This is a genomic window from Paraburkholderia sp. SIMBA_027 (assembly GCF_046535315.1).
GTDB lineage: Bacteria > Pseudomonadota > Gammaproteobacteria > Burkholderiales > Burkholderiaceae > Paraburkholderia > Paraburkholderia tropica.
In genome coordinates, this window is the sequence record NZ_JAWRWY010000011.1 from 115,344 (window position 1) to 173,014 (window position 57,671).

General features: G+C 65.2%; 44 protein-coding genes (2 of these 44 cut by a window edge). 22 read left to right on the plus strand and 22 right to left on the minus strand.

The genetic code is table 11. From position 1 onward, the window contains the following. Window positions 1-324: the end of an alpha/beta hydrolase gene (locus SB764_RS21495; protein WP_410864806.1), read on the plus strand. Its footprint begins 573 nt before the window's first position; the window shows 324 of its 897 coding nt (coding positions 574-897); its start codon lies off the left edge, out of view; its stop codon occupies window positions 322-324. Window positions 325-536: 212 nt separating this feature from the next. Then, window positions 537-3,752, plus strand: coding sequence for an EAL domain-containing protein (locus SB764_RS21500; RefSeq protein ID WP_074986562.1), 3,216 nt, complete (start codon window positions 537-539; stop codon window positions 3,750-3,752). A 72-nt stretch (window positions 3,753-3,824) separates the two neighbouring features. Here SB764_RS21500 and SB764_RS21505 read toward each other — a convergent pair whose 3' ends face one another. Further along, window positions 3,825-4,151 carry a hypothetical protein gene (locus tag SB764_RS21505; protein ID WP_065057844.1) on the minus strand — a complete coding sequence of 109 codons (327 nt, stop codon included), beginning with the start codon at window positions 4,149-4,151 and terminating at the stop codon, window positions 3,825-3,827. Between the two features lie 361 nt (window positions 4,152-4,512). Between SB764_RS21505 and SB764_RS21510 the strand changes: the two genes are divergently transcribed. After that, complete coding sequence (locus tag SB764_RS21510) at window positions 4,513-5,064, plus strand: GNAT family protein (RefSeq protein WP_321870322.1); 552 nt, start codon at window positions 4,513-4,515, stop codon at window positions 5,062-5,064. A gap of 25 nt (window positions 5,065-5,089) precedes the next feature. On the opposite strand, the gene SB764_RS21515 is transcribed toward SB764_RS21510, so the two are convergent. Beyond that, window positions 5,090-5,713, minus strand: a complete 624-nt coding sequence (locus SB764_RS21515) for an ABC transporter ATP-binding protein (protein ID WP_183716494.1) — start codon at window positions 5,711-5,713, stop codon at window positions 5,090-5,092. Window positions 5,714-5,718: 5 nt separating this feature from the next. On the opposite strand from SB764_RS21515, the gene SB764_RS21520 reads away from it, so the two are divergent. Beyond that, complete coding sequence (locus tag SB764_RS21520; RefSeq protein ID WP_183716496.1) at window positions 5,719-5,979, plus strand: hypothetical protein; 261 nt, start codon at window positions 5,719-5,721, stop codon at window positions 5,977-5,979. Between the two features lie 8 nt (window positions 5,980-5,987). Here the strand turns inward: SB764_RS21520 and SB764_RS21525 are convergent, their stop codons facing one another. The 5 genes from SB764_RS21525 to SB764_RS21545 all read right to left on the minus strand — a co-directional run bounded on the left by SB764_RS21525 (window position 5,988) and on the right by SB764_RS21545 (window position 11,779). Beyond that, on the minus strand, window positions 5,988-6,338 hold the full coding sequence (locus SB764_RS21525) for a PilZ domain-containing protein (RefSeq protein ID WP_065057842.1): 351 nt from the start codon (window positions 6,336-6,338) through the stop codon (window positions 5,988-5,990). Window positions 6,339-6,609: 271 nt separating this feature from the next. After that, on the minus strand, window positions 6,610-8,748 hold the full coding sequence (locus tag SB764_RS21530) for a putative bifunctional diguanylate cyclase/phosphodiesterase (RefSeq protein WP_410864809.1): 2,139 nt from the start codon (window positions 8,746-8,748) through the stop codon (window positions 6,610-6,612). A 286-nt stretch (window positions 8,749-9,034) separates the two neighbouring features. Next, window positions 9,035-9,904, minus strand: coding sequence for a substrate-binding periplasmic protein (locus SB764_RS21535; protein ID WP_161495546.1), 870 nt, complete (start codon window positions 9,902-9,904; stop codon window positions 9,035-9,037). 98 nt (window positions 9,905-10,002) lie between these two features. Further along, the gene (locus tag SB764_RS21540) at window positions 10,003-10,704 is read right to left on the minus strand and encodes an amino acid ABC transporter permease (protein ID WP_110326624.1); all 702 of its coding nucleotides are present in this window, start codon (window positions 10,702-10,704) and stop codon (window positions 10,003-10,005) included. Window positions 10,705-10,939: 235 nt separating this feature from the next. Continuing rightward, the gene (locus tag SB764_RS21545; protein WP_074986568.1) at window positions 10,940-11,779 is read right to left on the minus strand and encodes an IclR family transcriptional regulator; all 840 of its coding nucleotides are present in this window, start codon (window positions 11,777-11,779) and stop codon (window positions 10,940-10,942) included. 274 nt (window positions 11,780-12,053) lie between these two features. On the opposite strand from SB764_RS21545, the gene SB764_RS21550 reads away from it, so the two are divergent. Continuing rightward, window positions 12,054-12,311: a hypothetical protein gene (locus SB764_RS21550; RefSeq protein ID WP_065057838.1), complete on the plus strand. Its 258-nt coding sequence runs from the start codon at window positions 12,054-12,056 to the stop codon at window positions 12,309-12,311. Window positions 12,312-12,433: 122 nt separating this feature from the next. On the opposite strand, the gene SB764_RS21555 is transcribed toward SB764_RS21550, so the two are convergent. Further along, entirely contained in the window at window positions 12,434-12,979 is a 546-nt protein-coding gene (locus SB764_RS21555) for a MerR family transcriptional regulator (protein ID WP_183040542.1), read from the minus strand. A 220-nt stretch (window positions 12,980-13,199) separates the two neighbouring features. Here SB764_RS21555 and SB764_RS21560 point away from each other — a divergent pair, with 220 nt between their 5' ends. Then, on the plus strand, window positions 13,200-14,441 hold the full coding sequence (locus SB764_RS21560) for an NADH:flavin oxidoreductase/NADH oxidase family protein (RefSeq protein WP_410864812.1): 1,242 nt from the start codon (window positions 13,200-13,202) through the stop codon (window positions 14,439-14,441). Here SB764_RS21560 and SB764_RS21565 read toward each other — a convergent pair whose 3' ends face one another. Together SB764_RS21565 and SB764_RS21570 are read right to left on the minus strand one after the other, a co-directional pair. Further along, window positions 14,442-15,983: a methyl-accepting chemotaxis protein gene (locus SB764_RS21565; RefSeq protein WP_074986571.1), complete on the minus strand. Its 1,542-nt coding sequence runs from the start codon at window positions 15,981-15,983 to the stop codon at window positions 14,442-14,444. A gap of 153 nt (window positions 15,984-16,136) precedes the next feature. Continuing rightward, the gene (locus SB764_RS21570) at window positions 16,137-17,045 is read right to left on the minus strand and encodes a LysR family transcriptional regulator (protein WP_065057835.1); all 909 of its coding nucleotides are present in this window, start codon (window positions 17,043-17,045) and stop codon (window positions 16,137-16,139) included. Window positions 17,046-17,220: 175 nt separating this feature from the next. On the opposite strand from SB764_RS21570, the gene SB764_RS21575 reads away from it, so the two are divergent. The 6 genes from SB764_RS21575 to SB764_RS21600 all read left to right on the plus strand — a co-directional run bounded on the left by SB764_RS21575 (window position 17,221) and on the right by SB764_RS21600 (window position 23,221). Further along, the gene (locus SB764_RS21575) at window positions 17,221-18,003 is read left to right on the plus strand and encodes a 5-oxoprolinase subunit PxpA (protein WP_176081626.1); all 783 of its coding nucleotides are present in this window, start codon (window positions 17,221-17,223) and stop codon (window positions 18,001-18,003) included. Between the two features lie 46 nt (window positions 18,004-18,049). Beyond that, complete coding sequence (locus SB764_RS21580; RefSeq protein WP_065057834.1) at window positions 18,050-18,292, plus strand: acetyl-CoA carboxylase; 243 nt, start codon at window positions 18,050-18,052, stop codon at window positions 18,290-18,292. A 4-nt stretch (window positions 18,293-18,296) separates the two neighbouring features. Continuing rightward, window positions 18,297-19,733: an acetyl-CoA carboxylase biotin carboxylase subunit gene (locus tag SB764_RS21585; protein WP_321905249.1), complete on the plus strand. Its 1,437-nt coding sequence runs from the start codon at window positions 18,297-18,299 to the stop codon at window positions 19,731-19,733. Beyond that, on the plus strand, window positions 19,730-20,605 hold the full coding sequence (locus SB764_RS21590; RefSeq protein ID WP_065057832.1) for a 5-oxoprolinase subunit B family protein: 876 nt from the start codon (window positions 19,730-19,732) through the stop codon (window positions 20,603-20,605). The genes SB764_RS21585 and SB764_RS21590 overlap by 4 nt, the downstream gene beginning before the upstream one ends. Continuing rightward, window positions 20,595-21,590, plus strand: a complete 996-nt coding sequence (locus SB764_RS21595) for a biotin-dependent carboxyltransferase family protein (RefSeq protein WP_065057831.1) — start codon at window positions 20,595-20,597, stop codon at window positions 21,588-21,590. Before SB764_RS21590 ends, SB764_RS21595 begins: the two co-directional genes overlap by 11 nt. A 275-nt stretch (window positions 21,591-21,865) precedes the next feature. Further along, complete coding sequence (locus SB764_RS21600) at window positions 21,866-23,221, plus strand: purine-cytosine permease family protein (RefSeq protein ID WP_410864816.1); 1,356 nt, start codon at window positions 21,866-21,868, stop codon at window positions 23,219-23,221. 75 nt (window positions 23,222-23,296) lie between these two features. Here the strand turns inward: SB764_RS21600 and SB764_RS21605 are convergent, their stop codons facing one another. The 3 genes from SB764_RS21605 to SB764_RS21615 are packed head-to-tail and all read right to left on the minus strand — an operon-like array spanning window position 23,297 to window position 29,250. Then, window positions 23,297-24,766 (minus strand): efflux transporter outer membrane subunit, encoded by a 1,470-nt coding sequence (locus tag SB764_RS21605; protein ID WP_410864818.1) that lies wholly within the window; start codon window positions 24,764-24,766, stop codon window positions 23,297-23,299. Further along, window positions 24,763-28,011 carry an efflux RND transporter permease subunit gene (locus tag SB764_RS21610; protein WP_183716508.1) on the minus strand — a complete coding sequence of 1,083 codons (3,249 nt, stop codon included), beginning with the start codon at window positions 28,009-28,011 and terminating at the stop codon, window positions 24,763-24,765. The genes SB764_RS21605 and SB764_RS21610 overlap by 4 nt, the downstream gene beginning before the upstream one ends. Window positions 28,012-28,020: 9 nt before the next feature. Next, entirely contained in the window at window positions 28,021-29,250 is a 1,230-nt protein-coding gene (locus tag SB764_RS21615) for an efflux RND transporter periplasmic adaptor subunit (RefSeq protein ID WP_410864820.1), read from the minus strand. A gap of 504 nt (window positions 29,251-29,754) precedes the next feature. On the opposite strand from SB764_RS21615, the gene SB764_RS21620 reads away from it, so the two are divergent. Continuing rightward, the gene (locus SB764_RS21620; protein ID WP_065057826.1) at window positions 29,755-30,372 is read left to right on the plus strand and encodes a TetR/AcrR family transcriptional regulator; all 618 of its coding nucleotides are present in this window, start codon (window positions 29,755-29,757) and stop codon (window positions 30,370-30,372) included. Window positions 30,373-30,413: 41 nt separating this feature from the next. Here the strand turns inward: SB764_RS21620 and SB764_RS21625 are convergent, their stop codons facing one another. Beyond that, window positions 30,414-31,502 carry a porin gene (locus SB764_RS21625; RefSeq protein WP_410864922.1) on the minus strand — a complete coding sequence of 363 codons (1,089 nt, stop codon included), beginning with the start codon at window positions 31,500-31,502 and terminating at the stop codon, window positions 30,414-30,416. Window positions 31,503-32,065: 563 nt separating this feature from the next. Between SB764_RS21625 and SB764_RS21630 the strand changes: the two genes are divergently transcribed. Genes SB764_RS21630 through SB764_RS21650 form a run of 5 tightly spaced genes read left to right on the plus strand, consistent with a single transcriptional unit; the run spans window position 32,066 to window position 39,622 of the window. Beyond that, the gene (locus SB764_RS21630) at window positions 32,066-34,906 is read left to right on the plus strand and encodes an ABC transporter permease subunit (RefSeq protein WP_410864822.1); all 2,841 of its coding nucleotides are present in this window, start codon (window positions 32,066-32,068) and stop codon (window positions 34,904-34,906) included. Then, window positions 34,903-35,604 carry an ABC transporter ATP-binding protein gene (locus tag SB764_RS21635; RefSeq protein WP_183040552.1) on the plus strand — a complete coding sequence of 234 codons (702 nt, stop codon included), beginning with the start codon at window positions 34,903-34,905 and terminating at the stop codon, window positions 35,602-35,604. Before SB764_RS21630 ends, SB764_RS21635 begins: the two co-directional genes overlap by 4 nt. Window positions 35,605-35,655: 51 nt before the next feature. Beyond that, window positions 35,656-36,912 carry an ABC transporter substrate-binding protein gene (locus SB764_RS21640; protein WP_321854702.1) on the plus strand — a complete coding sequence of 419 codons (1,257 nt, stop codon included), beginning with the start codon at window positions 35,656-35,658 and terminating at the stop codon, window positions 36,910-36,912. After that, window positions 36,909-38,330 carry an NtaA/DmoA family FMN-dependent monooxygenase gene (locus tag SB764_RS21645; RefSeq protein ID WP_322004025.1) on the plus strand — a complete coding sequence of 474 codons (1,422 nt, stop codon included), beginning with the start codon at window positions 36,909-36,911 and terminating at the stop codon, window positions 38,328-38,330. The genes SB764_RS21640 and SB764_RS21645 overlap by 4 nt, the downstream gene beginning before the upstream one ends. Before the next feature lie 44 nt (window positions 38,331-38,374). Further along, on the plus strand, window positions 38,375-39,622 hold the full coding sequence (locus SB764_RS21650; RefSeq protein WP_410864826.1) for an acyl-CoA dehydrogenase family protein: 1,248 nt from the start codon (window positions 38,375-38,377) through the stop codon (window positions 39,620-39,622). A 57-nt stretch (window positions 39,623-39,679) separates the two neighbouring features. On the opposite strand, the gene SB764_RS21655 is transcribed toward SB764_RS21650, so the two are convergent. Further along, the gene (locus tag SB764_RS21655) at window positions 39,680-40,825 is read right to left on the minus strand and encodes a porin (protein ID WP_183716519.1); all 1,146 of its coding nucleotides are present in this window, start codon (window positions 40,823-40,825) and stop codon (window positions 39,680-39,682) included. Between the two features lie 365 nt (window positions 40,826-41,190). Next, on the minus strand, window positions 41,191-41,928 hold the full coding sequence (locus SB764_RS21660; RefSeq protein WP_065057820.1) for a response regulator: 738 nt from the start codon (window positions 41,926-41,928) through the stop codon (window positions 41,191-41,193). 286 nt (window positions 41,929-42,214) lie between these two features. On the opposite strand from SB764_RS21660, the gene SB764_RS21665 reads away from it, so the two are divergent. Continuing rightward, window positions 42,215-43,750 carry an ATP-binding protein gene (locus SB764_RS21665; protein WP_124261591.1) on the plus strand — a complete coding sequence of 512 codons (1,536 nt, stop codon included), beginning with the start codon at window positions 42,215-42,217 and terminating at the stop codon, window positions 43,748-43,750. Then, window positions 43,747-44,466 (plus strand): response regulator, encoded by a 720-nt coding sequence (locus SB764_RS21670; RefSeq protein ID WP_065057818.1) that lies wholly within the window; start codon window positions 43,747-43,749, stop codon window positions 44,464-44,466. Before SB764_RS21665 ends, SB764_RS21670 begins: the two co-directional genes overlap by 4 nt. Window positions 44,467-44,580: 114 nt before the next feature. Here SB764_RS21670 and SB764_RS21675 read toward each other — a convergent pair whose 3' ends face one another. Further along, entirely contained in the window at window positions 44,581-45,483 is a 903-nt protein-coding gene (locus tag SB764_RS21675) for a glycosyltransferase family 9 protein (protein WP_074986591.1), read from the minus strand. Next, window positions 45,480-46,376 (minus strand): glycosyltransferase family 9 protein, encoded by an 897-nt coding sequence (locus tag SB764_RS21680; protein WP_110326530.1) that lies wholly within the window; start codon window positions 46,374-46,376, stop codon window positions 45,480-45,482. The genes SB764_RS21675 and SB764_RS21680 overlap by 4 nt, the downstream gene beginning before the upstream one ends. Before the next feature lie 454 nt (window positions 46,377-46,830). Between SB764_RS21680 and SB764_RS21685 the strand changes: the two genes are divergently transcribed. Then, window positions 46,831-47,220, plus strand: a complete 390-nt coding sequence (locus SB764_RS21685) for a hypothetical protein (protein WP_065057815.1) — start codon at window positions 46,831-46,833, stop codon at window positions 47,218-47,220. Between the two features lie 144 nt (window positions 47,221-47,364). Beyond that, a complete protein-coding gene (locus SB764_RS21690; protein ID WP_110326532.1) occupies window positions 47,365-49,686 on the plus strand; it encodes an LPS-assembly protein LptD in 2,322 nt (773 codons plus the stop codon). A gap of 6 nt (window positions 49,687-49,692) precedes the next feature. Here SB764_RS21690 and SB764_RS21695 read toward each other — a convergent pair whose 3' ends face one another. From SB764_RS21695 to SB764_RS21710, 4 genes are all read right to left on the minus strand, one after another. After that, the gene (locus SB764_RS21695; protein WP_065057814.1) at window positions 49,693-50,196 is read right to left on the minus strand and encodes a DUF3455 domain-containing protein; all 504 of its coding nucleotides are present in this window, start codon (window positions 50,194-50,196) and stop codon (window positions 49,693-49,695) included. Between the two features lie 70 nt (window positions 50,197-50,266). Continuing rightward, on the minus strand, window positions 50,267-55,450 hold the full coding sequence (locus SB764_RS21700) for an AAA family ATPase (protein ID WP_410864830.1): 5,184 nt from the start codon (window positions 55,448-55,450) through the stop codon (window positions 50,267-50,269). Between the two features lie 292 nt (window positions 55,451-55,742). Continuing rightward, window positions 55,743-57,146: an MFS transporter gene (locus tag SB764_RS21705; protein WP_065057812.1), complete on the minus strand. Its 1,404-nt coding sequence runs from the start codon at window positions 57,144-57,146 to the stop codon at window positions 55,743-55,745. A 50-nt stretch (window positions 57,147-57,196) separates the two neighbouring features. Beyond that, window positions 57,197-57,671: the 3' portion of an NAD(P)/FAD-dependent oxidoreductase gene (locus tag SB764_RS21710; protein ID WP_183716523.1), read on the minus strand. It continues 767 nt past the right edge of the window; the window shows 475 of its 1,242 coding nt (coding positions 768-1,242); the start codon falls outside the window, past its right edge; it ends in the stop codon at window positions 57,197-57,199.

The window sequence follows — 57,671 nt, forward strand, 5'->3', positions numbered from 1 at the left end:
CGCCACGACGTCGCCACGCTGCGCACCGTCGCGGGCAATCTCGACGACGAATACATCAATCGCACCCACGGCGTTTCCGCGATGCCGGATTCGCTCAATCCCGTCGATGCCGCCGCGCGCGTCGCCACGATTGCGCAGATCCACTTCGACAGCGACGCCGACCGCATCGTCACGCCCGAAGTCGCGCGCCGGTTCGCGGCGGCGGCGGGCGGCCGCTGCGTGAGCGTGCGCACGGTGCCGGGCATGGAACACGACGGCGACTGGAGCCGTCAGTGGCCCATGCTATTGCAGATCGCGCCACGCTGCGAATCAAGCAACGAATAAAGCCGGAACGCACGCGCCGCCGCAGTGCGTCGCCGCACCACGTCGAGGCATGGACACCCCAACGCGGGGAATCGCGAACCGCGCACTTAAGTGCGCGCACAACCTTGCCGTCAAACAGAGAGAATGGCGCGTAATCTCGCGCGCTAATATTGGGCACGTCGATTTTCAGTACAGAATGTAGCGTAAAACAGGGTGTCATTTTGGCGCGAGCGATGAAACACAATCCGTTTTTTCGACTACTGGGCCGTTTGCGCGTGGGCCGCAAATTGCTGCTGATCTATCTGCTCGATCTGAGCGCGGTGGTGTATATCAGCAGCATCCTGATTCACGAGAAATACATGTCGATCGATTTCTCGCAAAAGGAAATCGTCGGCAATGCTTATCTCGCGAGCGTGCGCGACGCCATCATCGACGTCGCCCAGCGCGGCGCGGGCGGTACGCTCGACGCGTCGCGCGTGGCGCGCACCACCGCCGCGCTCGCCAATGCCGAGCAGCAATACGGCGCCAACATGCAGAGCGGCGAGCTGAATGCGCGCGTGCGCGCCGCGCTCGATGCGCTCACGCAGGTGCCCGACACCTCGATCGCCGCCGAGACCGCCAACTCGCGCGCCGTGCACGACGCGCTCTCGGCCTGCCGCGATCTGATCACGCGCGTGGGCAATCAATCGAATCTGATTCTCGACCCCGACCTCGACAGCTATTACTCGATGTCGCTGTCGATCCTGCGCTACCCCGCGCTGCTCGACGCCGTGGACGGCATCGGCCATCGTCTGCACGAAGGCGCGAACGATGCGCAGCGGCGGCGCGAACTGAGCACGCGCTATCTCGTGCTCGAAGGTCAGCTCGATGCCGTGGCGCAAGGGCTGCGCTCCGACTTCGCCGAAGCGGGCGCGGCCAACGAACATGTCCAGCGCGCGCTGAATCCGCCGATCACACGCCTGCTCGCGGCGCTCGAAACGTATCGCGACGCCGCGCGCGTGGCCGTGGCCCACGACGGCGCCGACGACGCCTCGCGCGACGCCGCCGACGCGGCCCAGCGCGCGCTCGTCGCGAGCGTGGGCGACGCGTGGCGCGCCACCGGCGCGGAACTCGACACGCTGCTGCACGCGCGCGTGAGCGCGCTGTTCTCGCGCATGTGGCTGCATCTGGGCACCGCGCTGTTTCTGCTGTGCGGCATTCTGTCGATGGTCTATCTGGTCGCGCAGCAGATCTCGCGGCCGCTACGCCAGCTCGCGCGCGTGATGGACACCGTGCGCCGCACCGGCGACCATCGTCTGCGCGCCTCGTGGCACAGTCAGGATGAAATCGGCCAGCTGGTGAGCGGCTTCAACGACATGCTCGCGCAGCTCGATCACGAGCGCGACGTGCAGAAGGAACTCGCCGCCACGGCGCGCGCGTCGGAAGCGCAGCACGCGCTCGTGGAAGCCACGCCGGTGCCCATGATGGTCACGGCCGTGCCCGGCCACGAAGTGCTGCACGCCAATCATCCGGCGCTCTACTGGCTCAACGGCCGCACCTCGGACCCGTGGGCCTACGGACTCGATTCCGCGGTGCGCGCACGCTTTTTCCAGCAGCTTTCCGATCGCGACGCCATCGACGAATTCGAAGTGCGCTGGATGGCGAGCGAGGAGCCCACGTGGGCGATGCTCTCGGCACGCCGCCTCAAGTTTCAGGGCCGCGACGCGGTGCTCACCGCCTTCACGCCGATCAATCAGATCAAGCTGATGGAGCAGCGTCTCGAACTCTGGGCGAAGGTGTTCGAGGCTTCATCCGAAGCCATCCTCATTCTCGACAGCGAACGCCGCCTGCTGACCGCGAACGCTTCGTTCTACCGCGCCACCGGCTATCGCGCCGCGAACATCAGCGGCATGCTGCCGCGCTTCATCGTGGCGAGCGGCAGCGACGCGCCGCTGATGGAACAGCTCGCGGCGCTCGTCGACATCTCCAGCGTCTGGAACGGCGAAGCCGTCGTGCGGCGGCGCGCGGGCGGCGACTATCCGGCGTGGCTCATGATCAGCGCCGTGCGCGACAAGCACGGCGGCGTCTCGCACTACATCTGCACGCTGATCGACATTACCGACCGCAAGAAGAGCGACGCGCGCATTCAATTTCTCGCCGAGCACGACGTGCTCACCGAATTGCCCAATCGCGCGCTGTTCACGCGACGCCTCGGCGCAGCCATCGAAACGGCGCGGCAAAGCGGCGAACAGTTGGCCGTGCTCTTCATCGACCTCGACCGCTTCAAGGACATCAACGACACGCTGGGCCATCACGCGGGCGACGGCCTGCTGCGTTCGGTCTCGCGACGCCTGCTGCAATCGGTGCGCGCGGGCGACACGGTCAGCCGGCTCGGCGGCGACGAATTCATCGTGCTGCTTGGCGGCGTGACGAGCGCGGCCGACGTCGGCCACCTGATCGACGAACGGCTGCTGCCGCTGATGCGCGAGCCGCACACGCTCGGCGGCATGAGCCTGCAGGTGGCGTGCAGCATCGGCATCGCGCTGTATCCGGGCGATGGTGAGGATATCGAAACATTGATGCAGAACGCCGACGCCGCCATGTACCGCGCCAAAGCGGGCGGCCGCAATCTCGTCAAGTTCTTCTCGCAGGAAATGGCCGAGAGCACGCGCCATCGTCTGGAGCTGGATGCGCATTTGCGCACCGCCGTCGAGCGCGGCGAACTCTGGCTCGCGTATCAACCCTGCGTGCACGCCGAAACGGGCGAGCTGATGAGCGTGGAAGCGCTGCTGCGCTGGCAGCATCCGCATCTGGGACTCGTGCCGCCCGCGCAATTCATTCCGATTGCGGAGGAAACGCGGCTCATCGTGCCGATCGGCGCGTGGGTGATCGACGAAGCCTGCCGCCAGATCGCGCGGTGCCGCGCGGCGGGCTTGCCGCCGATGCGCGTGTCGATCAATCTATCGGTCGTGCAGTTGCGCGACGACGCGCAACTCGTCGAGCGGCTGCGCGCGAGCCTTGCCGCGCATGACGTCAATGCGGGCAGCCTCGAACTCGAAATCACCGAAACCGTGCTGATGGAAAGCGTGGACCGCTATCTGGGCGTGGTCAACGAGATTCGCGCGCTGGGCGTGAAGCTGTCGCTCGACGACTTCGGCACCGGTTATTCGAGCCTCAGTTATTTGCCGCGTTTTCCGCTCGACCGGCTCAAGATCGATCGCGCGTTCGTGAACGGCCGTCTCGACGCGCCCGCCGATCTCGCCGTCATCCGCGCGATCGTCGGGCTCGGACATGAACTGGGATTGCGCGTGGTCGCCGAAGGCGTGGAGCAGGAACACGAAGCCCAGGCGCTGCGCCGCATTGGTTGCGACGAGTTGCAAGGCTTTCTGTATGCGAAGCCGCTGCCGCACGACGCGCTGCTGCAGTGGATACAGGCACGCGCCGAGACCTGCATGGGCGAGGCGGTTTAGACGACTGAAGCGACTGAAGCGACTGGGGCGACTGGGGCGACTGAGGCGATCAGCGCCGCGCAGGCAAAGACATCACAGGAATTTCAGCGCGAGCATAATCGTGCTGACCACCGTGCCGACTGCGGCGAAGCATTTGCCCACGCCGAACGCCGTGTTCGTGGGCGGCGGCTTCGAGGGATCGGGCAAGCCGAGCACGCCGTAAGTGACCGACTTGAGCGACGAAGGCGCATCGGCCGGGTCCGTTGCACTCGTCGAACTCGTCGAGTCAGTCGAACCGGTTGCGTCCGCTGCATCCGCGCCGGACGTGCCGGCGTCCTGCGTGCCGGCATCCTCGCTGTTCGTGCTTTGTGCGCTGCCGGCCAACGCCTGAGCGCTCTTTTGCAGGCCCTCGTCCGACAACGTAACTTTCGTGCTGGGCTCGGGTGCCAGACCCGCATCGCTGGCTGTTGTGGGCGTCGTTGCGCCGACGCGTGTATTCGCAGCCAGAGCCTGACTGGAGGTGGACGACGTTACCTGCATAGTTGACTACTCCCCGCCTATTTACGCGCCGACATGAAGCTTTAACGTTTGCGTGCTTCATCGTGCGACGCCGCCGATATTCGTTCACTTTTATATCGACCGGGAATTTGAATACTTGAGGTTTACACCCATAGATTTAATTCGGATAATTGAATTACTTCCCATTCATTTCCAATCCTTTCCTGCGTGTAATAATTTAATCGATTTCGAATAACATGAATCCCTCACGAGGTGCATTCCATTGAACGTCGAAAATTTTGAAACCACCGCGCTGCAGTCGGCACGCCTGAGCCTCGCGCCGTTGCGCGCGCAACATGCCGCCATCCTGTTCGAAGGGTTGAGCGACCCGGCCGCCTATCGCTACATTCCACAAACGCCGCCCGCCAGCGTGGAAGCTTTGCAGTCGCGCTACGAGAAGCTGGAGAGCTGCCGCTCGCCGGATGCGAGCGAAGCATGGCTGAACTGGGCGCTCATCGGCGACGATAGCCGCGCGCATGGCTATGTTCAGGCGACGATACAACTGGCGGCGCGGGAAGCGTGGATCGCCTATTTCGTTTTTACGCCGAGCCAGCGTCAGGGCTACGCAAAGGAAGCGCTGGGCGCGCTGCTGCCGGCGTTACGCGAGGTGTACGGCATCGGGCGCTTTCATGCGGAAATCGACACGCGCAATATCGCGTCGATCCGGCTCGTGGAATCGCTGGGATTCGAATGCGTGCGGCGTATCGATCACGCCGACGAATTCAAAGGCGCCGTCAGCGACGAATTCCACTACGCGCTGACGATGGCGTCTTGAACCAAGACCATGCCGAACCGGTTGCTCACGCAACCGACGCGAGTTCCGCGAAATTCGTCGTGCGGGCTTCGCAAGCCTGCACGAGTTTCAGATCGTGACTCGAAAAGAACACGACGCGATCTTTCGCCAGCGTCTTGAACAGGTCGACGAGCACGGCGCGTGTGGTCGCGTCGAGCCCGTTGCCCGGTTCGTCCGCGATGATGACCGCGGGGTCGCCAATCGTCGTCGCGGTCAGGAAGAACTTCTTGCGCGTGCCGAGCGACATCTGCTCGAAGCGCTTCTCCAGATGCGGCTCCAGGCCGAAGCGATGCGCGAGGTCGATGACGCGCGCATCCACCGTGGTCTGCCTGGCCGAGGCCACGAGTTCGAGCAGTTCGCGCCCGGTCTGAAACGGATACGCCATGCAGTCATCGGGCACGAAAGCCAGCGCGGCTTTTGCCTTGAGCGGCTCGGTGCGCAGCGAATGGCCGTCGATCCAGATCTCGCCTTCGCTGGCGTCGATCGCGCCCGCGAGCATGCCGAGCAAGGTGGATTTGCCGCTGCCGTTTTCATCGCAGAGCGCCACGCATCCCGGGCCGGACGCGTAATGAAGATCCTGGAAAATGACGTGACTGCCGTAGCGTTTGCTGAGGTGTTCGAATCGGAGCATGGAGAATGAGGTCAAACGAAAAAGTGCCAGGCGGCCGCGACCCAGATCGCGGCCAGCAGCAGCGGCGCAATGGCCGCGAACGGGAGTGCGAGCGTCAGCGTCGCCAATGCCTGCGCAGCAAACGCGCCGTGCTAAAGGCGTACCACCGAAGCCGAAGAGACAGCAGCATGTCCCTGTTTCCGCTTATTGAGTCTTTCGCCATTCTCCAATATATCGGCGAAGGATCGACGAAAAGCGTCAATAAAGCGGCGATAAAGCGGCAATAACTGCGTCGCTACGGCGCCGCTTTCTCGATCATGCAATGCAAACGCGCCATCGACCGCGCATCGAGCGTATGCATTTCGCAGCCCACGCGGCTCCAGCCGCGTTCATGATCTTCGGCGATCCAGCGCACGTCGAGAAACACGGCCACGACGATCTCGTCCTCGTCGTCCACAGCCGACGACTGGAGCCAGCCCGACACCGTTTCGCCCCGCGAAAACAAGCCGCTTCGCGCATGCAGCAGCGCGCCGTGCGAGCTCAGATCGGCAACCTGCGCGAGCGCCCTGCCGTCCTTGTTCAGCAACAGCGGCGCGAAAAGCATCGGCGTGCGCACGTCGCGCCGGAAATCGCGTTCACTTCCCATATGAATCACACCCGTTTTTCAGCATGTATTTTTATCGTGCTGATCGCGTCGAGGACCCGGTTCAACTCGATTCAGGTCCCGCCCGGCTTTCCGTATAAAGGAAATATTTAAATCATCACCATGCGGTGCGGATTGTAGCGTGTGCGCTTGTCATCGAACACTAATTATTCCGGACCAAGCGAATCGTAAGCTATCTGAATGCGCGATTGCCACGCATGCGCCACGCAAGCGCCGCATGAGCGGCATTGTCGGCGCATTCGGCACGCGGCATTCAGCTTTTCATCGCGAACGCGCCCGCCATGGCCTGACGAAACTCGCCGCCCGCGAGCGGCGATCCGCACAGAAAACCCTGCATCTGGTCGCATTCGAGCGCGAGCAGCTTGAGCGACTGCGCGACGGTTTCCACGCCCTCCGCCACCACTTCGATGCCCAACACGCGGGCGAGCGCCATGACCGCCGAGAGCAGCGCCGAACTGCGCGCCGAGGTGTCGTCGAGACCGCTCACGAAGGCGCGGTCGATCTTGATCTGATCGACGCGGAAATCGTGCAGATGCCCGAGGCTCGACAACGCCGAGCCGAAGTTGTCGAGCGCGACGGCATAGCCGCGGTCGCGCAACGACTGCACGATACGCCGCGTGCGGTCCACGTCCTGCATCGCGGTCGCTTCGCTGATCTCGAACATCAGGCGCTCGGGCGGCACGCCGGCCGCCGTCACGATCGCGTCGATCCGCTCGACGATCCGCGGCAGATTGAACTGCATCGCCGAGAGATTCATCGCGATCGACATCGGCGCGAGTCCTTCGCGATCCCATTCGACGAGATGCGCGCAGATCTCGCGCAGCACCCAGTCGCCGATGGCGATCATCAGCCCCGCGCGCTCGGCAATCGGAATGAATTCGAGCGGCGGCACGTTGCCGAGCACCGGATGCGCCCAGCGCAGCAGCGCTTCGGCGCCCGTCATGGCCTTGCCGTCCACGGTGAATTTGGGCTGAAACACGAGATCGAACTGCTTGCGCGCGAGCGCCACGTGCAGGTCGCGCTGGATATGCAGCGAGCGCAGCGTGGACTGGCTCATGCTGTCCTCGAAGCGGCGGAAGGTGTTGCGGCCGCCGCGCTTGGCGGCGTACATCGCGCAGTCGGCGTGGCTCAGCAGCGTGTCGAGCGTCGTGCTCTCGTCCTGCGAAAGCGCAATGCCGATGCTCGCGCCGATGCGGATCGGAATCGCCTCGGCGAGCACGAACTCGTCGGCGAGACTCGCGAGTATCTGGCGCGCGATGGTGTCGGCGATCGCGCCGGCATCCGTATTGCCGATCGGGCTCGCATCGTTCGCCTCGGCACGCAGGCCGTTCCCGCGCCGCTGCGCGCCCGGCAAGCCCGACACCACCACCACGAATTCATCGCCGCCCAGCCGCGCCACCAGATCGCCTTTGCGCGCACAACCGGAAATGCGCTCGGCCGCCTGGCGCAGCAGATCGTCGCCGATCTTGTGGCCGAGCGTGTCGTTGACGGCCTTGAAGCCGTCGAGATCGACGAACAGCACAGCCAGCGCGCCGCCGCCGCGCGTGCTGCGCTGGACGAGTTCCTTCGCGCGCGCCATCAGATACGCGCGGTTGGGCAGGTCGGTGAGCGCGTCGTGCGTGCCGAGATGACGAATGGTGCGGGTCGCGCGGTCGAGCGAGGCGGACAGGCGGCTCGCCTGCGTGCCGAAGATCCACAACGTGCCGACGAGCACCGCCGTCGAGGCCACGCCCACCACGAACGCCAGCGTGTTGGCGTCGACCTTGTGCGCGCTCAGGCAGCGGCTGCCCTCCGCGAACGTGGCGGCGCTCATGCCCGTGTAATGCATGCCGGTGATCGCGAAGGCCATGATGGCCGCGGCCGCCAGACGTTTCCAGACGATGTTCTCGCGCCGCGAATCGCGCAGATGGAACGCGAGCCAGAGCGCCGCGATGGACGCGCCAATCGCGATCGCCACCGACAGCGCCACGCGCGAAAAGTCATAGTCGATGGACGGCGACATGCGCATGGCGATCATGCCGGTGTAGTGCATGGCGGCCACGCCGACCCCCATCACCACGCCCGCCGCGAACAGGCGCCGCGCCGACAGATGGCCGCGGCTCACGGTGGCGAGCGCCACGAGCGCCGCGAGCACGGCGAGCGCGAGCGAGGCGGCGCTCACGTCGAGGTCGTAACCCACGGCAATCGGCAAGGTCAGCGCGATCATGCCGATGAAATGCATCGACCAGATGCCGATGCCCATCGCGCACGCACTGCCCGCCAGCCAGGCATGACGCCATCGGCTGCTGGTCACGGCACTGAGCATGGCCGCGCCTTCGAGCGCCGTAAATGACGCGAGGAACGCGACCACCACCGACAGACACGTCAACAGCGGGTTATAGACACCGTTCATTCGTGGCCCTTTGCGCGCCCGTCTCTACTGCGCGTCGTTCTGATTCTGATTAGGTCTCGTGTTCGCACGCGCGTGAGCCGCCCGCAATCGGGCCGCACGGCGCGCGTGCACCGTCGCCGCGTCTCTCAGCGCGGCGGGGATTTTTTAGTCGTCGACAAGACGCATCGATGCCTATCGACTCACGCCATATCGGCAGATACGGGAAAACCTTAAGGTCAATCGCACACGGCGCGCCAGCGTTTGCTTCGTTGATTGATTACAGCGCATTACCGCACGCCTGGGCGGCTCAGTTCTTGACCGGATAAAACCAGAGATTGCGGTCGGTATAGCCGAATTGCCGGAGAATGGCGGCGAGCGAGCCGTCGGCGCGCATTTCGTCGAGCGCGCGCGAGACCGCGTGATTCAGATCGACGTCGCCCTTGCGCAGCGCATAGCGCGCGTAACCGTATTCCTGCGGCAACGGCCGGTAATCGGTCACGAACTCCATGCCCGCATTCGGATGCTGCTTCAAAAAGAGGCCGATCTTGATGCCGTCTTCCATCGCCACATCGATGCGCCCCGCAATCAGATCCGCGAATTCGGCTTCGCTGCTCGTATAGAGCTTCAGCTCCTTGAGATCCTTGCGCCCTTCGAGCAACTGGTGATTGAGGCTCCCGCGCAAGGTGCCGATCGTGCGGCCACTGAAGTCGTCCCAGCCGTGAATCTTCAACGGATTGCCGCGCTGCACGGCGATCGCCGAGCCATACCAGTAGGCCGGACTCGTGAACGCCACCACGCGCAGACGCTGCGCGTTCTCGTGCAGGTTGTCGACGATGATATCGGTGCGGCCCGAGAGCAGCGTCGGAATCATCGCGTCGAACGGCATGATGTTCCAGGTGACTTTCTCGATGCCGAGCCGCTTCATGATCTCCTTGAAGATGCGCACGTCGGTGCCGTCGAACGCGTGCGTCTTGTCGTCGAGATAGGTGGACGGCGGATCGGCGGCGATCGCGAGCGTCACGCCGTTGCGCACCGCGCGCGCATACGAGCCGTCACCGCCATCGAAACGCACCCCGCTGATGACGCCGTTGCTCGCCACGTTGTCGTCGGCGAAGGCGTTGGGCAACGCGACCAGACCCGCCAGCAAGGCGGCCAGCGCCAGCATGTATTTGCGCACGAAACGCTCCACGGAAAAGTAAATTAACGACGCTTTTAAAGCATCAAAATACAGGTTGCTCGCGCATGAAACGCGGCATGCGCGCGATGCGGCGCGGATCAGCGGCGTGAGGTCGTGGGGTTGCCGAAGCGCGGACTCCCCATCTTGCGCTCCAGCCAGCGCACGACGAACGCGCTCGGCCATGAGAACGCCAAATATATCGCGCCAATGATCGTGAAGACGGTGGCGTACTGAAAATTCGTAGAGGAAATAATCTGACCGGTGAACATCAGTTCCTTGACGGTCACGATGGAGACGAGCGAGGTGTCCTTGAACAGCGAAATCGCGTAATTGCCGAGCGGCGGCACGACGATGCGCAGCGCCTGCGGCAGCACCACGAGTTTGAGCGCCTGCCCGTTCGACATGCCGAGCGCCTTCGCGGCTTCGAGCTGGCTTTTGGGCACCGCGAGTATGCCGGCGCGATAAACCTCGGCGAGATAGGCCGAATAATTGATCGACAATCCGAGTACGCCCGCCATGAACGGATCGAACCGAATCCCGAACGAAGGCAAGACGAAATAAATATAGAAAAGCTGCAATAGCGCGGGCGTGCCGCGAATCAACTCGATATACGCGGAAGCGAGCAGGCTCGGCAGCCGCGCATGGCTGATCTTCGCCATTGCGAGCACGAGGCCGCACGGCAGGCTCAGCGCCAGAATGCACAACGTCAATTCGAGGCTCGTCAGCGCGCCGCGCAGCAGATCGGGCAGATAGTGGCTCGCGCCGTGCAGGTCGAACAGGTCCGGAAGCGTAGTCGGCATGAATTCCTTGCCCGCGGCGGCCATGCGGGAGTGCAGTAGTGCGTGTGGAAAGGATTGAGCGGATTGAACGGGTTGAGCGGGTCGTGCCGGGAATAGCGGTCATGCGGGCGCGCCGGGCGCCGGTCGGGCGGCGCGCGTTCGCACAGGCGCGTACTTGCACTTAATTGCACGTGCCGGCTCGTAAGCGATCTTAGGCGCCCGTGCGCGCCGATGCGCGCTTATCCGTACTGGTTAGTTACCCGCGCGTGGCAAGCTGCGGCTGCACCTGCGCGCCGAGCATGCTGCTGATCCGCTCCGCATACATCCGCAACGTGCCGCCCAGGGCGTGCAGGTCGTTGTCGCTGAGGCCGGTCTTGAGCGTGGTGACGCTGATCGCCGCCACGCCCTCGCCGTCGCGGTTGGTGATCGCGGAACCCACGCAGACCACGCCGATGTTGTCTTCCTCGTCGTCGAACGCATAGCCGCGCTCGGCAACCAGAATCAGATCGCGCATGAGTTCGGCGGGCGTGGTGCGCGTGAACTGCGTGCGTTGCGGCATGCCGGTATGCGCGAGCAGTTTCACGACGCGCGCGGGCGGCAGGAGCGCCATCAGCGACTTGCCGAGCGCCGAGCAATGCGGCAGTTCGCGCTGGCCGAGCGCGGACGCGATGCGCACGATGCCCGCCGCCTCCACGCGCGCGATCGCCACGGCGTAGCCCTCGTCGTCGAGCACCGCGAGCCGCGACGTGAGGCCGGTGGTTTCGGTCAGTTCGCGCAGCACCGGCATGGCGAGCTGCGAGACGCCGATATCGGCCGCCGCCCGGTCGCCGAGATGCACGAGCGCGAAGCCCAGCCGGTAACGGCGCGAGCCGCCGAGCCGCACATCGATCACGTAGCTGCGCGCCAGCAGCGTCTGCAACAAGGCGAACGCCGTGCTTTTCGACACGCCGATGATCGTGGCGATTTCCGCCACCGTGAGCCCCTCGCTGCCGCAGGCTCCCAAGGCTTCCAGCACGTCGAGCGCGCGGCTGACGCTGCGAAGCGCATAACGGTCTTCGGTATTTTGAGCGATGGGTGTTTGAGCGGCAGATGTCATTTTTATTTCGTGTTCGTCCTGATTCGCCCCGTTAGCGAACCCCTCCGACGAAACGCTAGCTTCGCACACTCGATATTGACAGTCACTAGTGCTGAACCTACCATAAATAACACTACCGAACCGCGTTCGGTATAGCCGAACGATTGAATCCAGCGCGATTTGGGAAGCGCCGCGGATTCACCGCGCGCCCAACCCAAAACAGACGACAACAGGACGCCATCAGGCCGGCGACGCACTCAGGGCATGTGCATCGCTCAACGCCGGGCGAAGAACAATGGGAAGCCTATCGGAACGGGGTTTGCACAGCGCCAGACAGCAGAAGCTGTCGGGCGCTCATTCGTCGAAACTCGCTCACGACGAGATTTTGCATATCAAGGCGGTACTGCGACGATTGTCCAACGAGGACATGAACGATTTAGGTTTGCCACCGGGTTATTGGCGCAAGCGTTTGCGCGACCTGATGCAAACCCACCAGTTGTCGAATGGCCAATTCGACGAGATCGACCAGCTGCTGGCTTCCTTGAAAGAATAGTGGCGAGCGGTCAGCTTTTCCGGCCAAAAAAATAGAACCTGAGAGCGTTTTAAACCCGAACTATGCCTCGCGCATAGCCAATATCGTAATCAAATTCGGGATGCAGCTACGCGCTATTGGCATTAGGCGCGTTTGAGCGGACGACGCGATGGCGCGGCTTGAGTCGTTATGGTGGTTTTCGCCGTGATTTTCGTCGCCGCTTTACGGGCAGTGGGTGTTTTGCGGAGTGTTTTTACGTCGCCGGCAGCCAGCGCGGGCGCTTTCACGCGTCCTGCACGGATGCGCGAAAGCACGCGCTGGGCGTTGGCGGAGCAGTCCATACCTTCGGGCTTCGCTTCGATTTCGGCGATCAGCGCCACGAGCTGAGCCCTGCTTTGCGCGAGGCGCTGTTCCAGCGCCTCGATTTCCGCCACCTTGCCGCGCAGCGTGTCGATCAGCGTCCCGTGCTGCCATTGCGCATTGTCGAGCGGCAGCAGCATGCGAATCTCGTCGAGACTGAAACCGGCCTGTTGCGCGCTGGTAATCAGATCGAGCACCAGCACCGCATCGGGCGCATAGCTGCGGTAACCGTTCGGTTCGCGGTCGGCTTTGAGCAGGCCGATGTCTTCGTAAAAACGAATACGCGAAGCCGCCAGCCCCGTGCGTTGCGCCAGTTCTCCGATTTTCATGTTCCTCGCCTCCGCGCGCGGGTCGTTCCCGCAGGGGGTGCCGATCGCCTGCCAGTCTGTACTTTAAGCTTAAAGTCAACCTGAAGGTCAAGCGCCCACGCGAGCCCACCTTGCCCTATCGCCACGATAGAAAAAATTCGCGCGCCCACTCGCTCGCGGCCATTGACATTCAAGTTAGCTTCAACCTTAAAGTCGGCACACGATCCAGTGAGGTGAAGCCATGAACGTGTTCGACCCGTTATCCCTGCCGAACGGCTCGGTCATTCCGAACCGCATTGCCAAAGCGGCGATGGAAGAAAACATGGCCGACGCGCATCACGCGCCGTCGGCGCAACTGATGCGGCTCTACGAGGCGTGGGCGGAAGGCGGCGCGGGACTGCTCATCACCGGCAACGTGATGGTCGACAGCCGCGCGATGACCGGCCCCGGCGGCGTAGTGCTCGAAAACGACCGGCACCTCGACGCATTTCGTCAATGGGCGCGTATCGGCCGCTCGCACGGCGCGCAATGCTGGCTGCAGATCAATCATCCGGGCCGCCAGATGCGCGCCAATCTCGGGCAGCCGACGTGGGCGCCGTCGGCCGTGCCGCTCGCGCTGGGCAGTATGTCGAAGCACTTCGCCACACCGCACGCGATGACGCAGGCGGTCATCGAAGACGTGATCGAGCGCTTCGCACGCACCGCGCAGCTCGCCGAGCGCGCGGGTTTCACCGGCGTGGAGATTCACGCGGCGCACGGGTATTTGCTCAGCCAGTTCCTCTCGCCGCTGAGCAACCGCCGCACCGACCGGTGGGGCGGCTCGCTCGCGAATCGCGCGCGGCTATTGCTCGACGTCGTCAAAGCCGTGCGCGCCGTGGTCTCGCCGCAATTCGCCGTAGCCGTCAAACTGAATTCCGCCGATTTCCAGCGCGGCGGTTTCAGCGCCGACGACGCGCGCGGCGTCGTGCAATGGCTCAACGAACTCGATGTCGATCTGGTCGAATTATCGGGCGGCAGTTACGAAGCGCCCGCGATGCAGGGCGACGCGCGCGATGGCCGCTCGCTCGCGCGCGAAGCCTATTTCGCGGAGTTCGCGCGCGATATCCGCAAGATAGCGACGATGCCTGTGATGGTCACGGGCGGCATCCGCCGCCACGCCATCGCGCAACAGGTGGTCGCGAGCGGCGTGGATATGGTGGGCATCGGCACGGCGCTCGCCATCGATCCGACGCTGCCGCGCGCGTGGCGTGCGGGTCGCGACGCGGCGCCCGCGCTCGCGCCCATCGCGTGGAAGAACAAGCCGCTCGCCTCGCTCGCGAACATGGCTGCCGTGAAATTCCAGTTGCAGCGGTTGAGCGTGGGAAAGCGGACCGATCCGAACGTCTCGCCACTGCGCGCGCTGATCGTTCAGCAAGTGGTCGAAGCGGCGCGCACGCGACGCTACCGCCGCTGGATCACGCAGTCGCGGCAGGCAAAAAACTGATCAACCCGCGACCCGGAACACGCCCACCGTCGAGCGCAGCCGCGCAGCCTGTTCGTCGAGCGCGGCCGCAGCAGCAGCGGCCTGTTCGACCAGCGCCGCGTTCTGCTGCGTGACGGTATCCATCTGCGAGACCGCCTGATTGACCTGCTCGATGCCGGTGCTCTGCTCGACCGACGCCGCCTCGATCTCGCCCATGATGTCGCTCACGCGCATGATCGACTGCACGATTTCCTTCATGCGCTCGCCCGCCACCGCGACCTGGCCCGAGCCCGCATCCACGCGCTCCACCGACGAGCCGATCAGCGCCCGGATATCCTTCGCCGCCGCCGCGCTGCGCTGCGCGAGCGCGCGCACTTCGCCCGCGACCACGGCGAAACCGCGCCCTTCGTCGCCCGCGCGCGCGGCCTCGACCGCCGCGTTGAGCGCCAGAATATTGGTCTGGAACGCGATGCCCTCGATCGTGCCGATGATCTCGCCGATGCGCTTCGACTCGCCCGCAATGCGCTGCATCGTCTCGATCACTTCGTCGACCGCGCTGCCGCCGCGTCCCGTCGCGTCCGACGCCAGTACCGCGAGCTGACGCGCCTGACGCGCGTTTTCGGCGTTCTGCTTCACCGTCGCCGTGAGTTGCTCCATGCTCGCCGCCGTTTCTTCGAGCGAGGCCGCCTGCTCCTCGGTGCGCTGCGACAGATCGGCGTTGCCCTGCGCGATCTCCGACGACCCCGTCGCGATCGAATCGCTCGATTGCTGAATGCCCTGCACGAGATCGCGCAGCTTCACGCGCATTTCGTGCAGCGCGTGCATCAGGCTCGAACGGTCGCCGGCCGCCAGCGCGATCGGCGTCGTCAGATTGCCCGCCGCGATCTGCGCGGCCAGCGCGGCCGCGTCGGCCGGTTCGCCACCGAGCGCACGGCGGATGCTGCGCGTCATGAGCCAAGCCATCGTGCCCACCACCGCGAAAATCAGCACGGCGATGGCGATCATCGTGCGCGCGACGCGCCAGAACGCGGCGTTGATATCGTCGTAGAAGAAGCCCGTGCCGATCCACCATTGCCATGCGGGCACCGCCACCACACCCTGCAATTTCGGTTCGAGCGGACTGTTCGCCGAGCGGTGGATCAGCACGTCGACGAGCGCCACATGCTCGCGTTGCAGCCCTTGCGCGTACGCCTGCGTGTCGGTGAGATCGCCCATCGTCGTGCGATTACCGCCCGTTTTCGTGCCGATCAGGCTCGGGTTCGGATGCACGAGGTTGATGCTGTCCGTCGAGGTGATCCAGAAATAGCTCTTGCTGTCTGCATTCAATTCGCTAATCGCCGCTTTCGCCGCGCTCTGCGCGACCTCGCGCGTGAGTTTGCCCTGCGCTTCCTGCTGCTGGTAATACAGTACCAGATGCTCGGCCTTGAGCAGCAGGTTGGTGATTTCCTGCTGCCGGCTCTCGACGAGCGACTGCTTCAGTTGCGACAGGGTGGTCGCGGCGATCAGGACGACACCGACGAGCGCGGTGCCCACGAGAAGGATCAGCTTGGTTGAGACTTTCATTTCGACTCGAAAAGACGGGGAAAGACGTCGGGCGCGATGCAGACTTCCGATGCATCTGCAAAATTAACCATTTGGTTAATGCATATCGGCACGGCGCGCGGCTTCTTGAGTCGGGTAAGTGCGGAGTGTGTGTGGAGTGTGCGGCGCGCAGCGTCAGGCGCTCGTACGCGTCTCCATGAAGGTATGGCGGAAATACTCGCGCACGGCGTGCATCGCCGGGCTCAGTTCCTTGTTCTTGCGCCACGCGAGCCCCACGCTCATCGCCGGCACCGCGTCGAGCAGCATGATGGTTTCGATGCGCCGCCCTTCGAGCGACCAAGGCCGATACACCATGTCGGAGAGAATCGCCACGCCGGAACCGTTCGCCACCATGCTGCGCACGGCTTCCACCGACGAGGTGCGCAGAATCACGTTCGGCCGCCACGCGGTTTCGTTCCAGTAGCGCATCGCCGTTTGCGCGGCTTCGTCCACCGTCAACATGACGAAGGGCTCGGGCGCGACCGACGCGAGCGTCACGCTCTCGCGCTTGAGCAGCGGATGATGCGCGCCCACCCACAGGCGGCGCACCGAATGAATCACCGGTTCGAGCGCGAGTTCGGGATTGGAGACGTTGGACGTGAGCAGCACCGCCATGTCGTATTGCCCGGTGATCAAACCTTCCTCGATGGCGTCGCGATTGAGTTCGTGCAGTTGAATCGTGAGACGCGGATACAGCGCGTTGAGCCGCTGCACATGATGCGGGAGAAAGTAGCCCAGCACCGTGTAGCTCGCGGCAATCGCGAGCGTGCCCGTGAGTGTGCTTTCGAGGTTGGGAATGCGCATGGCCTCGTCCACCGACGCGAGGATCGTGTACGCGTGATTCAGAAAGCGCCGCCCCGTGTCGGTCAGCGCGACGCCCGTCGCGCCGCGCACGAATAGCTGCGTGCCGAGCGTCTCTTCGAGTTCCTTGATCGCGCTTGTCACGGCGGACTGCGAAATCGTCAGATGAATAGCCGCTTGCGAGAGTTGCCCGAGTTCGGCGGTCGCAACGAAGTATTTGAGCTGTCTGAGCGTGAGCGCCATCTTCGTGGTGGCCCGGCGGGCGAGAAAGAGTCCGGCCGATAGTATCGAAAAAATTGATACCAAGGCATACAAAAATAAAACTTTTTTGGCGATCGACCACCGGTTAACCTGCCTTTCAATCCTGTTGCGCAGCGGCCTGACACGCCGCCGCCAGACGAACCTGGAGGAGCATCGTATGAACAAGCAGTACGTCGACCTGAACTCCGATATGGGGGAAGGCTTCGGTCCGTGGCACATCGGCGATGGCGTCGACGAGCAGATCATGCCGCTCATCAGTTCGGCGAATATCGCCACCGGTTTTCACGCGGGCGATCCGAACATCATGGCGCGCACCGTGCAACTGGCGCGCGAGTCCGGCGTCGGCATCGGCGCGCATCCGGGCTTTCGCGATCTCGTCGGTTTCGGCCGCCGCCATATCGCCGAAACGCCGCAGGCGCTCGTCAACGATCTGCTGTATCAAGTGGGCGCGCTGCGCGAATTCGCGCGGCTGCACGGCGTGCGGCTCCAGCACGTCAAGCCGCACGGCGCGCTCTACATGCACGCGGCGCGCGACGAAGCCTTCTCGCGCCTGCTCGTCGAAACGTTGCAACAGGTCGATCCGAATCTGCTGCTGTTCTGCATGGAATCGTCGGCGACGTGGCGCGTGGCGCAGGAGATCGGCCAGCCCGCGATCCGCGAGTTCTACGCCGATCGCGACTACGACCGCAACGGCTCGATCGTCTTTATCCGCCGCATCGGGCCGCTCGATCCCGAACAGGTCGCCGAGAAAGTGCTGCGGGCCTGCGTGGACGGCAAGGTGCGCACCGTCGACGGCGACGACATCGATATCGACTTCGACTCCGTCTGCATTCACAGCGACACGCCCGGCGCGCTGCAACTGGTGCGCGGCACGCGCGAGGCGCTGGTGCGCGAAGGCATCCGCATCACCGGACCGCTGGCGACGGCCGCGAGTCTCTGAGCCGCGCGACGCTGAATCCCATAACACGATCAAGGAGCACAACACGATGGCACTGCACGATATCGTCAGCCCGTTGCCGGGCACGTTCTACCGGCGTTCCTCGCCTGACGCGCCGTTCTATGTCGAGCTGGACGCCGCTGTTCAGCCCGATACCGTCGTCGGCCTCGTCGAAGTGATGAAGCAGTTCACGGAGATCGAGAGCGGCGTGGCAGGACGCGTCGCGGAACTGCTGGTCGAAGACGGCGAGCCGGTCGATGCCGGCCAGGTGCTGATGCGCGTGGAGGCGTGACGCCATGAACGTTGCAAACACAACCAATACGCGCTATCGCCCCGCGCGCATCCGCACGGTGCTGGTGGCCAATCGCGGCGAAATCGCCGTGCGCGTGATCCGCGCCGCGCACGAACTCGGCATGCGCGCCGCCGTGGTAGTCAGCGACGCGGATCGCGACAGCCTCGCCGCGCGCATGGCCGACGAAGCCGTGCACATCGGCTCGTCGCACGCGGCGAAAAGCTATCTGAATCCGGCGGTCATTCTCGACGCCGCGCGCCAATGCAACGCCGACGCCGTGCATCCGGGCTACGGTTTCCTCTCCGAGAACGCCGACTTCGCGGCGCAGGTCGAAGCGGCCGGCATGATCTTCGTCGGCCCGGCGCCGCAAGTCATCGCGACGATGGGCGACAAGGCCCGCGCCCGCGAGACCGCACAGCGCGCCGACGTGCCGACCGTGCCGGGCAGCACCGGCGTCGTGCAATCGCTCGACGAGGCGCGCGAAGTCGCCGCGCGCATCGGCTATCCGATCATGATTAAAGCAGCCGCAGGCGGCGGCGGTCGCGGCATTCGCGTCGCGCACGACGCGGCCCAGCTCGACGCGGAACTGCCGCTCGCGCAGCGCGAAGCGCAGGCGGCGTTCGGCGACGGCGGCGTCTATCTCGAACGCTTCGTGAAGCACGCGCGCCACATCGAAGTCCAGGTGCTCGGCGACGGTCACAACGTCGTGCATCTATTCGAGCGCGAATGCTCGCTGCAACGACGCCGTCAGAAGATCCTCGAAGAAGCGCCCTCGCCTTCGCTCACGCCCGCGCTGCGCGCGCAACTGTGCGCGTCGGCCACGCGGCTCGCGCAACAGGTGGGTTATCGCAGCGCGGGCACGCTCGAATATCTGTTCGACGAAACGCGCGGCGAGTTCTACTTCATCGAAATGAACACGCGCATTCAGGTCGAGCATCCGGTCACGGAGGCGATCACCGGCATCGATCTCGTGCGCGAAACGCTGCGCATCGCCGACGGCGAGCCGCTGCGATTCCAGCAGAGCGATATCGTCATGCGCGGCGCGGCGATCGAGTGCCGTATCAACGCCGAAGATCCGTTGCAGGATTTCCGCCCGAATCCTGGCCGCGTCGATGAACTGATCTGGCCGACCGGCCCCGGCGTGCGCATCGACTCGCTGCTGTATCCGGGCTACGTCGTGCCGCCGTTCTACGACTCGCTGCTGGCCAAGCTGATCGTGCACGACGAGAGCCGCGCCGCCGCGCTCGACCGTCTCGCGCGCACGCTGCGCGAGCTGCATATCGGCGGGCTGAAAACCACCGCGCCGCTGCATCAGGCGCTGCTCGCCGACGACGACGTGCGCGCCGCGCGCTATCACACCAACTTCCTCGAAACGTGGATGGACGCCTGGCGCGCCGCCTGCGCTGAACCCAAGCAGTCGAACCCGCAGGAGGCATCGTGACGATACGCTACACCTATGGCGGCGACGAATTCGTCTTCGCCGAGATCAGCGAGGACATGTCGCTCGACGCGTTCTTCAAGGGCACGGCGATCACGCGCGAACTCGCGCGCCGCGAGGTTCCAGGCGTAACCGAAATCTGTCCGGCGAACGCCTCGTACCAGGTGCGCTACGACCCGGACGTGATCGCGCCCGACGCGCTCGTGGCGCTGCTGAAAAGCATCGAGGCCGAAGTGGGAGAGGCCACGCTCGACATCGACACACGCATTGTCGAAGTGCCAGTGCTCTACAACGATCCGTGGACGCACGAAACGCTGATGCGCTTTCGCGAGCGTCATCAGGATCCGGAATCGACCGATCTGGAATACGCCGCGCGCATCAACGGCAAGCGCGACGTCGACGAATTCATCGCCGCGCATGCGGATTCGCCGTGGTTCGTCTCGATGGTCGGTTTCGTCGCGGGCCTGCCGTTCATGTATCAGATGGTCGAGCGCGAACGCCAGTTGCAGGTGCCCAAATACCTGCGCCCACGCACCGACACGCCGAAGCTCACCGTGGGTCACGGCGGCTGCTTCGGCTGCATCTATTCGGTGCGCGGCGCGGGCGGCTACCAGATGTTCGGCGTCACGCCCGCGCCGATCTTCGACCCGCAACAGCGTCTCGATTATCTGCGCGATTTCATGGTGTTCTTCCGTCCCGGCGACATCGTGAAGTTCAAGCCCATCGACCGCGCGGAATACGACGCGGCGCTCGCCGCCGTGGAAGCGGGCACGTTCGCGCTGCGCACGCGGCCCGTGCGCTTCTCGCTCGACGCCTTCCTGCGCGATCCCGACGCGACCAACCGTTCTCTCGTCGAGGTGCTGTATGCCGACTGACACGCTCAATCTGATCGAAGTCGTGAAACCCGGCCTCGCCACCTCGGTGCAGGACGGCGGCCGCCAGGGCTACTATCACGTGGGCATTCCGCCGTCCGGCTCGCTCGATCAGTATTCGTCGCGCGCGGCCAATCTGCTGGTCGGCAACGATGAAAACGCGGCTGTGCTCGAATTCACACTGCTCGGCCCCGACCTGCTGTTTCATGCCGATGCGCTCGTCGCGCTCACAGGCGCGGAAATGACGCCGAAGATCGACGGCGTCGTGCAGCAAAGCCACACGGCGCTGCGCGTGCGCGCGGGCAGCAAGCTGAGCTTCGAGTACGTGAAGCGCGGCGCGCGTGCGTATCTCGCGGTGGCGGGCGGCATCGACGTGCCCGAGGTGCTGGGCAGCCGCTCGACCTACACGCTCGGCGCGATCGGCGGGCACGAAGGCCGCCGTCTGCAAAAGGGCGACCGCATCGGCTTCGGCGCTGCGCGCGGCGCGGGCCGCGAAGGCACCGAATTGCCGCCGGCGATGCGCGCGAAACTGGACAACACGGTGGCATTGCGCGTGCTCACCGGGCTCTATCACTACCGCCTGACCGACGAATCGGCGCACAGCTTTTTCGACGATGAATGGATCGTCGCGCCCGAGGCGGACCGCATCGGCTATCGCTACAAGGGCGGCACGCCGCTGCGTTTCCGCGACCGCGAACAGCCGTTCGGCGCCGGGGCCGATCCGTCGAATATCGTCGACGCCTGCTATCCGATCGGCTCGATTCAGGTGCCCGCGGGACTGGAGCCGATCATCCTGCATCGCGATGCGGTCTCGGGCGGCGGCTACGCGACCATCGGCACGGTCGTCAGCGCCGACATGGATCTGATCGGCCAGATGCAGCCCAATCATCGCGCGCGTTTCGTGAGCGTGACGATGGACGAGGCGCTCGCGGCGCGCAAGGCATATCAGCATCGGCTCGCGCTGCTGCGTGAAGCGTTGCAGACCTGAAGGCTGCCGTAGTCGTCCCAGTCGTTGTACTCGTCGTAGTCGAACCCGCAGTCCTCACCCGCTTGTAAAAAACCAGGCCCGCGCCGCTTCCGGCGCGGCGTCTCACCGGCTCCATTCTCAACTCGCGTTCCGTGCGGCCTCGCGCCACCCGGCGGATGCGCTCGCGCTTTTTTGTCTGATCAGGCTGCCCGACCGGCGTCACGGCAGCCCCGTTGCCGCACGCGCGGCGCGGCCCCGACGCCGTTCATCGATTTGCCGATTCGAGGAGCACGATCATGGCCAACCTGGCTCAGGAAAGCACGGAGGGCGACGTCGACCTGTCGACGCGCGCCATCCCCGATAGCGCGAGAATGCCGCCCTTCTCGCTGACGATGGCGTGGTGGGCCGTCTGTAGCGCGGTGTTCTACATCGTCGTGGGCGCGACGCTCGCGCTCAATTACGGCGCGCGCAACGCGCTGATCGGCATGGCGCTTTCGGTGCTGTCGTATGGCGTCATCAACACGATCATCAGCCGCTATGCGATTCGCACCGGCCTCTCCGTGGCCTTGTTTTCACGCGTGCTGTTCGGCAGCGTGGGCGCGGCGCTGGCGACGCTGATCTTCTTCGCCACCGCCATTTACTACGCGGTGTTCGAAGGCTCGGTGATCGCCGTCGCGGCCAATCATCTGTTTCCCGCGCTCGACTACAAATGGGCCGCGCTGATCGTGGTCTGCTACAGCGTGCCGCTCGTGTTCGGCAGCGTGCAGCACTGGCTCGACAAGTTCAACGGCGTGCTGCTGCCGTTTTATCTGCTCGGCCTGCTCGCGGCCGTGGGCCTCACGACCTGGGAATACGGCTACAACGCGGCATGGCTCGACTTCGGCCCCAAGGGCGCGGTGCCCGCGAACGGCTGGTGGCAATGCTTCGTCTACTACATGGGCGTGTGGGTGCTCATGATGTTCACATTCGACTATGCGCGTTTCGGCCGCAAAAAAGACGCGGGCTATCACGGCCGCTTCAACTTCGGCATTCCGTTCTATCTCGTCACGTTCCTGCTCAACGGCGCAGCGGGCATTTATCTCGTCAGCACGATCCCGGGACTCGGCACGCTCTCCGAAGTCTCGGTCGTGCTCGCGCTGCTGAAGCTGATGGGCATCTGGGGACTGCTGTTCGTCTGGGTCACGCAGTCGCGCATCAACACCGCAAACTACTATCTCGCGACCATCAACATGCAGGCCTTCTTCCGGAAAGCCGCCGGTTTGCACGCGCCGAAATTCGTCTGGGCGCTCGTGGTGGGCGTGGTGGTCTACACGCTGATGATGGCCGATATCTTCTCGAAGATTCTGCAAGCGCTCGCGTGGCAAGGCGTGTTCGTGGTGGCGTGGGTGGGCGTGGCGCTCTCGCATATCACCTCGACGCGCTATGAACGGCTGATCGGCGCCGATATCGAATGTCGCGATTCGCACGTGCCGCAATTCAATCCGGGCGGATTGATCGCGTGGTTCAGCGGCGCGTTCGTCGGCTTCGCGCTGAACACGGAGACCGGCTTTGTCGCTTCGCTTTCGGCGCCCGCCACTTTCGTGATTTCGTGGGCCGTGTATAGCGCGCTGCTGGCCGGCGCGAAGCGCACGTGGTTCGTGCGCAATCTGTGACGAAGGCATAGCGCAATAAAAAAGCGCGTCCTCGATGGACGCGCTTTTTGCTTTTCACACTTCAACGGTGCAGCGTCAGTTCTTCGCCTGCACGCTGTCCGCCGACCAGCCGCCGCCCAGCACCTTGTACAGCGTGACCTGGTTCGACAGCTTCGCCAGTTGATCGGTGACGAGCTGCTCCTGCGCCGTATAGAGCGTGCGCTGCGCGGTCAGCAACGTGAGGAAGCTGTCCGTGCCGGTCTTGAAGCGCGCCTGCGCGAGATCGTAGTAATCCTGCGCCGACGTCACGTAATCGCGATCCGCCGCCACTTGATCGACATAGGTCGCGCGGCCCGCCAGCGCATTCGCGACTTCCTTGAACGCGGTCTGAATGGCCTTCTCGTAGTCGGCGACATCGATATCCTTTTCGATCTTCGCGACATCGAGCGACGCCTTGTTGCTGCCGTAATCGAAGATCGGCATCGTAATCGACGGGGCGAAACTCCACGCGCCCGTGCCCGCCTTGAACAGCTGCGAGAGACTCGTGCTCGCCGTGCCCGCCGACGCGGTCAGTTCGATCTTCGGAAAGAACGCCGCGCGCGCCGCGCCGATATTCGCGTTCGCGCCCTTGAGCGTGTGCTCGGCCTCGATGATGTCGGGGCGGCGCGTGAGCAGGTCCGAGGGCGCGCCCGCGTCGACGTCGGCGAACAGCGCGTCGCTGTCGAGCAGCGTGGGGCCGCCGTCCAGATCGTCGGGCAGCGCGCAGCCGATCTGTGCGCTCAGCGTGTTGCGGTCCTGCGCGACGGCGCGCGTGTACGACGCCATGCTCGCCCGCGCGCTCGCCAGCGAAGTCTGCGCCTCGCGCACGTCCTGCAACGACGCGCTGCCGATCTTCATCATGCTGACCGTGAGGTCGTAGGTGCTCTGATCGGCCGCGACGGTATCGGTCGCGACTTTCAGCAGCGCCTCGTCGGATTGCAGTTGCAGGAAGTCGGTCGCCACATCGGCCACCAGCGTCAGTTGCGTGCTGGTGCGCGACGCCTCGCTCGACAGATAGTTCTCCAGCGCCTGACGCTTGAGACTGCGCAGGCGGCCGAAGAAGTCGATCTCCCATGACGTCGTGCCGACCGACGCGGTATTCGAATGGCTGATCGCGCCGTCGGTGCGCGTGTTGGTGATCGAGCCGCCGGCGTCGATGGTCGGCGCGAGCGCCGCGCGCGTGATGCGGTACTGCGCCTCGTACTCGGCCACCTGGAGCGCCGCCACGCGTAGATCGCGATTGTTGTCGAGCGCGAGCGCGATCAGCTTCTGCAGACGCGGATCCTTGAAGTAATCGCGCCAGCCGACATCGGCGGCGAACGGCGCGGCAGCGGGCGACGTAGCGGACGACGTAGCGGGCGCTGAAGCCGCCGAAGCCGACGATGCCGCCGAAGCGCCCACAGTCTCATACGCGGCCCCGGTCGGCCACGCGGCATCGACCGGCGCGGCGGGCCGCTGATAAGCCGGATCGAGCGAACAGGCGCTCAGTGCAACCGCACAGAGCGCGGATAAAAGCTTCAATTTCATTCTGAATCTCCGGCAGTCCCGGCGTGGTCGCCGTTATCGTCGGCATGGCCTTTGTGAGCGTCGCCGTGCTCGTTGAACAGCTTGCGCACGACGATGAAGAACACAGGCACGAAGAAGATTGCGAGTGCGGTGGCCGCGATCATGCCGCCGGCCACGCCGGTGCCGATCGCATGGCGCGCGGCCGAGCCCGCGCCCGTGCTCACCACGAGCGGCAGCACGCCGAACACGAACGCCAGCGAGGTCATGAGAATCGGCCGCAAACGCTGATGCGCCGCTTCGAGCGTGGCCTCGACCAGTCCGCGTCCTTGCGCCTGCAAGTCCTTCGCGAACTCCACGATCAGAATCGCGTTCTTGGTGGCGAGCCCGATGGTCGTCAGCAGACCCACCTTGAAGTAGACGTCGTTCGAGAGTCCGCGCAGATGCGCACCGAGCAGCGCGCCGAGCACGCCGATCGGCACCACGAGAATCACTGCGATCGGCACCGACCAGCTTTCGTACAGACCCGCGAGACAGAGGAACACCACGACCAGCGAAATCGCGTACAGATACGTCGCCTGCGAACCCGCGAGCACCTCCTGGAACGACTGTCCGGTCCATTCGATGCCGAAACCGGTCGGCAACTGCTTCGCGACTCTTTCGACGGCCGCCATCGCCTGCCCCGTGCTGACGCCGGCCGCGGGCTGCGCGCTCATCTCCATCGCCAGCTCGCGGTTGTAGCGCTCGATCTGCGGCGGCCCGAAGGTCCAGCGCGTCTTCGCGAACGCGGAGAACGGCACCATCTCGCTGTCGTAGCCGGAGGTGCTGGTGGTCGAACTCGACGTGCTCGACGTCGACGTCGACGAAGAAGAACTCGACGACGATGACGAAGAAGACGACGACGAATCCGCCCGCACATACCACTGCCCCACATCGTTGGGCATCATGCGATAAGGCGCGTCGGCCTGCACATAGACCTTCTGGATGCGGCCCGTATCAATGTAATTGTTCACGTACGACGAGCCGAACGCGGTCGACAGCGTCGAATCGACATCCGAAATCGACAGGCCGAGCGCGCTCGCTTTTTCACGGTCGATATCGACGTAAAGCTGCGGCGTGTCTTCGAGACCGGCGGCGCGCGTCATCGCGAGCGACGGTTCCTTCGCGGCCAGCGCGATGAACTGATTGCGCGCCTTGAGCAGCTTGTCGTGACCCTGTCCCGCGCGGTCTTCGATCTCGAAGTCGAGACCGCTCTGCGTGCCGAGGCCGTGAATCGCGGGCTCGTTCATCACGAAGACCTGCGCGTCGCGGCTGCCCGCGAACGCCGCGTTCGCGCGATCGATCACCGCCTGCGCGCTGTCGTTCGAGCCGCGCACGCTCCAGTCCTTCAACTGCACGAAAGCGAGCGCGTTGTTCTGCCCTTGCCCGTTGAAGCTGAAGCCGTTCACGGCCATCACGTGCGAAACCGCGTTCTGCTTGAGGAAGTATTGTTCGACGGCTTCGACCGTCTTGACCGTCTTCGACGCGGGCGTGCCGACCGGCGCCGAGATCGACACCATGATCGAGCCCTGGTCTTCTTCGGGCAGATACGAGGACGGCAGCGTCACATAGAGAATGCCGACCACGCCCGCGATCAGCGCATAGCCCAGCATCCAGCGCACCGGCTTCGAGACCACGCCCGCGAGCGAGGCGCTATAACGCGCATTGCTCTTCGTGAAAAGGCGATTGAACGCACCGAGCAGGCCGCGCCGTTCGTGATGCTCGACGGCGGAAGTCGTCAGCAGACTCGCGCACAGCGCGGGCGTGAGCGTCATCGCCAGCAGCACCGAGAGCACCATCGCCGAGACGATGGTGACCGAGAACTGCCGGTAGATCGCGCCGGTCGAGCCGGAGAAGAACGCCATCGGAATGAACACGGCCGTGAGCACCGTGGTCACGCCCACGAGCGCGCCGGTGATCTGGCCCATGGCCTTCTTCGTCGCGGCCTTCGCGTCGAGTTTCTCCTCGGCCATGATGCGTTCGACGTTTTCCACCACGACGATGGCGTCGTCGACGAGCAGGCCGATCGCCAGCACCATCGCGAACATCGAGAGCACGTTGATCGAGAAGCCGATCGCCGACATCACGCCGAGCGTGCCCAGCAGCGCAACCGGCACGACGATGGTCGGAATCAGCGTCGCACGCAGATTCTGCAGGAACAGATACATCACGAGGAACACGAGGATCACCGCTTCGAAGAGCGTCTTCATGACCTCCTCGATCGAGATCTTCACGAACGGCGTGGAATCGTACGGATACGCAATCGCCACGTCCTTCGGCAGCTGCGGCTGCAGTTCGACGAGCTTCGCGCGCACGGCCTTCGCCACCGACATCGCGTTCGCGCCGGTCGAAAGCTTGACCGCCAGCGCTGAGGCCGGCTTGCCGTCGAGGCGCGACGACGTATCGTACGAATCGCCCCCCACTTCCACGCGCGCCACGTCCTTCACGCGCACCTTCGAGCCGTCGCTGTTCACGCGCAGCAGGATGTCGCCGAACTGTTCGGGCGTGGTCAGCAGGCTCGACGAGGAAATCGTCGCGTTGATCGCCTGCGAATCCGTCGCGGGCGCGCCGCCGAGTTCGCCGACCGAGAGCTGCACGTTCTGGTTCGTGACCGCCGTCGTCACGTCGGAGGCCGTGAGGCCGAAGCTGCGCAGCTTGACCGGATCGAGCCAGATGCGCATGGCGTGCTGCGCGCCGAACAGCGTCACGTCGCCCACGCCGTTGATCTGCGTGAGCGGGTCTTCGAGCTGCGAGGCGATCACGTTGCCGAGATCGATGGAATTGAGCGAGCCGCCCGGCGAGGACAGCGCGACGATCATCAGGAAGTCGCTCGACGACTTCGCCACTTCCACGCCCTGCTCCTGCACCGTCTCCGGCAGCGAGGCGCTCGCCTGAGTCACCTTGTTCTGGACCTGCACCTGCGCGATGTCCGGATTGGTGCCGGGCTTGAAGGTCAGCGTGATGGTCGCCTGACCCGCGCCGCTGCTCGTCGACGACATATAGAGCAGATTGTCGATGCCCGAGAGCTTCTGCTCGATCACCTGCGTGACGGTCTTCGCCACGGTGTCGGCGGACGCGCCCGGATAGGTCGCCGTGACCTGCACCGAAGGCGGCGCGATGGTCGGGTACTGCTCGATCGGCAACGTGGTGGTCGCCGCGCCGCCAATCAGCATGATGACGATCGCGATGACCCACGCGAGGATCGGGCGCTGGATGAAGAAACCTGCCATGCGCCCTCCTTACGATGCCGTCGCGGCCGAGCTTGCCGATGCGGCGGGCGCATCTGACGCCGACGTTGCCGCCGAAGCCGAGTCAGCGGCTACATGCACCGCCACGCCGCTCTGCACCTTCTGCAAGCCGTCGACGATCACGCGGTCGCCCGCCTTCAGCCCGTTCGTCACGATCCACTGATCGCCGTACGCGCTATCGGCCTGCACCGACACCTCTTTCGCGTGGCCGGTCGCATCGACGATCCAGACGCTCGCGCCGCCATCCGACGCGCGCGTGACAGCCAGTTGCGGCACCAGCAGCGCGTTCGTGCTCTCGCCTTCGTCGAGCTGCGCGCGCACGAACATGCCCGGCAGCAGTTCGCCTTCGGGGTTCGGGAAGATCGTGCGCAGCGTGACCGAACCGGTGGTCGCATCGACCGTGATGCCCGCGAACTGCAGCACGCCCGGATGCGCGTACGACGTGCCGTCCTCCATCACGAGCTGCACCGCTGCGCCGTTGCCCGCGCGCTTCATGCGGCCCGACGCGAAGGCCTTGCGCAGGCGCAGCCAGTCGGCGCTCGAACGCGTCACGTCGAGATACATCTCGTCGTAAGCGTGGATGGTCGCGAGCGCCGTGGTCTGGTCGGACGTCACCAGCGCGCCCTCGGTCACCGACGACGCGCCGATGCGCCCCGAAATCGGCGCGGTAATGCGCGTGTAGCCGAGGTTGATGCGCGCCGATTCGAGCGAGGCGCGGTCGGCGATCACGTCGGCCTCGTCCTCGCGCACGGCGGCGATGGCGTCGTCGTTGTCCTGCGCGCTCACCGCGTTGATCTTCACGAGTTGCGCGTAACGGTCGGCCTTGGTTTTCGCGGACGCCAGCGTGGCCTCGGCCTTCGCGAGCGTGCCGCGCGCCTGATCGTAAGTCGCCTGGTAGGTGGCGGGGTCGATCTGGTAGAGCACCTGACCGGCCTTCACGTCCGAGCCTTCGACGAACAGACGCTTCTGCACGATGCCGCCGATCTGCGGGCGCACGTCCGACACCTTCAGCGACGACAGCCGCCCGGACAGCTCCGCCGTCATCACGATGCGTTGCGGCGCGAGCGTGCGCACACCGACATCGACGGCCTGAGCGGCGGGCGTGTCGCCGCCATGACGCTGACAACCGGCGATCGCCAGCACGGACGCGCAAACGAGCGCGGCGGCGAGCCAGCGCGGCTGGCGCGCGGCTCCCCGGCTTGAATGTTTGAGTTGCGGCATAGATCCCATCGAATACGTTGAAGCTCCCGACTGGGCGGGGCGCGGAGCGAAACAGCGCGGAAAGATTTCGTAAGGCTGAATGGCGTAGAAATGAAGGCTGCCCGGCGGCGCGCCGAGCACGACCCGCAGCGGTTTGCCTCGGAGTACCAAACGATCGGCGGCGTTGCGCCCTCGCGCTCGTGCCGGCGACGACCGTGCGTTTCACCGCATCGCTGCGGTGCTTGTCTCGCGCGGCGCATCGACTTCGTTTGCTTCGCACCGTTGCCAATGACCGCTGCCGGCGTTTCAACCCTGAATTCCAGACTCGCGCTGCAATCCCGAATAACTAAACTGAACGGTATGGTTTATAATTGAACCATTGATCGCTGTCAATCCGATTACAGCTTTCCGGCCTCACGCGAATGTTTCAAATCGTCACTGTCACGGCATTGCGCCGCGAATCGAGAGGCGTGCACGAGAAAGTGTGCAAAGGGCGGGAAGCGGCCAATCGGGAGCGGAGTCCCCATGAGAAAGAAAACGGAAGAAAAGCGCCAATCCATTATCGACGCGGCCCTGGAGGTGTTCCGGGAGGTCGGTTTCGAGCAGGCTTCGATGACGCAGATCGCGACGCGCTCGGGCGCCTCGAAGGCCACGCTCTATAGCTATTTCGACTCGAAAGAGGCGTTATTTGCTGAAACAATGACGAGCCGCGCAAGTTCGGAAATCCGCCAGGCGTTCGATCGCCTGACGCTCGACGTGCCGCTGCGCGAGTCGCTGACCGCGTTCGGTCTGCACTATCTCGGTGCCGTGCTGCAACCGTCGTTTCTGTCGACGCGCCGTCTGTGCGTGCAGGAAGTCGACCGCTCGAACGTAGGCCGGGTGCTCTACGAGACCGGCCCGCAGCAAGGTCTGATGCATGTGCGCGACTTTCTCGCGAGCGCCATCGAGGCGCGCACGATCCGCCCGTGCGAGCCGGAAGTCGCCGCGCGCCATCTGCTCGCGCTGATCGAAGCCGAGCTGGTCGAACTCGCGCTGCTCGGCTACGAAGTGAAGACGTCGCGCGCGAAACTCACGCCGGTCGTGAACCGCGCCGTGGATGTGTTTGTCGCCGCTTATGCGGCAGGCGCGCCAGCGGCGAAATGAGCGCGGCGCGCGACGCGCGCGGTGAACGTCCGCAGTGAACGTCAGAACACGTGCTGGATGCCCGCGTAGACGCCCGTCTGCGAGGCGCCCGCAATCGGATTGCCGCTCGCCGCGCCCGTGCCCGCCGCGTTGGCATTGAGCGAGAAGTTCGCGCCGCTGCTGTTGCGCACGCTGGCCGCCTGGAAATCGAGCAGCGTGCGCGTGGAGAGGTTGTACGAGCCGCCGAGCGTATAGATCGTCGCGTTGCCGCCGCCCTTGTTCGCGTTGACGTGATAGACCGCCGCGATCAACGCGGCCGCCGGGGAAATGCGCCACGTCACGCCGCCCCATTCGTGATCGAGCGTCGTGGGCGCAACGCCCGCCGTCGCGCTGCCGCCCGAGGTGCGAATCGCCTGATACGCGCCCTGAATCTTGAATGGCCCGAGGAACACATTGAGCGCCGCCGTGTATTCGCGCGAGGCCGTAAAGGGATTGTCGAATTGTCCGTTGGCGGGATCGCGAATTTCGTCGTAGATCGCCCGCGCCTGGAATAACGCCGACGTATAGGTCAATTGCGCGCCCGCCTCGTGGCCTTGCGCCGTCGTGCCATTGCCGTTCCAGTTCGTCGCGTTGGACAGCGCATATTGGCCGTAGAAGTCGAAGCCCGCGTATTTCGGCGTCTGATACGAAATCGTATTGCTCGACGACGGCCAGTTTCTGCCGCGCACAAGCGAGCCCGACGACCACGCCGATTGTCCGAACGGATCGAAATCCCACACGCCGTTGGCAATGAAGAACTGACGTCCGAGCAGCAGCGTGCCGTAGCGATCGCTGCCGAGCCCCACGAACGCGAGACGATTGAACAGTTGACCGTCGCCGGCGCCCGCGCCGTTCGTCACGTTCAGCGCGCCTTCGAGCTGGAAGAGCGTCCTCAGTCCGCCGCCCAGATCCTCCACGCCTTTGAGCCCCCACATGCTCGCGCTCCAGTCGCCATTCTCGGCACGCCAGCGCGACGCGCTGCCGCTATTCGTGGGCACGCCGCTCATATATTCGATACCCGTATCGAGGCGGCCATACAAGGTCACGCTGCTTTGCGCCTGCGCGGCGCTCGTTGCCATCAGCGTCGTGAGCGTCGTCAACGACGCCGCCATCCAAATCGTGCGATTCAAATCCAGGACTCCTGTCGATCAGTTTCGTTGGGTTAAGCCGAAAAAACGACAGGATTGTTCAGTGAAAACCGACACGCGGCAAAGCAGCAAATCTCCGAATCAAATGAATGCATTCGTGCTTCGCAAAGCAGAGTTGAGAACCGCGGGTTTGAACAATTCATGTGATTGCGATAGCAACCTTCTCGCGCGTACGAACGCGAATTCCTCCGCGTTTTAAGGCACCTTCTCCGCTCGCTTCACAGTGGAAAAATTTCGTAATGCCATGCTCGTCTGCGCCAGCGCAACGCGTGATTTCAATTGATCGCGTTATCACAAACCCGCAACGCGAGCCAAGCGCCGATATCTCTTTAGCTTTTCAGAAATCGGCGGTTTTGAATTAATCGTTCGCTGAACATAATGGTTGATCCAGCCGGCAACGCGGCTTTGATGCCGGCGATTCCCACGTTCAATCTGCCGTTCCCGGCGCTGCCCTGGAGATATCGACATGCAAGCGGATCTTTCCGTCGCCGCGACCGCCGTCCGGCCGGCTTCATTGGCGCATTGACATGCATTCCTTCATCGCCCTCATCGATTACGCGCTGCTCGGGCTCAGCACGGGCGGCGCATATGCGCTCGTTGCGCTCGGACTCGTGGCCGTCTATCGCGGCACCGGCGTGGTCAACTTCGCGCAAGGCGGCATCGGCATGGCCTCCGCCTACGCGTTCTGGAAACTGCATGCGCACGCGGGCGTACCGCTGTGGCCCGCGATCGGCCTCGGCATCGCGGCGGGCGTGACGATCAGCATCGCGTTTTACGCCTTCGTCGGGCGGCGTCTCGTGGGTGCGTCGACCACCACGAAAACGCTCGTCACGCTCGGTCTGCTGCTGATGCTCGAAGCGGCCGTGCGCATCGTCTGGACCAATCAGCAGGAGCGCGTGGACAGCTTTCTCGTCTCGGGCGGCACCACGCTGTTCGGCGCGCACGTGCAATATCTCGCGCTGGTGCTGCTGGCCACGGCAATCGCGCTGACCGTGCTGCTCACGCTGCTGTTCGAGCGCACGCGCTTCGGCCACGCCACCACGGCGCTACAGGACAGTCCGCTCGGCGCGCAGGCGCTCGGCTATTCGCCGCATCCGTGGGGCGCAGCCGCGTGGGGCATCAGCGGGCTGCTCGCGGCGCTCGCGGGCATTCTGCTTTCGCCGATCACCGCGCTCAGCCCGAATTCGCTGAGCAGTCTCGTGATTCCCGCGCTGGGCGCGGCGCTGATCGCGGGCTTCCGGCGCTTCGGCGTCGCGCTCGTGGTGGCGCTCGCGGCGGGTGTGGCCGAATCGCTCGCCATCGGTCTGTCGATCGAGCCCGGACTCGGCAAGTCGATTCCCTATCTCGTCACGCTCGTCGCGCTCGTGGTGAGCGGGCGCAATCTGCCGGGACGCGGCACCTTCGACACGCCGCGCCTCTTTCGCGTCGGCAGCGGCCGCGTGAGCCCGTTCGGTCTCGCACTCGCCGCCGCCACGCTCGCGACGCTCGTCTCCGCACTGCCCGATTACTGGTCCGACACGCTCGCGCTCACCGCGATCTTCGCGCTGATCGGCCTCGCGGTCGTGGTCTCCACCGGCTACGCGGGCCAGGTGAGCCTGCTGCCGCTCGGGCTCGCGGGCGCGTCGGTGCTGTTCGCGGGCTGGCTCGGACAGCACGGCGCGCCGTTCGGCGCGACGCTCGCGGGCACCGCGCTCGCAGCAGGCGCGGCGGGCTTCGCCATCGGTTTGCCGAGCGCGCGTCTGCGCGGCATCGGCCTGACGATCGCCACGCTCGCCCTCGCCGCCATCCTCGAAACGTGGGTCTTTACGTCCGACCGTTTCGTCAACGGCGTGCAAGGCTGGCGTCTCGGCGATGTCACGCTGTTCGGCGTCTCGTTCGACAACGCGCTCGATCCGCGCCGCTTCGCGCTGCTCGCGTGGACCGTGACCGCGCTGGCCGCGCTCGCCGTGGCCGCCTTGCGACGCAGCCGCGCGGGCCGCCGCATTCTCGCGACGCGCTCGAACGAACGCGCCGCCGCCGCGTGCGGCGTGGCCGTGCCGCACGCGAAGATCGCGGCCTTCGTGCTTTCGGCCGCGCTCGCCGGACTCGCGGGCGCGCTGCTCGCGGCGCAGAGCGGCACGGTCGGCGGCCAGCGCTTCGGCGAAGGTTATGCATGGGCCGATTCGCTCGCGGTGCTCAGCATGGCCGTGCTCTCGGGCGCAGGCTATCTGTTCGGCGGCGTGCTCGCGGGCGTGTTCGCGCCGGGCGGCGCGCTCGCGCAACTGCTCTCGTTCGGCGGCACGATCAACGACTGGGTCGCGCTCGTGCTCGCGCTCAATCTGGTGTTCGTGCTGATCAGCGAACCCGATGGCGTGGTCGCGCAAATCCTGCGCGGCGCGGCGCATCTGCCCGAGACGTGGCGCAAGCCGCTTCGCGCGCTCGTGCAATGGCCGCGGCGTGCGAGCCCGTCGCAGACGCTCGATGCGCGCGCGTTGCGCGAGCACCTGAGCGGCGCGCAATCCGATGCCTCGACTACCACCGCGACCGCCGCGCTCGAAGTCGAAGACTTGCGCGTGGCCTACGGCAACACCGTCGTGGTCGATGGCGTGAGCCTGCGCATCGCGCCGGGCGAAGTGCTCGGCGTGCTGGGCGCGAACGGCGCAGGCAAGAGCAGTCTCGTCGATGCGTTGACCGGATTCGTCCCCGCGCGAGCGGGCCGCGTGTGCGTGCAAGGCGTCGACGTCACCGCGCTCGCGCCGCATCGCCGCGTTGCGCACGGCCTCACGCGCACGTTCCAGGACCATCTGCTGTTCGACGATTTGTCGGTGCGCGAAAATCTCGCAACCGCCGCCGAGCCGAAGGACGCCTGGGCGTGGTTCGCCGCGCCGTTCGGTCTCGCGCCGCGTCGTGCTGCGCATCGCTCGCGGGAGACGGTGCACGCGGCGGCCCAGGCCGCCGGCGTCGTCCACCATCTCGACGCCGCCGCCGACACGCTCTCGCTCGGCTGGCAGGCCCGCGTGACGCTGGCCCGCGCGCTCGCCGCGCGGCCCCGCGTGCTCTGTCTCGACGAGCCCGCCGCCGCGCTGAGTCCCGAGGCGCGCCAGCATGCGATCGGCGTGATCCGGCGCGCGGCGCGCGAACTCGGCGTGGCGATCCTGCTGGTCGAGCACAACATCGACGTCGTGCTCGCCACCTGCGACGCCGCCATCGTCATGGATGCCGGGCGCGTGATCGCACACGGCACGCCCGCCGAGGTGCTGCGCCTGCCCGTCGTGCGCCGCGCCTATCTCGGCGATCCGCTCGATGCGGAGGAGATTGCCGCGATCGAACATGATCAGGATATCGAATCAATCGCGACGAATAAGGTTCGCAAGGGAGCCCTCGCATGAGCACGCCTGTACTGAGTCTGCGCGGGATGCGCGCGGGCTATGGCCGCCGCCAGATCCTGCGCGACGTCACGCTCGACGTGCACGCGGGCCAGATCGTCGCGCTGCTCGGCCGCAACGGCGCGGGCAAGTCGACGACGTTGCTCGCCGTCGCGGGCTTCCTGCCGCAAGTCGAAGGCGAGATCCTGCTCGACGGCCAACCGCTCGCGGGCGCGCCGCATACGCGCGCGCGGCGCGGCACCGGCCTCGTCATCAAGGGTCGCAGCCTGTTTGCCTCGCTCACGGTCGCGGAAAACATGCGCCTCGCCGATCTCGCGCCCGACGCGCTGCTCGATATCTTCCCCGAACTCGAAGCGCGCCTGCACGTGCGCGCCGGACAACTGAGCGGCGGCGAGCAGCAGATGGTGGCTGTGGCGCGTGCGCTGCTGCGCCGTCCGCGCGTGGTGCTGCTCGACGAACTCACGTTCGGCCTGAGCCCCGCGATGGCGCGCCGTCTCGTCGACGCCGTGGTCGAACGCGCGCGTCAGGACGGCACCGCCGTGCTCGCCGTCGAACAGCACATCCATATCGCCGAACGCATGGCGACGCACGCGGCCATCGTGGCCGAAGGCGTCGTGAAGCTGCATCTGCGCCGCGACGAACTGCTCGCGCGCGCCGAGGAAATCGAAGGGATCTATCTCGGTCACGCCGTCGATGTCTGAATCGCGCATCGACGCTCCCTCAACCCGTTCACTCTTATTGCTTCCGCCAGCATGAAATCACGCTTTCCCCGCCCTCGCGCGCTCGCGCTCGCCCTGGGTTTCGCGGCCGCCGCCTTCGGCACCGCCATCGATACGGCCACTGACGCCAACGCAGCCAATGCCGCCGATCAGCCGCCCGTGCTGGTCGGCTTCATCATCGCGCAGAGCGGCTCGCCGTTCGCCGTGACCGACCCGGGCCGCGTCGCACAGATTGCCGCACGCGCCGTCAACGATCAGGGCGGCATACACGGCCGCAAGCTCGTGGTCGAGATCTGCGATACCAAGGGCCAACCCGCCGCGAGCCTCGCCTGCGCGCGCCGGCTCGCCGACGAAGGCGCGATCACGCTGATCGGCGGCAGCAGCGCCAACGGCGTCGACAAGATCCTGCGCGCGAAGAACATGGCCGCATGGTTCCCGATGGGCAGCGACCCGTCCGACGTGCGCAATCCGCTCTCGTTCATCACCGCGCTCAACGCGGCGGGCGCGGCGCAAGGCACGTATCTGGGCGCGAAACGCTTCGGCGCGAAGCGCGCGGTCTATGTCTCGATGCTCGGCAACAAGACCTATCAGCAGACGGCGCGCTTCGGTTATGCGCAGGCGGGCGTGAGCGACGTGCAGATCGTCGAGGTGCCGCCCGCGACCACCGACTTCGCGCCGTACATCGCGAAGATCAAGGCGCTCAAGCCCGATGTCTGGGGCGGCATGCTCTATCCGCCCGAACAGCAGACGCTGCTGGTCGAAGCCGCCGCGCAGCAGGGCCTGACGATTCCGTTCGTGAGCAGCAACAACGTGATCGAGGACGCGACCATCGCCGCGCTCAGCAAAGCGCCGTTCCCGAATTCGCTCGCGCTCGAAAAAGGCGAGGACGCGAAGCGCTTTCCGACCTGGGCCGAATACGAGCGCCAGCTCGCGCAATACGACCCGCATCACGACGTGAAAGGCCCGACCGACGGCTCGACCACGACCGACTGGCTCGCCGTGTGGACTTTCGCGCAGATCGCCCGCAAGCTGCCCAACGTGACCGTCGACAGCTTCCGCAACTACGTCACGAACGACAAGCAGTTCACGACCGACGTGCTGCATCCGATCGACTTCACGGCCGTCGCGCCGGTCGAAGGCATGCCGCGCCAGGAAAACATCTGGGCCTACGCGGGCCACGTGCAGGACGGCCACGAAGTGGTCGACGACGCGGTGCCGTACAGCGCCTGGCAGAAAACGCCAGTGCAGGCCTGGAGCAAACAACAGATCGCGGAGGCAACCGGAAAATGAGCGAATACTCGCATTCGGACGGCGCACGTCGTCCGCTGATTTACAACGCGTTCGCGCACGTCACGCCGAACCATCATAGCCACGGTTTCTGGCGTCATCCTGAAGGCCAGCATCAGCTCGATTTCCACAAGCTCGGACCGTGGATCGAGCTTGCGAAAACGGCCGAGCGCGGCTGTTTCGACGTGGTGTTTCTCGCCGATGTCGCGGGCCTGTATGAAACGTCGAGCGGACAATGGCAGCAGGCCGCGCGCACCGGCATGCAGTTTCCCTCGCACGATCCGGCCGCGCTCGTGTCCGCGCTCGCGGCGGCCACGAACGATATCGGCTTCGCGGTCACGAGTTCGGTGATTCAGGAGCATCCGTTCAGCTTCGCGCGCAAGCTCTCGACGCTCGATCATCTGAGCGAGGGCCGCGTGGCCTGGAACATCGTCACGTCTTATCTCGACAACACCGCGCGCAATTACGGTTTCGACAAATTGCCGCCGCACGACGAGCGCTACGTCTGGGGCGAGGAATACGCCGAGGTGGCGTACAAGCTCTGGGAAGCGAGCTGGGAAGACGGCGCGTGGGTCGCCGACGCCGCGCGCGATACGCTCGTCGATCCCGCGCGCCTGCATGCGATCGATCACGTGGGCGCGCGTTATCGCGTGGCCGGTCCGCATCTCGTGCGGACCTCGCCGCAACGCACGCCGGTGCTGTTTCAGGCGGGCTCGTCGGAAGCCGGCCGCGACTTCGCCGCGCGTCACGCCGAGGTGACGTTCCTGCCTTCGCGCACGCCCGAAAGCGCCGCCAACGATCTCGCCGATCTGCGCCGCCGCGCCGTGGCGGCCGGCCGTCACGCCGAGGATATCCGCGCGATCGTCATGCTCTCGCCCGTGATCGGCAGCACCGAAGCCGAAGCGAAGGCGCGCCGCGCCGAGATCCTCGACTCGTTCAGCCTCGACGCGCTCGCAGTGTTCTGGAGCGGCGGCATCGGCGTCGATCTCACCACTATCGATCCGGCCACGCCACTGACCGAACTGCGCGAGCAGAACGGCACGCGCGGCAGCGTGCGCGCGTTCATCGACGCCGCGCCGCAAGGCGTGGTCACGTTCGGCGACGCCTTGCGCAAGACCATCTCCGCGCAGTTCGCGGGCACGCCCGAACAGATCGCCGACGAAGTCGAGCGCTGGGCCGCCGCGGGCGTCGCGGGCTTCAACGTCGTGCCGGTCACAACGCTCGGCTGGTGGAGCGAGTTCGTCGATCACGTCGTGCCCGTGCTGCAAAAGCGCGGCCTGATGCAGCGCGCGTACGCGCCCGGCACGTTGCGCGAAAAACTGTTCCGCGACGGCCCGCATCTGCCCGACCGTCATCCGGCGCGACGTCTGCGGCCGTGGGCCGGGAAGCAGGCCGCTGCGCTTTCCGCATCGCTTGCCTGAACTTGCATGAATCACGCACCCAACCGACCGAGGATTTCATCGACATGAGCCAAGACCGCACCGCGCCGCTGCCGCCCGGCATCGTCACCGGCCCCGCCTGGGGCGAGCCGCTGCCCGGCAGCTACGCGCAAGCCGCCGCGCCGTTCCGGCCGCTGTTCGCGCGCATTCGCGAGCACGCCGCCGCGCGCGAAACCGAACGCAGCTTGCCCTTCGAAGCCCTCGAATGGCTGCGCGAGGCGCGCCTCACCGCCGCGCGCGTGCCGCGCGAGCATGGCGGACTCGGCCTGAGTCTGCCGGGATTCTTCGAATTGCTGATCGAATTATCGGAAGCGGAATCGAATCTCACCCAGGCGCTGCGCGCGCATTTCGGTTTCGTCGAGCACATTCTCGCGAGCGATCCCGAGCGTCAGGCGCGCTGGTTCGCGCGTCTCGCGAACGGCGCGATCGCGGGCGCGGCGTGGTCCGAAACCGGCGAGGCGAAGCAGGCGCAGTTCTCGACGCGCCTCACGCGCACGCCCGATGGCTGGCGCTTGAACGGCACGAAGTTCTACACGACGGGCTCGCTGTTCGCCGACTGGATTCACGTCGGCGCGAGCGACGAAAACGGCGAATCCGTTTCGCTGACGATCGACCGGCGCGCGCCGGGCGTGGATGTGATCGACGATTGGGACGGCATGGGCCAGCGCCTCACGGCGAGCGGCACGAGCCGCTTCAGCGACGTGCCGGTCGAAGAACACGAGATCGTCGCCGGGCGCGCGCCCTTCGCGTATTCCGAGGCCTACTATCAGCTCGTGCATCTGGCCACGCTCGCGGGCATCAACCGCGCGGCGGCCAACGAAGCGGCGGCGCTGGTCGCGGCGCGCACGCGCAGTTACAGCCACGCGCCGGCCGCGCGTCCCGCCGACGACGCCCAGGTGTTGCAGGTGATCGGCCGCGTGCGCGCGCATGCGTGGACGGCGAGCGCGGCGGTCGCGCAAGCGGCGCGCGCGCTCGAACGCGCCGAGCGCGCCGTGGGCCAGGCGCACGAAGCCGCCGCGATCGCCGAAGCCGAAATCGAAATCTGGCAGGCACAAACCGTGGTGTCGCAACTCGTGCTGGACGCAACGGCGAATGTATTCGACGCGCTTGGCGCATCGGCGACATTGCGCCCGCAGGCGCTCGATCGTCACTGGCGCAACGCGCGCACGATCACGTCGCACAATCCGCGCATCTATAAAGATCGGATCGTGGGCGAGTTCGCGGTGAAGGGCACACTGCCCGCGGGGCAATGGCGGATCGGCGTCGCCGGTTAAGGTGAACGACATGGCGACGCGGCCTGGGTCGCGCCGCCGTTCATCATCGAGCCGCCATCAGAAACGCGTGCGCAGCCCCACGGTCGCGACCACCTGCGTCGCGGTCGACGACGCGCCGCCCGCCGTATCGATGAACGCCACGTAGCGATGCCCCGATACGTGCTGATAGATCCCTTCGAGATACACGTCGGTGCGCTTCGAGAACGAATAGACCAGTTGCGCGTCGGCCTGCTGCCACTTCGGATCGCTGCCGTAGGCGCGGCTCTGCGAAACCTGACCATCGGTGTAAACGTAAGCGAGACCGAGCGAGAGGTGATTCGCGAGCGGATATTGGCCGTTGAGTTCGTAGTTGTCGAAGCGCACGTCGCCGCCCGCCGAGCCGAACGCCGTGCTGCCTTCGAACTCGCTATGCGTGTAGACGAACGCGAGCGATGCGCCGTCCGACGCATAACGAATCGCGCCCGCCGCCACGCGCTGCACCGCCGCCGACAAGGTGAAGCCCCCGACGCCGTTGCCCGACGATTCGCTGACGTCGACCGCGCCCGTGCTCGTGCTGCCCGCGCGGTCGATCTGCAGATAACCCGCGCCCACGCTCAGCGGTCCTTGCGTGTAGCGTGCGCCCGCGCTCCATGCGCGGTTCTCGTTGAAGTCGGTGTCGTTGGAGAATGCGTAGAGACCGCCGAATTGCAGACCCGCGAAATTCGGGCTCGCGTATTTGACGGCGTTGCTGAAGCGCAGCGAATCGGCGAGATTATCGTTGTCGAACGGGTGCGCGAAACTCGTCTTGCCGAACGAACCTGCTTCGGCCGAGAGCGGCGCAACGTAATCGACCACCGAATCGTATTGACGACCCACGGCGGCGAAACCATAGCGGTCGCTCGCGAGACCGACCCACGCTTCGCGGCCGAACAGACGATTGTCCTGGCTGAGCTTGCCGTTCTGCACATTGAAGCCGTTTTCGAGCACGAACAGCGCGGTGACACCGTCGCCGAGCGATTCGCGTCCGCGAATGCCGAAACGGCTGCCGTTGATGTTGCCGCTGGTGGCCTGGACGAGCGCGCCGCTATTGCCGGACTTGCTCACGTTGTTGGTGTACATGAGACCGGCGTCGATCATGCCGTAGAGCGTGACCGAGTTCTGGGCGAAGGCGTGCGATGAGAGCAGCGCGGCGGTCAATGCGCCGAGCCATGTTGTAGTTTTCAAGCGAAACCCCTAAAGCGTGTATCAAGCCTTGCGGTGTGCAAGGTCTGATCGATGCTAGGGAGGGGCTATCGCTTTTCTAACGCATCATTTAATCGAAGCTCTTTGCGCGCTTTTTGCAATGCATTTCACGCTGCCGGGATAGCGTTTTTCATGCGTGAAGCGCACTACGTTGCGTGCGCAAAACGCGTTATGCATCAGGCGTTTCGCGGCGCGGCGCAAAACCGAATTCCGCAATGGGCACGCATGTCAATCGCCGCGCGCTCGCGCATTATTCAGCTTCTATCAAGTTTGTTTTCCGCTTTGCATGTGGCGCGATTGAAACGTTGATTGAAACGTTGATTGAAACGCCGGACACGCTGATACGTTCAGGCCGTCGCTTCCGCCACCACGCCGCCAACGCTGAGAAAGGCGTCGTCGGGACAAAACACATAACCGTCGCGATAACGCGTCTGAATATATTGACGGCCGCACGGCGACAAGCCCAGCAACTTGCGCAGACGAAACACGATCACGTCGAGACTGCGCGCATGCAATTGCGAATTGCGATCGAGCTGGCTCAGAATGCGCTCGCGCGACAGCGGACGCATGCGGTTCGCGGCGAACACCGTCAGCACCGCCAGCGCGAGCGGCGGCGCGGGAATGCGCGAGCCGTTCTTGAACAGCTGATTGTCGATGGCATCGAGTTCGAAGCCGTCGAATTCGTAGCGCGCCTTTTTCGGCGGCGCATCGGGCAGGTCGATCTTGCAGCGCAGCGCGTGGCGCATGCGTGCGAGCAACTCGCGCGGATCGAACGGATCGACGAGGTAATCGTTGGCGCCCAGTTCGAAGGCCAGCACCTTGTCGGCCACATCGGCGCTTTCGCTCACGATGATCACCGGCACCGCATGCCCGCATTCGCGCAGACTGCGCAGCGCGGCGATGCCGTTGCAGTCGCGCGTGTCGTGACGCATCAGGATCAGCGAGGGCATCTCGCGCGCGAGGCGCTGTTCCAGCCCCTTGGTGCCGTACAGCACCGACATGGTGATCTGCTGACGTTGCAGATAACTGCGCAGATTGTCGCGGTAACCCTCATCGGGTTCCACCACCAGCACATGAATGTCCATCGATCTGTCCCCCACTAGGTGAAGCTGAAAGCAACTGAGGAACCACGCGCTGGGACCCAGCAGCCGCGATTCGACGAGGGTGGATCATACGGAACAAAAGTGCAGGAAAAAGACGGGAAAACTGGAGAAAATGTGAATTCGCATCCTCAATGCGGCGCTTGCTGCCCGCTTCGGGGAAAATAGCGGCTATCGAATCGAATATACCGATTAAGCCAATTACACCGTTCAGACCGTCATTGCGACGGACGCGATCCGGCCTCGCCGATCCGTCCCCGCCGGGCCTCCCATGAAAGCCAGCATCACGTCCAAACTCTTTCTCGCGATTCTTTCGGCCTGCGTCCTGGTCGCCGTGGCGATGGGCGTCGCGATCCGCACGAGTTTCGAGTTCGGCTTCATCGACTTCCTGCAGGAGCAAAGCGCCGCCGACCAGGCCGCGCTGGAGCGCGAACTGGTGGCGGCGTACGCCGAGCACGGCAACTGGGATTTCGCGCGCGCGAAGTATGCGCAGCAGGGGCCGTTCGACGGCGGCCCGCCGCCGGGCGAGCCGCCCGCGCAAGGCGGGCCTGGCGGACCCGGTGGTCCTGACGGCCCCGGCGCGGCCGGTGGCCCTGGCGGCCCGGGCTGGCCGCCGCCCGCCGACTTCCGCGGCAACGCCAGTCGCGATAATCGCGACAACAGCGACAACCGCGGCGCGCCGCCCGGCGGCCCCGATTTCGACGACCACATGCGTCCGCACCGGCCGCCGTTTGCGCTCTACGACGCACACCAGAAGCTCATCGTGAGTTCGGGCCCGCCGGCGCCGCCCGACGCCGAACGCCGTCCGCTCAGATTCAACGGCCAGATCGTCGGCTATGTGGCCGTGGCCAGCCCGATCTCGCTGATCAATCAGGCCGAGAAGCGTTTCAAGAACCGCCAGTTGCAAGCGACGTGGATTATCGTGGGCTTCACGGCGCTGCTGTCCGCGGCCATCTCGATCGTGCTCGCGCGCACGCTGCTCACGCCGATCAAGCGCATCGTCACGGCCACGCACCGGCTCGCGGGCGGCGACTACGCCACGCGCGTGCCGGCCAACGGCAGCGACGAACTGCAAATGCTCGCCAACGACTTCAACCGGCTCGCAGCCTCGCTGGAAAAAGCCGAGGGCGACCGGCGCGATTTCATCGCCGACGTCTCGCACGAATTGCGCACGCCGCTCTCAGTGCTGCGCGGCGAACTCGAAGCCATCGAGGACGGCGTGCGCCGTCCCGACGCGGCCACCATCGCCTCGTTGCAGGCCGAAGTCGCCATGCTGAGCCAGCTGATCGACGACCTCTACGAACTCTCGCTCGCCGACATCGGCCAGCTCTCGTTCGAAACGGTGCCGCTCGACCTCGTGCCGATCGTGGAGGCGTCGTGCGACGCGTTCCGCGAGCGTCTGGCGGCCAAGCAGATCGCGCTCGAATTCGACCCCGGTCCCGGCCACGCCACGCTCTCGGGCGACCCGTACCGTCTCACGCAACTCTGGAAAAACCTGCTGGAAAACGCGCTGCGCTATACGAATGCCGGCGGCCGCGTGGTCGTGGCGATCAGCGCCGACGACGAGCACGTGCACGTCGACTTCCAGGATTCGTTCCCGCCCGTGCCCGCCCCGCTGCTGCCGCATCTGTTCGACCGCTTCTTCCGCGTCGATCCTTCGCGCAGCCGGCAAAGCGGCGGCGCGGGCCTCGGTCTCGCGCTCTGCAAACGCATCGTGGAGACCCACGGCGGAACCATCGAGGCGTCGCGCTCGCCCATCGGCGGCCTGCGCGTCCTCGTCCAACTTCCTCGCCTGTACACACAATGATCGAACCGACCACACGGCCTTCCGTCCTGATCGTCGAAGACGAACCCAAGCTCGCGGCCCTGCTCGCCGACTATCTGGCCAAGGAAGATTTCGCGACCCACATCCTCGCGGATGGCCGCGCCGTCGTGCCTTATGTGCGCGAGCACGCGCCCTCGATGGTGCTGCTCGACCTGATGCTGCCTGGCCGCAGCGGACTCGAAGTGTGCCGCGAATTGCGCACGTTTTCGCCGGTGCCGGTGATGATCATCACCGCGCGTGTGGATGAAATCGACCGCCTGCTGGGCCTCGAACTGGGCGCGGACGATTACGTCTGCAAGCCGTTCAGCCCGCGCGAAGTGGTGGCGCGCGTGAAGGCGATCCTGCGCCGCGCGGAACTGTTCGCGCGCGCGCAGCAGGAAGAGACGGGGGACATGCCTTCGCCGTTTTCGATCGACGTGACGCAACATGCGGCTCGGCTCGACGGCAAGGAACTGCATCTCACGCCGATCGAATTCCGCCTGCTCGCGCTGCTGCATGCAGGCGCGGGGCGTATTTACGCGCGCGATTATCTGCTGCGCGCGCTCTACGACGATCATCGCGTGGTCGCCGACCGCACGATCGATTCGCATGTGAAGAATCTGCGCCGCAAGATCCAGGGCATTCGTCCCGATCAGGACATGGTGCGCTCGATTTACGGCGTCGGGTATCGGCTCGAACTGGTGCCGGTGAACGACTGATTCGCGTGATGCGCGCGATTGATTTGCGCGTTTAATTTGCGCGTTCAATTTGCGCGTTCAATTCAATTTGCACGATTGATGCGCACGCATCAATCGTCGCTTCCATCGCTTGATTCAAGCCTCGCTTTTCGCCATCCGCGCAAACGCGGACAACACGCGCGCACAGGTCAGCGACTCGCGCCAGAAGCGCTCCTTGAGCCGCCCCGTCGGCACCCATTGCCACGGCAGCACCACTTGCGCGTTGCCCCACGCCGGACGCCAGCGCTGCGCGACCGCGCGGCGTCGGAACAGGCTCAGCGTGGGAATGTCGAGATTGGCCGCGAGATGGCCCACGCCCGAATCGTTGCCGATGAACCAGCCGCTTTCGTAAAGCCAGCGCGCGAGGCCGTCGAGATTCTCGAAGGTATGCACCGCGAAACGGCCGAGCAGCGGCCCGATCCAGCGATTGAGTTCGTCGGGCGACATCACGAACGCCACCTCGTAGCCCTGACGTTCGAGACGGCGCGCGAGCCGCAGAAAACGGCGCGGCAGCCAGCGCTTGTCGGCGGTGCTCGCTTCAGGATGGATCACCACGCGGCGCGGGTGGCGGCGATGCTGCAAGCCGGGCGGCGGCACGATGTCGTTGTGCGTGCTGACGTCGGGCACGCCGAATTCGCGGCTGCAAAACTCCGCGAAGCGCTGCGCCATCGGGCGATTCTGCGCGTCCTCCGTGATCGCTTCGACGTAGTGCACGTGCGGATGCAGCGCGTCGATGTCGGGCACCGGCTGATGCGAATGCATCTGCAGCACCACGTCCCACGCTTCGAGCACCGCGCCGAGTTGCTTCTGATCCGGCAGCGGACGGATATCGACGTCGGGAAACCAGTCGCGCAGCGCATGCGCGGCGCGCCCGAACACCGCGACCACGATCCCGTGCCGCTGCAGATTGCGCACGATCACCATCAGCAGCAGCGTGTCGCCCAGCGCGTTCGACGCCATGACCGCCACGCGGCGGCCGGTATCCGGCACGGCCTTCATGCGAGCCCCTCCCGCAACTGCTCGAAGGCTTTCGCCACGCGCGCGACCGAGAGCGTGTATTTCCAGTAGCGTTCGCGCAGGCGTCCGGTCGGCAGGAAGCGGCCGACCACCACACGTCCCGCGCCCCAGCCCGGCTGCCACGTACGCGCGAGACCGCGCCGCATGAACAGCGAAAGCGTGGGCACCTGGAGGTTCGAGGCGAGATGGCCGATGCCCGAATCGTTGCCGATGAACCAGCCCGATTCGTAGAGAAAAGCGGCGACGGTATCGACCGAGCCGAGCTTCGGCAACTCGATGCCGTATGCCTCGACATAGGCCCACGCCTCGCGTTCTTCGGGCGCGACGATGAATTGCGGACTGAAACCGAGCTTGCGCAGCCGCATCGCGAGCCGCACGAAGCGCGAGGGCAGCCAGCATTTGTCGCGCGTGCTCGCGGTCGGATGAATCGCGACGCGATTGGCGTACTTGCGATGCTGCAAATGCGCGGGCGCGACCATGCCATTGCTCTTGCCCGCCGTAGCCAGGCCGAGTTCGTCGCGGCTGAACTGCATGAGGCGCTCGGCCATCGATTTCGGCGAACGCGCGCGGCAGGTCGAATCGAGCAGCACGACGTCGGGATGACGCAGCGCCTGCGCATCGAGCGGCCGGTCGGGATGCATCTGGATCACGCGATCGAACGACGCCAGCGCGTCGGGCGCGGTCTCGCGCGTGAGCGCGGGCCGGATATCGACATCGGGGAACCACGCCGCGAGTTCGCTCGCATGCGTGCCGAACACAGTGGCGGACACGCCGCTCGCCTGCAGATTGCGCACGACGATCATCGTCAGAAGGGAGTCGCCGAGCGCCGGAGACAGGACCACGGCCACGCGGGAGGCCGGCTGCAAAACTCGCATCGCAATTCCAGTCGGAACGGCACCGGCGGCGCTGGACTGGCGGCCGTCGCACTCCGCCCCGCAGAGTTAGACAAGAACGGGCGCGAGCTTAGCCTGCCGAAATATTCGATCGGTTACATGAAAGTTACGAGGGATAACGCTGTAAGGATTGGGTTTTCACGCATGGCATCGGCCGCATGGCATGCGCCGCTTGACGGCGCAACCTTGCGCGCGGGACCGCGCCGCGATGACGCGACACGCCGCGAAACCTGCATGTAGCTTACTGAAATATGCATTAAGAAAAACCACGCCGCGCGTAACCTGGCCGCGCGCGCGATGGTCTATCGTGGCGCCATTGAATCAAGCAGGCTGCCCGCGATGTCCACTTCCTTTATCTCGATCCGTGAACACGCCACGTCATGCGCCACCTCGTGCGCGACATCGCGCGCCACGCAAACGGCGGGAGCGCGCACGCATGGCTGAGGACATCACGGCGGTCCTGCGCAAGATCAGTTCGGCCGATCTGAGCGCGGACGGCGAATTCCTGCTGATCCACGACGGCAACGCCACCGCCGCGTTGCACCGTTCGGTGTTCAACGACCTGCTCGTCGCGCTGCCCAATGCGATGGAGAAAATCCAGCGCATCGAGAAGACGCCCGCGCCTTCGTTCACCGTCATGCACGCGCGCGGCTGCGAGATCGGCCGGCTCGACGGCACGCGCCATCTCGTGATCCGCTTCCGGCTGTCGATGACGGCCGGTCTGTCGTTCGCGGTGCCGTGCGAGCAGATTCCCGGCATCGTCGAAGCGCTCGAAAGCGCGGCCGACCACGAAGCCGCGTTGTCCCGCTCGACGTGGCTGCAATGAGCCGGCCACAACGCGGCACGCGATAGCCGGCCCCGTCGGCCGTCTGCCATGACCCGGGGCACGGGCCGGCGCGCGAGCGCCGCGCGCGTGCGCCGGATCCTCCTCACTTCCCTCGTTATCTCGCCCGCCTTGATCCGTGACGTAATGCGCGGCTTTCGCCTGAAGCCCCTGATTTCCCTGCTGATCGCCGTGCCTGGATTCGCGCCGCCCCATGCGTTCGCGCAACTCTCGGACGCCGCGGCGCAGCCCGCGTCGCTCGGCGACAACTGGGCCTTGCGCGTCGATCCGCAATTGCAGGAGCACCCGCTGCAAGGCGGCCAGAAAGGCGCGACCGCCGCGCTCGGCGATACGATGACGAGCACCGCCGACACCGACCTCGCGCTGCACGGCAACGCCGAATTGCGGCGCTACGAATCGGTCGTGAAAGGCGACGCGCTCCATTATTTCGAGGACACCGACACCGCCGACGCGTACGGCCACGTCGACATCACGCAAAGCGGCGTGAGCTTCTTCGGCCCGTACGCGCACATGCTCGTGGAAGCACAGCAAGGCTATATCAGCACGCCGCGCTATCACTTCGTGGTGAATGGCGGCTGGGGCTCGGCCACGCGCGCCGACCTCGTCGACAACGAACGCGCCGTGCTGCACAACGGCACCTATACGACCTGCCAGTGCAGCGGCGAACCGGCCTGGTATCTGCGCGCCTCGCAGTTCGACATGGACAGCGGCACCGATACCGGCGTCGCGCACAACGCCGTGCTGGTGTTTCAGGGGCTGCCGATCTTCGCGAGCCCGTGGCTTTCGTTTCCGCTGTCGAGCGACCGCCGCAGCGGCATCCTGCCGCCCACGTTCTCGTTCAGCTCGACGGGCGGTTTCGACCTGTCGGTGCCGATCTATTTCAATCTCGCGCCGAATTACGATCTCACGCTCACGCCGCGCATCATCAGCCGGCGCGGCGATCTGATGACGGCCGATTATCACTATCTGGGCAGCGATTACAGCGGCGAATTCTCCGCGCTGTTTCTACCGCACGACGCGTTGACGAACACGCAGCGCTACGACATCGCGATCAAGCACGACTGGAATATCGGCTCGGGATTTTCGGCGTATGTGAATTACAACCGCGTCTCGGATGCGAACGTCACGACCGACCTGACTTCGTCGGGCCAGTATCTGCTCGGCTCGACCACGCTCTACGATCAGGAAGCGGGGCTGCGTTACGCGAACGGCCCGTGGTCCGTGCTGCTGCGCGAGCAGCACTGGCAGCAGTATTCGGGCGACACGATCTATAACCGCGAGCCGCAGCTCAACGTGAAGTACGCGCGCTACAACGTGGACGGTCTCGACTTCGGCGCGGAAGCCGACGCCTCGCGCTTCACGATGTCGAGCGGCGACGTGGCGCAGGGCAATCGCTTCGTGTTCAACCCCTACGTCGCGCTGCCCATCGTGCGGCCGTCGTGGTACATCACGCCGAAGGTGCAGTGGCACTTCGCGAGCTACGATCTTTCGTCGCTCGGCTCCGATCCGATCGCCGGACAGCCGCGTAATTTCTCGGTCAACGTGCCGACGGTCAGCCTCGATTCGGGCATGACCTTCGAGCGCAGCGTGACGCTGTTCGGCCGCTCGTATATCCAGACGCTCGAACCGCGCCTGTTCTACGTCTACACGCCGTACCGCAACCAGAATTTCGCGCCGATCTTCGACACCGCCGAAAGCGATTTCGGTCTCGCGGAAATCTTTACGACGAACAGCTTCGTCGGCAACGACCGGATCGCCGACGCCAATCGCATTACCGCAGCCATCACGACGCGTTTCATCGATGCGCAAACGGGCTCGGAAGCCGCGCGTTTCGTGCTCGCGCAGCAATACAACTTCACCACGCCGCGCGTGACGCTGCTCGCCGACGGTTCGACCACCGACCTCACGCGCACGGGCGTGATCGAAGGCAGCTCGCTCAATATCGGCAGCGCTTTCAAGGCCGAACAGGCGATCGAATATAACGAGGCGAAGTCCTATCTCTCGCACACCAGCACGGGCTTTTCGTGGGCGCCCGCGCCGGGTCAGGTCATCAACATGGCGTATCGCTACACGCGCGCCGATGCGTCCGTGGATAACGAGCCGGTCAGCCAGTTCATCATCTCGGGACAGTGGCCGCTCACGCGCCACCTCTCCAGCGTCGCGCGCGTGAATTACGACATGCATCTGCATCGTCTGATCGCCGGTCTGCTGGGCTTTCAGTACAGCGCGGATTGCTGGTCGCTCGGCATCGCGTTCGAGAAGTACACCAACGAAACCAGTTCGACGACCGTGCCGAGCACCGGCAGCCGCGTGCTGATGCAGCTCGAACTGCGCGGTCTTTCGAAGGTCGATAACGGCATGCTGAATCAGTTCAAGGACAGCGTGCCGGGCTACACGCCGGTCTCGAACAACATCACGCCGCTGTCCCGATTCACGGACTACCAGTAAGCGCCTTTACTGGTAGAACACGTAGGTCGCGAGATACGGCGAGCTGCCCGATTCGTGCTCGCTCGTGCACGGCGCGGGCGGCTTCGCGCCGCCGACCGTGTTGATGCGCTGCACGTAGCGCACCGACGCGAGCAGACCGGCCGCGCCGGTCGAATGCGTTTGCAGCAGCAGTTGCGGCACGCTGCCCGGCGTCGCGCTCGGTTGCTGCGCCATCACCTTGCCTTCGATACGGCTGCCGTCCGGCGCGGCCCACGACGGTCCCGCCGAATGCTCGATCACCGCCGCGCCATGCGCGTCGTAAAGCTTCGCGTGCGGCTGCTGGAAGACCCAGCCGAGTGTGTGATCCGCACCGTATTCGCAGGTGTAGATCTGCACGCCCGATGCCGTGGTGCTCAACACCTGCTGCGCATTGGGCGCGTCGATGGACTGCGCGTGCGCGGCGCCCGCAGCGAGCATCCCCATCGCGCCTGCAACACCGATTGCCCGCGTGACGCGTGACAGACGAATCATGCCGATACTCCTCCTCGTGGTCAGAGCGCACAGTGTGCGCCTTAAATGCAGAACACGCAGGCGCGTTGCGCTATTCCCCCAGTTCCTGCTCCACGGGCGGAATACAGAAACGAAACAGCGTGCCGTTCGCGCCCGTGCGAACGAGTTCGATCTCGCCGCCATGCGCTTCGACGATCGACTTGCAGATCGACAGCCCCATGCCCATGCCCGACTTCTTCGAGGTCACCAGCGAATCGAACACGGTCGCGCTCAGATCGCCCGGAATGCCCGGCCCCGTGTCGGCCACCGTCACGCGCAAGGTGCCACTCGCATCGACCAAGGTGTCGATATCGATCAGACGTGGCCGCGCAGTTACGCCGCGCAGCGCTTCGAGCGCATTCATGACAAGATTGATCACCACCTGCTGGATCAGCGTGCGATCGGCCACGACGTCGAGGCGCGTGTCGAAATTGCCGCGCACGACAATCTGATAATCGGCCAATTGATCGCTGAGCAGACGCAGCACTTCGCGAATCGCATCGTTGATATCGGTGAGTTCCGATTTCGGATGCGACTGCTTGACCATCGCACGCACGCTCGCAACGATATCCACCGCGCGCTGCGTATCGAGCGCGATCTGTTCGAGCATCGAATTGGCTTCGTCGATATCGGGCGATTCGCGATTCAACCAGCGTATCGCCGCGCGCGAACACGCACTCACCGCGCTGATCGGCTGACTGATTTCGTGCACGATATACGCGGCCAATTCGCCGATCACCGACAAACGTCCCGCGCGCTCAAGCTTGCCCTGCGCCTCGCGCAAATGCCGCTCCGCCGCCACGCGCTTCTGATGCTCGGACTCCACCTTGTGATAGAGCTTGGCATTCTCCAGTGAGATCGCGGCCTGCGAGGACAGCATCTCCAGAATGCGCAAACGCGCCGATGTAAAGACGTCGGCAATCAGGCGATTCTCCAGATACAGCAGCCCCGACAGCGAGCCTTGTTTGACGAGCGGCACGCACATCGCCGAGCGCGGCCGCACCGCGAGAATATAGGCGTCGCGGCCGAAATTGGCATCGTCGATCGCGTTGCCGAGCACGACCGGTTCGCAGGTGCGCTGCGTCCAGTACGCAATCGACATGGGAATGCGTTCGGCGCTCGCGCGCTCGCGTTCGATTTCGACCGTCACCGCGCCATCGTCATACGTCGCGCGCGCGACGATATCGAGTTGACCGTCTTCGATCAGGCACAGCGTCGCACGGTCGGCGCCCGCATATTGCAGCGCCGTGTCGAGCAGCACGTTGATCAGCTTCGCCAGCGACATTTCACTCGACAAGGCCTGCGTCGCCTTCAAGACGACCTGCGTATCGAACGCACGCACATTCGCGCCTTGCGCGGCGGTCCAGTCGAATTGTTTCGGCGCGGCGCTCGCGAGTCCCATGGTCGGGAATTCGCTTTCGAGCGCGCGCAATCTGGTGTCCGCGCCGAGGCACGCATACGCGCTCCACGCCTGATGCAGATAACCCTGCGACGCCGCATGCCAGTGCTGCTGCGCCGAAAAGCGCGCCGCGAGTTCGCGCGCAAGCGCCTGCAATTGCAGCATGCGCGCGAGATCGGCGAGACGAATGGCCTCTTCGTAATCGCTCTGCGCGAAGCGCGGATCATCGCCGGTCGACGCCAGCTCCGCGCGCACGAGCGCGGCGCGGCCGAGAAAATTCTCGGGGCTGTGCGCGGACCAGCGCTCGAGCGTCGCCAGGCGCGCACGCGCCGCCTGCAGATGCGCTTCACGCTCGCTGCCTTGCGCGCGGCGGCTCAGCGCCACGCGCAGCAGCGCGCTATAAAACACGAACTCCGGCATTTCGAGGAACGAGCGCGACGCCCAGGCCGTGGCGTCCGCAGCCTGTTCCGCCTGCAATGCGACCGGCCAGTCCGCAAACAGATACGCGACCTGCAAGCGATACGTCCAGAACGAAAACGCGGCGATATCGCGGTGCACGCGGCCCGTGAGGCAATCGTCGAGCACGTGCTCGAAATCGCGGCTCGGCGCGCCCAGACCGATATCGATCGGCACACCGCGCAACGCCTGCACCACCCAGGCCTGCGCGATAAACGCATCGATCACCAGCGCGAAGCCCGCCTGGCGCGCGAGCGGCAAGCCTTCTTCCACCACCTTCTGCACATCGGAAAGCGGCGCGCCGCAAAACAGATAATTGGTGACGAGATGCCGCCGCGAATAGATCAGATACGTGACGTCGCCCAGCCGCGCCGTGAGCGCAATCGACGCTTCGATATGCTCGCGTGCGCGCGTGGCGGACCCTGTCCACGGCAAGCTCATCGCGCCGTAGCACATCTGCACGCGGCCCTGGAATTTCGTCAGCGCGCGTTCGGCGGGCAGGCGCATCGCGAGTTCCGCGAAGCGGCGCACCGTGTCGTAATCGCCATAGCGTTCGCCGACGATCTGGCTCAGGCCGACGTAGGCGTAACACGACGCGTCGCAATGGCCGTGTTCGAGACTCAGCGTGCTCATGCGCAGCATCATCAGATCGGCGAGACGCTGACTGAGAAATTTCGCAGCGGGCGCGAGATCGGTGAGCACGTCCATGGCGATATAAATGCGCCGGTCGCTCATCAACGGCGACGCCGCCAGTTCGTCGACGCTGCGATTGCCGTCGAGCGCCTTGAAACGCGCGAATTCGCGATCGATATCGGCATCGGTCGGCGTGCGCGCGAGCACGATGCCCGCTTCGTCGCGCACGTATTGCAGGCCGATATCGAGCGCCGTCGCCGACTCGTCGATCGTCACGTGCATCGCCACGCGCAAGCGCGCGAGTTCCGCGCGGTGATCGAGCGGCAGCAGCGCGCTGGGCACGGCAGCGAGACGGCGCGCCGCCGCCGCGACTTCCATGCACAGAAACTCGCATTCGCCGATCCGCAATGCGATCAGCGCGTCGAGCGGCGCGCCCGCCGCGCTGCCCTGCGCGAAGCTTTGCGCCACGGCCAGATACGCCATCGCCGACGCATACGCCGTCGCGCCAATCGCACGCTGCGCGGCGTCGAGATTCACGCGCGCAAAGCGCTCGCGCTCCTCGGGAGACGCGACGAGCCGCGCCGCGAGATTCAACTGGTTCGCCACCACGAACAAACTGCTCGACGACGCGCGATAACTCGCGCAATCCAGCAAACGGCGACCCATGGCCAGATGGCCCGCTTCGCGCGCGTCGAGACTCATGCCGTAATAGACGGCGTCGCGAATGCGGTCGTGCGCGAAGGTGTACAGGTCTTCGTCGAGGATGATCAGCGCCGCGTCCATCGCCGGCCGCAACGACGCTTCGAGTTGCGCGGGATCGCTGCCCACGGCATCTGCGAGCATGTTCAGCGGCACCGGCTTCGCGATCAGCGCAACGGAGCGCAGCACGTCCTGCGTCGACGGCGCGAGTGCGTCGATCTTTTCCGTGAGCAGTTCCATCAGGCTCGACGAACTCGCGCGCTCGGCAATGCCCGCCACGCTCGAATGCCATTCGCCGCGCGCTTCGTCGAATTCGAGCACGCTGTCGTCGACGAGCGAGCGCACGAACTGAATCGCGAACAGCGGATTGCCGCCCGTATAAGCGCCGATCAGATCGACGGATTCGCGCAGTTGCTGCACGCGCCCGATCAGCATCGCTTCGATCAGTTGTTCGAGGTCGTGGCTCGACAACGGTTCGAGCACGAGCCGATGCGCATGCGCGCCGTCGCGCAGCACGTGCACGAGCCGGTTATCCGCGCGAATCTCGTTGTCGCGCAGCGCGGCGATAAACAGCACGCGTTCGCTGCCCGGCTTGCCGATCAGGTGCGTGAGCACTTCGAGCGTGTCGCGATCGGCCCATTGCAGGTCGTCGAGAAACAGCACGAGCGCCTTGCCCGGCTCGGTGAACGCGTTCATCAGTTTCGACATCGCGTCGAGAAAGCGCGGCTTTTCTGCGTGCGCCGAGACCGCGCGCTGGTGTTCGAACTGACCGAGCACGCGCGCGAGTTCCGGAAAGACGGCCGTGACGATCGAGGCGTCACCGGCGAGCGCGTCGCGCAGACGGCGCTGCACGCGCTCGAATTCGGCGGGCGCATAACCGAGCACGTGGCGCAGCAGCGAATGCAAGGCGCGCGCGATGCTCGCGTAGGGCGCCGCGCCGTCGGCCTGCTCGCACTTGCCCGCGGCGAACTCGTGGCCCGCACCCGCAAGGCGCTTGCGCACGTGCTGCACCAGCGCCGTCTTGCCGATGCCCGCCGGCCCTTCGACGAGCATCAGCGGCGGCCCGCCGTCGAGCGCGGCATGGCGTGCGGCCGCGAGCAACTGGTCGATTTCGACGTGGCGGCCATAGAGCGAATCGGGCACACCCAGCGAAGGCCGCAGCTTCAGTTGCCGCGTGAAAGCATGGACGTGCGCGTGCGTATGCGCCGTGCCTTCGGCGGCGTCGAGCAGATCTTTCGCCAGATGCGCGGCTGATTGATAACGTTGCGCGGGCTCCTTCTCCAGCAGCCGCCGCACGATCGCCTTGAGTTTCTCCGGCACGCGCGCGTGCGTCTGCGCCGACTGCCCGCCTTCGAACGGCCGCCGCGTGAGGTGCGCGTGCATCGCCCCGGAAGCCGTGAGATTCGGAAACGGCACCTCGCCGGTCAGCATGCGGTGAAAGAGGCAGCCCAGCGAATAGAGATCGGAGCGTGCGTCCACGGCGCGGTCGATGCGCCCCGTCGCTTCCGGGGCCGCGTAATCGATCACGGTTTCGAGCACGTCTTTATCGATTTCCGGCGCACTCTCCTGGCCGGAAAAACCGGTGAGCCAGGCGCGCTCGCCCGCTGCGTCGAGCATGAAACTCGCGGGCTGCAACGCGCCATGCACGAGTCCGGCGAGATGCGCGAGACCCAGCGATTGCGTCATGCTCACCGCGTGGCGAATGAAGGCATCGACGGGCATCGCGACGTCGCCCGGTTCGGCGCGCGTCTCGTCGAAAATCTCGCCGAGCATCCGGCCGCCCGGATCGTGCAGCAGCAACGCCGGCGCCTGATTGTGGACGACGAATTGAATCGGATGGAGCGCGAACTCGGGATCGAGGCGCGCGCGAATGCCGTATTCATGGCGCAGGCGACCCAGCGCGGCGACAGGATCAACAGCCGAAGGCACCGCCGCCAGCACCGATTCTCCCGCCGTGACGATGCGATACAGCCGCGCCGCGCCGTCCTGAATCAGGACCAATCGTGCACGGGACCAGTCCGCGGCGGATTCGGGAATGACATTGACCATGGATCCTCTGCGCCTTTTGCCGGGTCACGCCCGGGCCGTCTTCTGATTCGTCGCGCCGTGCATCGCGCAAAGGCGTATCTTACCCGTGGCTTACGCGCCACGCGTCATCCCGCCCATCGAATCAAGGCCCGCGAGTTCGCGCGCAATCGGCCAGTTTTAAGCGCAGATTAATGGCCTCGTGTATCTGGAATATGTCGACATCGGCAATAAAAAACGCGGCCGAGCCATGACTGGCCGACCGCGTCGTGAGCCGGCTGCGCCACCAAAGTGGCGCGCCGCGCTGCCCGGAGGCTTACGCTTCCAGTTGTTCGAGCACCTTGCCCTTGGTTTCGATGCCGAGGAAATGCACCGCGATCGCCGCGAGAAACGGCACGGCCGCGAGGATATAGAACGCCACGTCGAGATTGCCGCCGATCATCGTCTTCGACACGATGGTGGGCGCGAAGATCGCCGCGATCTTGAGCCATGCGCCGCCCACGCCGCAACCGAGCGCGCGGATGCTGGTGGGATACAGTTCCGGCGTGTACACGTAAGCCGTGATGAAGCCGCTCGCGAGCAGGCCGAGCGCCAGCGCGCAGAACGTCGCCACCACGTACACCGACATCGCGTGGCAGATCCCGGCCAGCGCCAGCGAAATGCCGCACAGCACGAACGAGACGTTGATGATCGGCTTGCGGCCCACCTTGTCCACCAGCAGCGCACAGGTGAGCGAACCCAGCACGCCGAGCACCGAAGCGGCCACCGCGAGATTGAGCGCCAGTTGCAGCGGCGCGTGGTAGACGGTGCGGTAGATCGTCGGCAGCCACGTCGACAGACCGTACTGAATGAAGCCGCAGGTCATCCACAGCATCGCCACCGCGATCGTGCGGTTGCGGTACGCCGGACCGAACAGGTCTTTCACGCTGCGCTTCGGATGACGCTTCGCGAGTGCGTCGAATTCCGCCGCGTTCGTGACCGGTTCGAGCGGGCCCTTCACGGTGCGCTCGAAGGCGCTCACGGCCTGGTCGGCGTCCTGCAGACGTTCGCGTTCGGCGAGCCAGCGCGGCGATTCCGGCACGAGCTTGCGCAGCACGAAAAACAGAATCAAGGGCATGCCGCCGATGAAGTACATCGCCTGCCAGCCGAAGCGCGGCACGATCCACGCGCCCAGCGCATTCGACGCGAGCAGACCGATCGGGAACACGATCTCGTAGAGCAGCACGAAACGCCCGCGGCCATGCGCGCGGCTGACCTCGTTGATATACGTCGCCGCCACGGGCAGTTCGCCGCCCAGCCCGAAGCCCTGAATCACGCGCAGCGCGGCGAATACCGCGAAGCTCGGCGCAAAACCGCAGGCAATGCTGGTCACGCCGATGATGCCCGAACTCCAGGCAATCGCGCGCACGCGGCCGTGACGCTCCGCGAGCCACGGAAACAGGAACGCGCCGAACAACTGCCCGACCGAACCCGAGGCGATCAGAAAGCCGATTTCCCACGGCGTAAGGTGCCACTTCTGAATCAGGATCGGCAGCGTCGCGGCGATGGCGATCACGTCGAAACCGTCGAAGAACGTGGCGAGGCCGATCAGGATCCGCGCGCGCACCTGCATGGCGTTGGCCGGCATGCGTTCGAGCCGCGCGATGATCGAACCGCGCGTGATGGACTCGCCGACCGCGGTGCCGCCGCGATGGCCGAGGGTAGTGTCGAGGGTTCTCATGCCTGTGATCCCATCCCGTATGTGAGGTCGGTTGTGTAGTGGCGAGCGCGTCAGGCGAGAGCCTTGCTGGTGTCGACGAGCGCCGCGACGTCCACCGCGCGGCCCTGGTTCATCCACTTGCGCGCGAGCTTGAGGTCGCGCGCCGAATTGATCGCGATGACGCCGCGCAGATGGCCGTCCTCGACGAAGAACAGCGTTGCGCGCTTTTCTGCGAGATTGCCGCGCAGCACCGGCGCGACGCCTGGCGGCAAATCGCCCAGAATCTGCAGATTCACGTCGTACTGATCGGACCAGAACCACGGAATTTCCGCATACGCTTCCTTCACGCCCAGCACGGCCTTCGCCGCCGCAATGGCCTGATTCTGCGCATTGGCCCACGATTCCAGGCGCACGCGGCGCTTGAGCCACGCGTTCGGATGATTCGCGACGTCGCCGCACGCGAACACATCGGCGTCGGAACTCTGGCCGAATTCATCGACGACGATACCGTCCTGCACCGCGATGCCCGCCGCTTCCGCGAGCGCC

Bases quoted from the DNA above. Each gene is read 5' to 3' on its own strand.
- SB764_RS21540 (WP_110326624.1), bottom strand. From the start codon at position 10,704: ATGCCGACTACGCTTCCGGACCTGTTCGACCTGCACGGCGCGAGCCAC.
- SB764_RS21620 (WP_065057826.1), top strand. From the start codon at position 29,755: ATGAGAAAGAAAACGGAAGAAAAGCGCCAATCCATTATCGACGCGGCC.
- SB764_RS21545 (WP_074986568.1), bottom strand. From the start codon at position 11,779: ATGACATCTGCCGCTCAAACACCCATCGCTCAAAATACCGAAGACCGT.
- SB764_RS21665 (WP_124261591.1), top strand. From the start codon at position 42,215: ATGAAAGCCAGCATCACGTCCAAACTCTTTCTCGCGATTCTTTCGGCC.
- SB764_RS21640 (WP_321854702.1), top strand. From the start codon at position 35,656: ATGAAATCACGCTTTCCCCGCCCTCGCGCGCTCGCGCTCGCCCTGGGT.
- SB764_RS21675 (WP_074986591.1), bottom strand. From the start codon at position 45,483: ATGAAGGCCGTGCCGGATACCGGCCGCCGCGTGGCGGTCATGGCGTCG.
- SB764_RS21605 (WP_410864818.1), bottom strand. From the start codon at position 24,766: ATGAAATTGAAGCTTTTATCCGCGCTCTGTGCGGTTGCACTGAGCGCC.
- SB764_RS21560 (WP_410864812.1), top strand. From the start codon at position 13,200: ATGAACGTGTTCGACCCGTTATCCCTGCCGAACGGCTCGGTCATTCCG.
- SB764_RS21500 (WP_074986562.1), top strand. From the start codon at position 537: ATGAAACACAATCCGTTTTTTCGACTACTGGGCCGTTTGCGCGTGGGC.
- SB764_RS21525 (WP_065057842.1), bottom strand. From the start codon at position 6,338: ATGGGAAGTGAACGCGATTTCCGGCGCGACGTGCGCACGCCGATGCTT.
- SB764_RS21580 (WP_065057834.1), top strand. From the start codon at position 18,050: ATGGCACTGCACGATATCGTCAGCCCGTTGCCGGGCACGTTCTACCGG.
- SB764_RS21585 (WP_321905249.1), top strand. From the start codon at position 18,297: ATGAACGTTGCAAACACAACCAATACGCGCTATCGCCCCGCGCGCATC.
- SB764_RS21615 (WP_410864820.1), bottom strand. From the start codon at position 29,250: ATGCCGCAACTCAAACATTCAAGCCGGGGAGCCGCGCGCCAGCCGCGC.
- SB764_RS21690 (WP_110326532.1), top strand. From the start codon at position 47,365: ATGCGCGGCTTTCGCCTGAAGCCCCTGATTTCCCTGCTGATCGCCGTG.
- SB764_RS21635 (WP_183040552.1), top strand. From the start codon at position 34,903: ATGAGCACGCCTGTACTGAGTCTGCGCGGGATGCGCGCGGGCTATGGC.
- SB764_RS21555 (WP_183040542.1), bottom strand. From the start codon at position 12,979: ATGAAAATCGGAGAACTGGCGCAACGCACGGGGCTGGCGGCTTCGCGT.
- SB764_RS21700 (WP_410864830.1), bottom strand. From the start codon at position 55,450: ATGGTCAATGTCATTCCCGAATCCGCCGCGGACTGGTCCCGTGCACGA.
- SB764_RS21695 (WP_065057814.1), bottom strand. From the start codon at position 50,196: ATGATTCGTCTGTCACGCGTCACGCGGGCAATCGGTGTTGCAGGCGCG.
- SB764_RS21550 (WP_065057838.1), top strand. From the start codon at position 12,054: ATGGGAAGCCTATCGGAACGGGGTTTGCACAGCGCCAGACAGCAGAAG.
- SB764_RS21575 (WP_176081626.1), top strand. From the start codon at position 17,221: ATGAACAAGCAGTACGTCGACCTGAACTCCGATATGGGGGAAGGCTTC.
- SB764_RS21610 (WP_183716508.1), bottom strand. From the start codon at position 28,011: ATGGCAGGTTTCTTCATCCAGCGCCCGATCCTCGCGTGGGTCATCGCG.
- SB764_RS21530 (WP_410864809.1), bottom strand. From the start codon at position 8,748: ATGAACGGTGTCTATAACCCGCTGTTGACGTGTCTGTCGGTGGTGGTC.
- SB764_RS21660 (WP_065057820.1), bottom strand. From the start codon at position 41,928: ATGGACATTCATGTGCTGGTGGTGGAACCCGATGAGGGTTACCGCGAC.
- SB764_RS21685 (WP_065057815.1), top strand. From the start codon at position 46,831: ATGGCTGAGGACATCACGGCGGTCCTGCGCAAGATCAGTTCGGCCGAT.
- SB764_RS21630 (WP_410864822.1), top strand. From the start codon at position 32,066: ATGCATTCCTTCATCGCCCTCATCGATTACGCGCTGCTCGGGCTCAGC.
- SB764_RS21595 (WP_065057831.1), top strand. From the start codon at position 20,595: ATGCCGACTGACACGCTCAATCTGATCGAAGTCGTGAAACCCGGCCTC.
- SB764_RS21680 (WP_110326530.1), bottom strand. From the start codon at position 46,376: ATGCGAGTTTTGCAGCCGGCCTCCCGCGTGGCCGTGGTCCTGTCTCCG.
- SB764_RS21645 (WP_322004025.1), top strand. From the start codon at position 36,909: ATGAGCGAATACTCGCATTCGGACGGCGCACGTCGTCCGCTGATTTAC.
- SB764_RS21625 (WP_410864922.1), bottom strand. From the start codon at position 31,502: ATGGCGGCGTCGTTGACGACGCTCACGACGCTGATGGCAACGAGCGCC.
- SB764_RS21565 (WP_074986571.1), bottom strand. From the start codon at position 15,983: ATGAAAGTCTCAACCAAGCTGATCCTTCTCGTGGGCACCGCGCTCGTC.
- SB764_RS21515 (WP_183716494.1), bottom strand. From the start codon at position 5,713: ATGCTCCGATTCGAACACCTCAGCAAACGCTACGGCAGTCACGTCATT.
- SB764_RS21705 (WP_065057812.1), bottom strand. From the start codon at position 57,146: ATGAGAACCCTCGACACTACCCTCGGCCATCGCGGCGGCACCGCGGTC.
- SB764_RS21600 (WP_410864816.1), top strand. From the start codon at position 21,866: ATGGCCAACCTGGCTCAGGAAAGCACGGAGGGCGACGTCGACCTGTCG.
- SB764_RS21670 (WP_065057818.1), top strand. From the start codon at position 43,747: ATGATCGAACCGACCACACGGCCTTCCGTCCTGATCGTCGAAGACGAA.
- SB764_RS21570 (WP_065057835.1), bottom strand. From the start codon at position 17,045: ATGGCGCTCACGCTCAGACAGCTCAAATACTTCGTTGCGACCGCCGAA.
- SB764_RS21520 (WP_183716496.1), top strand. From the start codon at position 5,719: ATGAGGTCAAACGAAAAAGTGCCAGGCGGCCGCGACCCAGATCGCGGC.
- SB764_RS21650 (WP_410864826.1), top strand. From the start codon at position 38,375: ATGAGCCAAGACCGCACCGCGCCGCTGCCGCCCGGCATCGTCACCGGC.